The organism is Maribacter sp. 4G9, from assembly GCF_002742265.1.
In the GTDB taxonomy this organism is placed as follows: Bacteria; Bacteroidota; Bacteroidia; order Flavobacteriales; family Flavobacteriaceae; genus Maribacter.
Map to the genome: position 1 here is coordinate 1 of NZ_MDGL01000125.1, position 57,671 is coordinate 57,671.

Annotated in this window: 46 protein-coding genes, 1 tRNA gene, 1 pseudogene and 1 riboswitch (1 of these 49 running past the window's edge); of the genes and pseudogenes, 26 read left to right on the forward strand and 22 right to left on the reverse strand. The window is 41.7% G+C overall.

Annotation, left to right across the window (positions count from 1 at the left end):
• Positions 1 to 90 (forward strand): ATP-binding protein (locus BFP75_RS22145; RefSeq protein WP_240531765.1); only part of this gene is annotated, 90 nt, incomplete at its 5' end.
• A 217-nt stretch (positions 91 to 307) separates the two neighbouring features.
• On the opposite strand, the gene BFP75_RS12060 is transcribed toward BFP75_RS22145, so the two are convergent.
• The 7 genes and pseudogenes from BFP75_RS12060 to BFP75_RS12090 form a co-directional block, all read right to left on the reverse strand.
• Positions 308 to 496, reverse strand: coding sequence for a hypothetical protein (locus BFP75_RS12060; RefSeq protein ID WP_123803438.1), 189 nt, complete (start codon positions 494 to 496; stop codon positions 308 to 310).
• A gap of 6 nt (positions 497 to 502) precedes the next feature.
• The gene (locus tag BFP75_RS12065) at positions 503 to 727 is read right to left on the reverse strand and encodes a hypothetical protein (protein ID WP_099545638.1); all 225 of its coding nucleotides are present in this window, start codon (positions 725 to 727) and stop codon (positions 503 to 505) included.
• A 347-nt stretch (positions 728 to 1,074) separates the two neighbouring features.
• Positions 1,075 to 1,221, reverse strand: a pseudogene (locus BFP75_RS22715) (Arm DNA-binding domain-containing protein); the annotation flags it as partial.
• 307 nt (positions 1,222 to 1,528) lie between these two features.
• Complete coding sequence (locus BFP75_RS12075; protein WP_099545640.1) at positions 1,529 to 2,893, reverse strand: c-type cytochrome domain-containing protein; 1,365 nt, start codon at positions 2,891 to 2,893, stop codon at positions 1,529 to 1,531.
• A 14-nt stretch (positions 2,894 to 2,907) separates the two neighbouring features.
• A complete protein-coding gene (locus tag BFP75_RS12080; protein WP_099545641.1) occupies positions 2,908 to 3,960 on the reverse strand; it encodes a 6-bladed beta-propeller in 1,053 nt (350 codons plus the stop codon).
• A gap of 12 nt (positions 3,961 to 3,972) precedes the next feature.
• A complete protein-coding gene (locus tag BFP75_RS12085; protein ID WP_099545642.1) occupies positions 3,973 to 5,439 on the reverse strand; it encodes a DUF1501 domain-containing protein in 1,467 nt (488 codons plus the stop codon).
• Positions 5,440 to 5,450: 11 nt separating this feature from the next.
• Positions 5,451 to 8,651, reverse strand: coding sequence for a DUF1553 domain-containing protein (locus BFP75_RS12090; RefSeq protein ID WP_099545643.1), 3,201 nt, complete (start codon positions 8,649 to 8,651; stop codon positions 5,451 to 5,453).
• A gap of 169 nt (positions 8,652 to 8,820) precedes the next feature.
• On the opposite strand from BFP75_RS12090, the gene BFP75_RS12095 reads away from it, so the two are divergent.
• A tRNA-Val gene (locus tag BFP75_RS12095) sits at positions 8,821 to 8,895 on the forward strand.
• A gap of 34 nt (positions 8,896 to 8,929) precedes the next feature.
• Here BFP75_RS12095 and BFP75_RS12100 read toward each other — a convergent pair.
• Together BFP75_RS12100 and gldJ are read right to left on the reverse strand one after the other, a co-directional pair.
• The gene (locus BFP75_RS12100) at positions 8,930 to 10,201 is read right to left on the reverse strand and encodes a UDP-N-acetylmuramoyl-tripeptide--D-alanyl-D-alanine ligase (protein ID WP_099545644.1); all 1,272 of its coding nucleotides are present in this window, start codon (positions 10,199 to 10,201) and stop codon (positions 8,930 to 8,932) included.
• 67 nt (positions 10,202 to 10,268) lie between these two features.
• Entirely contained in the window at positions 10,269 to 11,933 is a 1,665-nt protein-coding gene (gene gldJ / locus BFP75_RS12105; RefSeq protein ID WP_099545645.1) for a gliding motility lipoprotein GldJ, read from the reverse strand.
• Positions 11,934 to 12,321: 388 nt separating this feature from the next.
• Here gldJ and porV point away from each other — a divergent pair, with 388 nt between their 5' ends.
• The 9 genes from porV (at position 12,322) to BFP75_RS12150 (ending at position 21,946) form a co-directional block, all read left to right on the forward strand.
• Positions 12,322 to 13,473 carry a type IX secretion system outer membrane channel protein PorV gene (gene porV, locus BFP75_RS12110; RefSeq protein ID WP_099545646.1) on the forward strand — a complete coding sequence of 384 codons (1,152 nt, stop codon included), beginning with the start codon at positions 12,322 to 12,324 and terminating at the stop codon, positions 13,471 to 13,473.
• Positions 13,474 to 13,549: 76 nt separating this feature from the next.
• Complete coding sequence (gene cdd, locus BFP75_RS12115) at positions 13,550 to 14,035, forward strand: cytidine deaminase (RefSeq protein ID WP_099545647.1); 486 nt, start codon at positions 13,550 to 13,552, stop codon at positions 14,033 to 14,035.
• 187 nt (positions 14,036 to 14,222) lie between these two features.
• Entirely contained in the window at positions 14,223 to 15,221 is a 999-nt protein-coding gene (gene pdhA / locus BFP75_RS12120) for a pyruvate dehydrogenase (acetyl-transferring) E1 component subunit alpha (RefSeq protein WP_099545648.1), read from the forward strand.
• A 4-nt stretch (positions 15,222 to 15,225) separates the two neighbouring features.
• The gene (locus tag BFP75_RS12125; protein WP_099545649.1) at positions 15,226 to 16,893 is read left to right on the forward strand and encodes a pyruvate dehydrogenase complex dihydrolipoamide acetyltransferase; all 1,668 of its coding nucleotides are present in this window, start codon (positions 15,226 to 15,228) and stop codon (positions 16,891 to 16,893) included.
• A 79-nt stretch (positions 16,894 to 16,972) separates the two neighbouring features.
• Positions 16,973 to 18,019, forward strand: a complete 1,047-nt coding sequence (locus BFP75_RS12130; protein WP_099545650.1) for a M28 family metallopeptidase — start codon at positions 16,973 to 16,975, stop codon at positions 18,017 to 18,019.
• Entirely contained in the window at positions 18,019 to 18,699 is a 681-nt protein-coding gene (locus BFP75_RS12135) for an SDR family NAD(P)-dependent oxidoreductase (protein ID WP_099545651.1), read from the forward strand. Before BFP75_RS12130 ends, BFP75_RS12135 begins: the two co-directional genes overlap by 1 nt.
• A 91-nt stretch (positions 18,700 to 18,790) precedes the next feature.
• A complete protein-coding gene (locus tag BFP75_RS12140) occupies positions 18,791 to 19,393 on the forward strand; it encodes a SprT-like domain-containing protein (protein ID WP_099545652.1) in 603 nt (200 codons plus the stop codon).
• A 1-nt stretch (position 19,394) separates the two neighbouring features.
• A complete protein-coding gene (locus tag BFP75_RS12145; RefSeq protein WP_099545653.1) occupies positions 19,395 to 20,474 on the forward strand; it encodes a mannose-1-phosphate guanylyltransferase in 1,080 nt (359 codons plus the stop codon).
• Between the two features lie 2 nt (positions 20,475 to 20,476).
• Complete coding sequence (locus BFP75_RS12150) at positions 20,477 to 21,946, forward strand: DUF389 domain-containing protein (RefSeq protein ID WP_099545654.1); 1,470 nt, start codon at positions 20,477 to 20,479, stop codon at positions 21,944 to 21,946.
• On the opposite strand, the gene BFP75_RS12155 is transcribed toward BFP75_RS12150, so the two are convergent.
• Both BFP75_RS12155 and BFP75_RS12160 read right to left on the reverse strand, forming a co-directional pair.
• Positions 21,943 to 22,710: an ABC transporter ATP-binding protein gene (locus tag BFP75_RS12155; protein WP_099545655.1), complete on the reverse strand. Its 768-nt coding sequence runs from the start codon at positions 22,708 to 22,710 to the stop codon at positions 21,943 to 21,945. The two genes, BFP75_RS12150 and BFP75_RS12155, sit on opposite strands and share 4 nt — an antisense overlap.
• On the reverse strand, positions 22,710 to 23,447 hold the full coding sequence (locus BFP75_RS12160) for an MlaE family ABC transporter permease (protein WP_099545656.1): 738 nt from the start codon (positions 23,445 to 23,447) through the stop codon (positions 22,710 to 22,712). The genes BFP75_RS12155 and BFP75_RS12160 overlap by 1 nt, the downstream gene beginning before the upstream one ends.
• Before the next feature lie 150 nt (positions 23,448 to 23,597).
• Between BFP75_RS12160 and pafA the strand changes: the two genes are divergently transcribed.
• Both pafA and murI read left to right on the forward strand, forming a co-directional pair.
• Positions 23,598 to 25,232 (forward strand): alkaline phosphatase PafA, encoded by a 1,635-nt coding sequence (gene pafA / locus BFP75_RS12165; RefSeq protein ID WP_165776592.1) that lies wholly within the window; start codon positions 23,598 to 23,600, stop codon positions 25,230 to 25,232.
• An 8-nt stretch (positions 25,233 to 25,240) separates the two neighbouring features.
• Positions 25,241 to 26,029 (forward strand): glutamate racemase, encoded by a 789-nt coding sequence (murI, locus tag BFP75_RS12170; protein ID WP_099545658.1) that lies wholly within the window; start codon positions 25,241 to 25,243, stop codon positions 26,027 to 26,029.
• A gap of 26 nt (positions 26,030 to 26,055) precedes the next feature.
• Here murI and BFP75_RS12175 read toward each other — a convergent pair whose 3' ends face one another.
• Entirely contained in the window at positions 26,056 to 26,562 is a 507-nt protein-coding gene (locus tag BFP75_RS12175) for a dihydrofolate reductase (RefSeq protein ID WP_240531776.1), read from the reverse strand.
• Positions 26,563 to 26,698: 136 nt separating this feature from the next.
• Here BFP75_RS12175 and BFP75_RS12180 point away from each other — a divergent pair, with 136 nt between their 5' ends.
• Complete coding sequence (locus tag BFP75_RS12180; protein WP_099545659.1) at positions 26,699 to 27,778, forward strand: aminotransferase class V-fold PLP-dependent enzyme; 1,080 nt, start codon at positions 26,699 to 26,701, stop codon at positions 27,776 to 27,778.
• Positions 27,779 to 27,934: 156 nt separating this feature from the next.
• Positions 27,935 to 28,231 (forward strand): isoamylase early set domain-containing protein, encoded by a 297-nt coding sequence (locus BFP75_RS12185; protein ID WP_099545660.1) that lies wholly within the window; start codon positions 27,935 to 27,937, stop codon positions 28,229 to 28,231.
• 53 nt (positions 28,232 to 28,284) lie between these two features.
• Here BFP75_RS12185 and BFP75_RS12190 read toward each other — a convergent pair whose 3' ends face one another.
• Together BFP75_RS12190 and BFP75_RS12195 are read right to left on the reverse strand one after the other, a co-directional pair.
• Entirely contained in the window at positions 28,285 to 29,793 is a 1,509-nt protein-coding gene (locus tag BFP75_RS12190) for a sensor histidine kinase (protein ID WP_099545661.1), read from the reverse strand.
• Positions 29,794 to 29,884: 91 nt separating this feature from the next.
• Positions 29,885 to 30,586 (reverse strand): response regulator transcription factor, encoded by a 702-nt coding sequence (locus BFP75_RS12195; protein WP_099545662.1) that lies wholly within the window; start codon positions 30,584 to 30,586, stop codon positions 29,885 to 29,887.
• A gap of 419 nt (positions 30,587 to 31,005) precedes the next feature.
• Between BFP75_RS12195 and BFP75_RS12205 the strand changes: the two genes are divergently transcribed.
• Complete coding sequence (locus BFP75_RS12205) at positions 31,006 to 32,757, forward strand: hypothetical protein (protein WP_240531777.1); 1,752 nt, start codon at positions 31,006 to 31,008, stop codon at positions 32,755 to 32,757.
• Positions 32,758 to 32,899: 142 nt separating this feature from the next.
• On the opposite strand, the gene BFP75_RS12210 is transcribed toward BFP75_RS12205, so the two are convergent.
• The 5 genes from BFP75_RS12210 to BFP75_RS12230 form a co-directional block, all read right to left on the reverse strand.
• A complete protein-coding gene (locus BFP75_RS12210; protein WP_099545682.1) occupies positions 32,900 to 33,724 on the reverse strand; it encodes a thymidylate synthase in 825 nt (274 codons plus the stop codon).
• Positions 33,725 to 33,873: 149 nt separating this feature from the next.
• Positions 33,874 to 35,337, reverse strand: a complete 1,464-nt coding sequence (locus BFP75_RS12215) for a NupC/NupG family nucleoside CNT transporter (protein ID WP_099545664.1) — start codon at positions 35,335 to 35,337, stop codon at positions 33,874 to 33,876.
• Between the two features lie 16 nt (positions 35,338 to 35,353).
• Positions 35,354 to 35,983: a bifunctional nuclease family protein gene (locus BFP75_RS12220; protein WP_099545665.1), complete on the reverse strand. Its 630-nt coding sequence runs from the start codon at positions 35,981 to 35,983 to the stop codon at positions 35,354 to 35,356.
• An 83-nt stretch (positions 35,984 to 36,066) separates the two neighbouring features.
• Entirely contained in the window at positions 36,067 to 37,032 is a 966-nt protein-coding gene (locus BFP75_RS12225) for an electron transfer flavoprotein subunit alpha/FixB family protein (protein WP_099545666.1), read from the reverse strand.
• Between the two features lie 37 nt (positions 37,033 to 37,069).
• The gene (locus tag BFP75_RS12230; RefSeq protein WP_099545667.1) at positions 37,070 to 37,810 is read right to left on the reverse strand and encodes an electron transfer flavoprotein subunit beta/FixA family protein; all 741 of its coding nucleotides are present in this window, start codon (positions 37,808 to 37,810) and stop codon (positions 37,070 to 37,072) included.
• Positions 37,811 to 38,089: 279 nt separating this feature from the next.
• On the opposite strand from BFP75_RS12230, the gene BFP75_RS12235 reads away from it, so the two are divergent.
• From BFP75_RS12235 to BFP75_RS12250, 4 genes are all read left to right on the forward strand, one after another.
• The gene (locus tag BFP75_RS12235; RefSeq protein WP_099545668.1) at positions 38,090 to 39,067 is read left to right on the forward strand and encodes a pyruvate dehydrogenase complex E1 component subunit beta; all 978 of its coding nucleotides are present in this window, start codon (positions 38,090 to 38,092) and stop codon (positions 39,065 to 39,067) included.
• 104 nt (positions 39,068 to 39,171) lie between these two features.
• Positions 39,172 to 41,673 carry a DUF5686 family protein gene (locus BFP75_RS12240; RefSeq protein ID WP_099545669.1) on the forward strand — a complete coding sequence of 834 codons (2,502 nt, stop codon included), beginning with the start codon at positions 39,172 to 39,174 and terminating at the stop codon, positions 41,671 to 41,673.
• 67 nt (positions 41,674 to 41,740) lie between these two features.
• On the forward strand, positions 41,741 to 42,268 hold the full coding sequence (locus tag BFP75_RS12245) for an inorganic diphosphatase (RefSeq protein WP_099545670.1): 528 nt from the start codon (positions 41,741 to 41,743) through the stop codon (positions 42,266 to 42,268).
• Positions 42,269 to 42,372: 104 nt separating this feature from the next.
• A complete protein-coding gene (locus BFP75_RS12250; RefSeq protein ID WP_099545671.1) occupies positions 42,373 to 44,784 on the forward strand; it encodes a sodium-translocating pyrophosphatase in 2,412 nt (803 codons plus the stop codon).
• 69 nt (positions 44,785 to 44,853) lie between these two features.
• On the opposite strand, the gene BFP75_RS12255 is transcribed toward BFP75_RS12250, so the two are convergent.
• Positions 44,854 to 45,555: an energy transducer TonB gene (locus tag BFP75_RS12255; RefSeq protein ID WP_099545672.1), complete on the reverse strand. Its 702-nt coding sequence runs from the start codon at positions 45,553 to 45,555 to the stop codon at positions 44,854 to 44,856.
• A gap of 140 nt (positions 45,556 to 45,695) precedes the next feature.
• On the opposite strand from BFP75_RS12255, the gene BFP75_RS12260 reads away from it, so the two are divergent.
• Positions 45,696 to 46,742: an App1 family protein gene (locus BFP75_RS12260; protein ID WP_240531778.1), complete on the forward strand. Its 1,047-nt coding sequence runs from the start codon at positions 45,696 to 45,698 to the stop codon at positions 46,740 to 46,742.
• A 3-nt stretch (positions 46,743 to 46,745) separates the two neighbouring features.
• On the opposite strand, the gene BFP75_RS12265 is transcribed toward BFP75_RS12260, so the two are convergent.
• A complete protein-coding gene (locus tag BFP75_RS12265; protein WP_099545673.1) occupies positions 46,746 to 47,360 on the reverse strand; it encodes a deoxynucleoside kinase in 615 nt (204 codons plus the stop codon).
• Between the two features lie 338 nt (positions 47,361 to 47,698).
• Here BFP75_RS12265 and metK point away from each other — a divergent pair, with 338 nt between their 5' ends.
• Together metK and BFP75_RS12280 are read left to right on the forward strand one after the other, a co-directional pair.
• Positions 47,699 to 48,955 carry a methionine adenosyltransferase gene (gene metK, locus BFP75_RS12275; RefSeq protein WP_099545675.1) on the forward strand — a complete coding sequence of 419 codons (1,257 nt, stop codon included), beginning with the start codon at positions 47,699 to 47,701 and terminating at the stop codon, positions 48,953 to 48,955.
• Between the two features lie 100 nt (positions 48,956 to 49,055).
• Positions 49,056 to 50,999 (forward strand): CocE/NonD family hydrolase, encoded by a 1,944-nt coding sequence (locus BFP75_RS12280; RefSeq protein ID WP_410504087.1) that lies wholly within the window; start codon positions 49,056 to 49,058, stop codon positions 50,997 to 50,999.
• A 234-nt stretch (positions 51,000 to 51,233) separates the two neighbouring features.
• Here BFP75_RS12280 and BFP75_RS22635 read toward each other — a convergent pair whose 3' ends face one another.
• Positions 51,234 to 51,989 (reverse strand): endonuclease domain-containing protein, encoded by a 756-nt coding sequence (locus tag BFP75_RS22635; RefSeq protein WP_317044529.1) that lies wholly within the window; start codon positions 51,987 to 51,989, stop codon positions 51,234 to 51,236.
• Between the two features lie 94 nt (positions 51,990 to 52,083).
• Positions 52,084 to 52,200: riboswitch (SAM riboswitch) on the forward strand.
• Positions 52,201 to 52,343: 143 nt separating this feature from the next.
• Here BFP75_RS22635 and BFP75_RS12290 point away from each other — a divergent pair.
• The 3 genes from BFP75_RS12290 to BFP75_RS12305 all read left to right on the forward strand — a co-directional run.
• The gene (locus tag BFP75_RS12290; RefSeq protein WP_099545676.1) at positions 52,344 to 53,630 is read left to right on the forward strand and encodes an O-acetylhomoserine aminocarboxypropyltransferase/cysteine synthase family protein; all 1,287 of its coding nucleotides are present in this window, start codon (positions 52,344 to 52,346) and stop codon (positions 53,628 to 53,630) included.
• 54 nt (positions 53,631 to 53,684) lie between these two features.
• The gene (gene thrA / locus BFP75_RS12295; RefSeq protein WP_099545677.1) at positions 53,685 to 57,071 is read left to right on the forward strand and encodes a bifunctional aspartate kinase/homoserine dehydrogenase I; all 3,387 of its coding nucleotides are present in this window, start codon (positions 53,685 to 53,687) and stop codon (positions 57,069 to 57,071) included.
• Between the two features lie 352 nt (positions 57,072 to 57,423).
• Positions 57,424 to 57,671: the 5' portion of a trans-sulfuration enzyme family protein gene (locus BFP75_RS12305; protein ID WP_099545679.1), read on the forward strand. Its footprint extends 919 nt past the window's final position; only the first 248 of its 1,167 coding nucleotides appear in the window; the start codon lies at positions 57,424 to 57,426; the stop codon falls past the right edge of the window.

Below are 57,671 nucleotides of genomic sequence, written 5' to 3' on the forward strand. Positions count from 1 at the left end.
GCAGATGCCATTTTAGATAGACTGGTTCACACCGCACATAGAATCAATATAAAGGGAGAATCAATGCGTAAAAAACAAATAAATAAATAGTAAATTTAACCACAATGGAATCGATTTTGAGCACTTAGTTTGCTATGCTCACTTTAATCCGTTTTTAGTGGTTCACTTTGACCGTCCTTTCCAGCATAGGTGTGTCTGGCACTATATATTGTGAAATGAAGGAGGTCCAATATTCTCGAAATACGTTTTAAGTAACCATTTTGTCTTTTTCTCTTATTCTTTATATCTTCATATAGCTGACCTGGATTCATTTTTTATTTGGTAAAATGGGCAAAACAAATGGATTTTCTTCAATCTTCCCTTCATTATATTTTAATAGGATTTCCCGAAGAGCCGGAACAATTTTAATGGAAAATAGTTTATTTCTCGTCTTAGCCCTTATGTAAGTAATTCGATCCAAGTCTCCTTGAATATCTCTGCCCTTTAATAAAGACATGTCCATCTAGTTCATGCCTCTTAAGTAATAAGAAATAAGATATAGGTCTCTTGCCTTTGTAAGTACATTTTCTTTAAAAACAGCGGTTTTTAATGTATTGAGTTGTTCTTCATTTAAAAACATTCTTTTAGGCGTACCACTTTTAATGGCATAGTCCTTAAATGGATTATACTTCTCATTGATAATTTCAGATTTTATAGCTCTTCTATATATGGCACGAAGTGTTCTCATGGAAACGCCTAATCCTCCAGCCGTAATTCCCGCCGCATAATATTTGGTCTCTCATTTTTTTTAAGAAATGTATAGTCGATATGTCTAAAAGGGAGAGGTTTCTCACCGTATGACCTAACAATCCAATTTCTTAAATCACTATAAATACCCGCATTATCATACTTTCATGCAGTTTTTAAATCTGATATGACCTGGTCGATAAAAGTAAAAAAATCGATGTCATGTCTACCCTTACCCTGTATTTCTTTTTTTAATGATGGCATGGAAATTCCTTCTGCCCTTCCTTCTTGTTCTAATAGAGCAACCGTATCATATACTTTTTTTTATTTTTTCCTGAATGACATTATTTAACGGGTAACGTTAGCAGTAATTTTACTGGTGGATTTAATTCTTTGATTACAACTATTAAAATCCTTTTCATGCATAGTGAATCCAATAGGCCAATAGGTCGTTTTTCGATTATATGTAATTCTTATAACCAAAGGATAGGTTCCATCTTTTTTTGTCTAACTTTATTTAATAAAACCTTAGTAGTAATCTTTTGTTTTAACTTTATAAACAAATATTGGTTTTATTGACAATTATTTGAATTATTATATTTTATAAATCGCTGTATTGCAGTTATATATAAATTTATAAAGCCATATAAGACCATAATTTAACGATCTTACAAGCAGGGGATCACTGGTTCGAATCCAGTAGGGCCCACTAAAAAAACCGCACTCTCTAGTGTGGGTTTTTTATTTTTGGATGAATCTGCATTTCTACTTTCTAAAAGCTGCTGTTTCCTGATTTTTTTCCCTAGAAAATTATTTCCATTTGGGGATTGTTCAAAAGAAATTCCTGCGCTATTTTTTTATCTACGGATGTATTCCACAAGTATACTCTTTTTAGGCTTGGAATTTTGGACAGGTCTTGCAGACAGTTTTCGGAAACGCTTGATCCATATAGATTTATACTTTCTAAATGTCGGAGGGTTGAAAGTTGTTTTATTCCAGCATCGGAAAGTTGCGTTCTTTCCAATTCTAGCCTTGTGAGGTTGGGGAATTGGGTAATATAGTTGAGTTGGTCATCGGTAATATTACTTTTTGCCAATGAGAGCCAAGTAATATGATCGGCCACGTCCATCAAGGACTTGATCTTTTCCTCGGTCAGACTTTGGTCGTTGTATTTTACATCCAACAGGTTATTCTCTTCCCCAAGTTTTTTCACAGAAAATCCTAGGTTAATGAGCTTTGTAAGTAGTACCGAATCCGCCGGATTGATTTTTACCGATTCGTACCATGGTTTTGGGGTCGTATCGATTCCATATGTTTTTACTAAGACAGATTTTATGGGTGCCAAAGCTTCCCCTTCTTCAATTTTCATATTAAAATTGGCACCATTGACAATCCACCAATCAAGTAATCGAATTTCCGAATAGGTGAGAGACTGCCCCACAGGTGGCATATATTTTTGGCTTTTTTGGGATAGTGTTACCCTGTTGAAAAGTTCACTTTCAGAAGGATTTCCAGCAATCAGAACCGGCCCGTTTTCCCCACCCAAAATCAGTGAATCTGGGTGTTCCATATTCAAGAGTCCCCTTTTTTCGACGGAATTGTGGCAGGCCCAACACTTTTCCATAAATATTGGCTCTATTAAATCCTTGTAAACGAATATCGAATCCTGGTTGGTGAAATCGGTTTTACCAATTTCCTCCTTTATCTCTAGCTTGTTTTTAATGAAGGATGGAGCATATTCCAAAAGGTAATCCGGACCGTGGGTCAGGGTGCCCCCCAAGTGTCCTTCAATGAAAATCAACAAAAGAACAAGTATGTTTATAGTGGTCTGAATACCAAACGAATAACGTTCCCAGTTTTTTTTAAGCCACCAACCCGTAAATGCGAGTACTACCAAGGAAACTCCCAACCATCGATGAAAAAACAAATCGCTTTCCAGATATAATCCGCTATCGCTCAACCACCACCCAGAGATGATGGACACCAAACCACCAAAGCTTCCCAATAACCAGGCATAACCAATTAAATGACCAAGATTCCTTCCTTTGAGTCGTTGATACCATTCCATAAAAATGGCCAGTAATAGAAATCCAATGGGCAAGTGAACCAAAACAGGGTGAAACCTACCCAGAAAATAGGTGAAGTCCGAAGTAAGGAAAAGCGTCATTTTGTAATTGGGGTTTATACCCTATGAAGTTTAATTGGATACGTTTTTCCCGATGCCCATTGTGGAACATAGAGATTGCCATCGGCATCTATTAGAACGTCGTGCGGATTTCTAAAAGTAGTACCATCATACTGGGGTTCCACCAGCACATTGTTCATGTATTGGGGAGCGCTACCGCCAGGTAAGGAGACTACCTTGTTTTCAGCGTCCAATACCGCCAACATACCGTCCCAGGAATCCCATGTTTTGGTTACTATGACTGCAAAGTAGATATTATCGCCATGAATAACCGGCCTACATATAGAGCATCCGGGTAATTTGACTGTCTCCAGATGTTTTCCATTCAAAGAAAATCTTTTGAATTCCTGGCTGGCCCTCGACGTGATCAAAAGGGTAGGGTTGGAAGCATCCCTGGTATCAAGGGTGATTCCGTGGCAACAGTTAAACTGATCCGGACCGTCCCCGCTTCCTCCAAAATGATTTAAATACTCCCCTTTTTCATTGTAATGTATAATGTAGTTTTCCCCATATCCATCGGCAACATAGAATTCTCCATTTGGTAAAATGGCCGTTTCGGTGGGTTTAAACTGATCATCGCTTTGATATCCGGATATTTCCCTAGGTCTTCCAAGTGTCATTATCGTCTTGCCGTCCAATGTCGTTTTATGAACTTTATGGGTTTCCGGATCGGTTATTAATAGAAATTGGTCACTACCTTCCCCGGCAATGGAAAGGCCATGGGCTCCCGGAAATTCCCTTCCCCAAGATTTTAATACTTTTCCCGTTTTGTCATAAACAATAATATTGTCGTTATTCGAACCTGTGGTTGTCATCAATATCCTGCCCTGACTATCCAGAACCATTTCATGGCAATCGTTTACAGGAATTTTGGCAGGGTCTTGAACGCCCCATTCCTTATCCACTTGATATTTGAAATCACCATGTCCAACAATTCCGTCCATATATTTTTTTGATTTCATAATGCCGAAAGTCTCCTTTGGTACAATTATACTTGCCGTAGTGGCGGCAAGCGTATTTTTAATAAAATTTCTTCTCTTGTTTCCCATATTTTGATTTTTTTAAGCCAAAATTTCCTTAACTACCTCTCCATGAACATCCGTTAGGCGGTACCTTCTTCCTTGAAATTTAAAGGTTAGGCGTTCATGGTCTATTCCCAACAAATGCATTACCGTAGCTTGAAAATCATGAATATGAACAGGCCGTTGCGTGATATTAAAACCAAAATCGTCCGTAGCTCCCAAAGTCATTCCGCCTTTGATTCCAGCGCCAGCCATAAAAATAGTAAAGCATTTTCCATGATGGTCCCTGCCAAAGTTGGTTGCAGTGAGCTGACCTTGGGAGTAATTGGTCCGTCCAAATTCCCCGCCCCAGATTACCAAGGTATCTTCAAGCATCCCACGTTGCTTTAAGTCAGTAATAAGTGCGGCCGTTGCCTGATCTGTATCCTTGCACTGTCTTTGCAGGGCACTGGGCAAATTTCCGTGTTGGTCCCATCCTTGGTGGTACAATTGTATAAATTTTACGTCCCTTTCGGCCAACCTTCTTGCCAATAGGGCATTGGCAGCAAAAGTACCGGGGATTTTGCTGTCTTCACCGTACATGGAATAAATATAATCAGGTTCGTCCGAAGTGTCCATAATCTCAGGAACCGAGGTTTGCATTCTGAAGGCCATTTCATATTGTGCCATCCTGGCCAATATCTCTGGATCTCCAATATCACTGTGATTCAATTGCTCCAACTTTTGTAAATAATCCAATTGTTCCCGTCTTCCTTGGGGGTCGACTCCGGGTGGATTTGTCAAGTATAGCACGGGGTCTTTCCCTGCCCTAAATTGCACACCTTGATGCTGTGAAGGTAGGAATCCATTCCCCCATAATCTGGAATATAAGGGCTGGCCTCCGGTTTTTCCTTTGGTCACCAGCACAACAAATTCTGGAAGGTTTTTGTTGTCCGTGCCAAGGCCATAGCTAAGCCAAGAACCCATAGAAGGTCTTCCCGGTAATTGTGAACCGGTTTGCATAAAAGTAATTGCCGGATCGTGATTGATAGCTTCCGTATACATGGATTTGATGAAGCACAGATCATCCACTATTTTAGCGGTATGTGGCATTAAATTGGTCATCCAGGCACCACTTTCCCCAAACTGATTGAATGATGATAGGGTACCGGCCAATGGCAATGATGCCTGGCCGGACGTCATTCCGGTCAAACGCTGCCCACCGTGTACACTTTCTGGCAAGTCCTGACCCTGCATTTTGTTCAAAAGCGGTTTGTAATCAAATAAATCCAGCTGTGAGGGGGCACCGCTCTGAAAAAGGTAAATGATTCGCTTGGCCTTTGGTGCAAAATGTGGCTGTCCCAAAACCCCACCTCCATTAGCCAATTCTTTTTGTATAGTTTTTGGGGCATTTCCAAAAAGCAAGGAGGAATCAATTAAGGAGCCAAGGCTAAGTGCTCCCATTCCCAATGATGTCTTGGTCAAAAAATCCCTTCTTGTATAATTTTTGTTATGGTTGTTGCACATAGGTACTAGGATTATCTTTTGGTATATGTCTCATCATGGTTCAATAAAGTGTTGGTTACCATGGTCAAGGCAGCTGTTTTTGTTTTGTCTAGGGAATTATCTACAATTTTTTCCCCTACGGACAATAATTGGGTTACTTCCTCGGGATTTTTTTGGAACCAATTTTTCTGTCGGTCGTAAAGTTCCATTAATAGTTGTAATTCGGCTTTTTTGGGTCTTCGGCTCGTTGCTAACCTAAAGGCATGGGTTATTTGATTTTCCAAAGTGTCCCCGCCTTCCTTCTGGATCTTTTCCGCCAGTACCCTGGAGGCTTCAACAAACTGTTTGTCATTCAACAACACAAGTGCCTGCAGGGGCGTATTTGTATTCTCCCTGGATATGGTACAAACCTCCCTAGAGGGTGCATCAAAGGCTATCATGGCCGGATGGGGTTGGGTACGTCTCACGAACGTATACAGGCTCCTACGGTATAAACTATCACCTTTGGATTCTTTGTACCTCATAAGTTCATGGGAAAAGCTTGTTTTTTCAATCCAAAGGTCCGCCGGTTGATAGGGTTTTACACTTTTCCCACCAACAGTTTCTACCAATAGCCCACTTGCAGCCAATGCATTGTCCCGAATTATTTCCGCAGGTAACCTATAGGTATTGCTTCTTGCCAAATAGAAGTTTTCAGGGTCTTTTTGCCAAAGTTCCTCAGACACCTTGGAAGATTGCCTATAGGTATGTGACATGACCATTTTTTTTAATAATTCCCTAATGTTCCAATTACTGTCCATAAGAGAGACCGCCAACCAATCCAATAACTCCGGATGGGTAGGTAGCGATCCTTGAACACCAAAATCAGAAGGGGTGTCCACCAAGCCTTTGCCAAAAAGCAATTGCCAATATCTATTGACCGTAACCCTTGCTGTTAATGGGTTGTCTTTTGAAAATAGCCATTTTGATAGGCCCAATCTATTTTTTGGGAGGTCATCGGGAAATTCAGGTAATATCGATAGCGTATTCGCCTTGACCTCAATGGATGGTTGATCATAGTTTCCTCGATCATATAAATATGCCTTTCTTTTCGTCGGCATTTCTTCCATAACCATGACCTCCATAACGGGTTCCATGGTCGTTAGCCAATTAGATCGTAAGCTTTTTATTTCCTTTTCCAAATCTTGGACCTCTTTGGATCGTTGTACCCAAAATGCCTTGTCTATGGGTAGGCTATCAGTTTCTTTTGGGAGCGTTGCCAGTTCTTTTATTTCATGTGGGGTCAGGCTTCTGTTAAATAATCGAATCTCATCGATTTTACCCAGAAATATTCCATTCTCGCCTGTAAAACCTCTATAGCTTTTGGCCACTTTGACGGGGGCATGGTAAGCGGAATGATCCCCGCTTCTAATGGTCTTAATGCTTTTGTACAAATTATCGAAAACAATTTCTGAAGTTGCCTCTTCCCCATTGATAAAAAGGTGAAGGTCTTTTGCTTTTGAAGACCCTGAGTAGGTAAATGCTACATGGTTCCATGCATTTATCTTTATGGAATCCTTTGTTCTTACGTGAATATAATTATGCGGAAGGGAGTGTATTAGACGTGCATTTAAATGATTGGAATTATCCAAATAAAAATCCCAACCACGCCAAAAATTATTTTTGTCACCAGAAGTACCTATGATGGTCTGGGTTTTTGCGGAATCCCTTTTGGTGGTATTGATCCATAAACTTCCTGAAAAGGTATCGGTCCATTCAAAGTTTGGGATATTATGAAGGTTTAAATCGTCATATTCCCCGTTAAAAAGAAATGCATTGCCTTTAATACCCTGTACCACTTTTGGAGCCTCCTTTGTAGTGGCGTTTTTGTTTTCGTCGGCGATATGACCTTTATTATTTTTAGTAAGCTTGTCCAAAGGGTAGTAACCCAACTTTCCCGTTTCGGTAAAGGAATCAGGCAGTGTTTTGATATAGTCTTCGATTTGCGCCAGTTCATTTTTGGTGAGGGCGAGTTCTTTTTCTTTGTTGGCAATCTTTTTTTGAAGGTCGCTTAACTTGTCTTCCGATTTTTTATCAGGTAGGGCGAGCATGGGGCCATAGTTACCATCATCACCGGTCATACCCAATTCCTTGACGTTATTAAAGAATGCCGCCATTTGAAAGTAGTCCTTTTGACTGATTGGATCGAACTTATGGTCATGGCATCTTGCGCAGGCCACGGTAAGGCCCATAAAGGCCGTTGCAACGGTTTCAGTACGATCAAAAACATAGTTCAGCCTAAATTCTTCCTCAATGGCTCCGCCCTCAGCGGTCATTGGATGGTTCCTATTAAACGCCGTGGCAAGCTTTTGATCTCTAGTTGCATTTGGAAATAGGTCTCCTGCCAATTGCCAGGTAACAAATTCGTCATAAGACATATTGTTCTTGAAAGCCTCTATGACCCAATCCCGCCATGGCCACATTAAACGGGCTCCATCAGCGTGAAGTCCGTGTGAATCCGCATATCTTGCAAGATCCAACCAGTCCAATGCCAATCTTTCCGCATGGGCATCGGTTTGGAGCAGCCTGTCCACTACTTTTTCATAGGCATCATTGCTGGAATCCTTTAAAAAATCATCTATTTCCTTAATGGTAGGAGGTAGGCCCGTTAAGTCCATGGTTACCCTTCTGATCATTTTTTCCTTATCAGCTTCGGGCGATGGGGAGAAATTTTTAGTTTTCAATTTTTTCTGAACAAATCCATCTATTTCATTATGGTACGGCCAATTGCTGTTTACAGGTTCAGGATTGTATTGTTTTTTGGGTTTTAGGAAGGCCCAGTGATTGCTCCAATTGGCCCCTTGTTCCACCCATTTGATCAAAATGGCCTTCTCCGTTTTGGTAAGGGACAGGTTCGATTCCGGTGGCGGCATTTGAAGTTCTGGGTCGTTGCTTAGAATTCGTTGTATGCACTCACTACCTTCTGGATTTCCTTTTACTAAGGCCCTATTACCTGATTCGAGCATTTTAAAAGCAAATTCCTCGGTATCCAATCGCAATCCTGCTTTTCGGGTATTTTCATCCGGCCCGTGGCATGCATAACAACGATCGGATAAAATAGGTTTTACGTTATAATTAAAATCGATATTTTCTGGCAGGTCCGTATACGCAACCTCTAGTTCTTCCGGAACGTTATATTGACAGCTATAAAGCAAAAAGACAGAAATGAGCAGTCCAAAATACTTGAAATTCATTTAGATAGGTGTCGAAGTTCTTCCTTAAATGTACATCTTTTTTTGAAAAAGAATCATTTTATAAGAAGAAGAACACTGGACTTTTTGGTCTATGAGAATAGAACTTGCCAATTTGAATTACATTCTTTTTAACGAACTAAAATTTAGTAGTACCTTAGCCCTCCAAAATGGGATATTAGCTCAGTTGGTTTAGAGCGCTGCCTTGACAGGGCAGAGGTCACTGGTTCGAATCCAGTATATCCCACTTTTTTAATCCATCATTGCGGCAAAATTTGATTTTAGATTAGCTCCAATATTCTTTCCAGAGCCATTCCTCTAGAACCCTTTATTAGTATTGTTGATTTTGGAAGATCCAATGATTCAAGATTTTGTTTCAATTGGTCAAATGTCCTCAGTTTTGGAAATTCACTTTTGACCTTAAAGAAATTTTCCCCGACAAGAAATACATTGTCGAAATACAATTCTTTGGCCAAATCCGCTATTTTTTGATGCTCTTCATGTGCGCTTTCCCCAAGCTCGAACATATCGCCCAGAAACAATACTTTGTTACCACTTTCAATTTTTGCGAAATTTTGAATTGCAGCGTACATGCTTGTCGGGTTAGCGTTATAAGCGTCTAGAATGATTTTTAGTCCGTTTTTTTCAATAATTTGAGATCTGTTGTTCGAAGGTAAGTACTCTTCCAGCCCTGCTTTAATTTTATCCAAGGGCACATTGAAGTATTTGCCCATGATGATCGCAGCGCAACAGTTGGTGAAATTGTATTCACCAATAAGGTTTGACTGTATGGTGACATCCTCTACTTGTAAACTCACAAAGGGATTTACCGAGATTAAATGAATAGGATAGAATGCTTGATCTGAAGTGCTGAAACCATATTTTTTGATATAACCCCCTAGTTTTTCTTTCTGTATAGGGTCATCTGCATTCATAAAAATACCTTTATCGTGGGCCATTAAAAAATCATAGAGTTCGCTTTTCCCCTTAATTACGCCTTCTACACCACCAAAGCCCTCCAAGTGTGCCTTGCCAAAGTTGGTTATATATCCAAAGTCAGGTTCCGCTATGGAACAAAGAAATTCGATTTCCTTTTGATGATTGGCTCCCATTTCCACTATGGCAATTTCTGTATTCTCTTTAATGGAAAGTAATGTTAGTGGCACCCCTATATGGTTGTTGAGGTTGCCGGAAGTGGCTATCGTCCTATATTTTTTTGAAAGCACGGAATTAATGAGCTCTTTGGTGGTAGTCTTGCCATTACTGCCAGTAAGACCTATTACCTTTGCCGCGGAAAACCTTCTATGAAAAGTTCCCAAATTTTGAAGTGTTTTTAATACATCATCTACCAGAAATTTTTGTTTCCCTGAATGCTTTTCATCATCAATAATGGCATAGGCAGCTCCTTTTACCAAAGCTTGGTCCGCATATTCGTTTCCATTGAAGTTATCGCCCTTGAGGGCAAAGAAGAGGTCTCCAGGTTTTATTTTTCTGGTATCGGTGCAGACACTGGGATAGTTCAAAAAGACTTGGTGCAGTTCATCTATTTTCATGAAACCGAAGATAAAAAAAAAGCCCTTTTTATAAAGGGCTTTTGTCTTATTTGGAAAGTAAAAAATACTATTTAGCTTTTTTTCCTCTTACCGTTTTGTTTTTTGTTTTGGATTTGGAACCCACTCTTGACATGGCACATCTAAAGCCAATATAATCCGTTGCCATGTATTGGGGCAAGTACCTTCTTTGTGCCGGATCTAACCAGTACGCCCTATCTCTCCATGAGCCACCTTTATAAACCCTTACTTCGTCATTGATCAAGGAAGTTCTATTGTTTGATTGATCGTACTGTCTAACAAGGTTGCCAGAAGAATCTCTTTCCACTTTGTGTTTTGGCGAATTGTACATAGCCTGATTATCAGTCTCTTCCTCATCACTAAATCTGTCAAAGAATCTGGAGGATCCCGGATCTCCGTCCCTGTAGCCTCTGTTGTCACTTGAGGAGAAGTTGGTCCTCAAATAAGTTTCTTCTTCGTCAACAGGTACCATCTTAATCTCACCGGGTAGGTTAACCGCAACTACTTTTCCATTGGGCAACGTATCGAAAACGATGGAATCTTGCAAGATATTTACCTTTCCGTCCTCACCTATGGCAGTTTTCATGTAAATATTTCCTCTATAGTAGTTGAAATCGCTTATTTCATCGTCCACTATGGGTCTGTATACATCGGCTACCCACTCTGAAACGTTTCCGGCCATATCGTAAAGCCCTAAATCGTTTGGCTTATAGGACATAACCTCGGCAGTGATATCGGCGCCGTCATCGGACCATCCGGCAATTCCGCCGTAATCACCTTTACCTTGCTTAAAGTTTGCCAACTGGTCACCGCGACCTACTCTTTGTCCGTTTCTGGTATAATCACCTTCCCAAGGATATTTTTTTCTTCCTCTATAGTTGTTATACTCCCTTTGTCCAACTTGCGCCTGCGCCGCATATTCCCACTCTGTTTCCGTAGGAAGTCTATATTCCGGCATGATGATACCGCTACTTCTTTTGGCAAAAGTAGATACACTATCTTTTTTCATTTTCCCCTGTAGGGAATCAATTTGACCATTGTAAACAGATTCTGGTCTGTTCAAGTAAGCTTCTGTGCTAAAAGTGCCGGCAACTTCACCGTTAAGTGCTTGGTATTTGGCATCTTTGGCCAGATAGCCTTCCCTTTCCAGCATAGCTTCGTTTACACGGTCCGTTCTCCATTCCGCAAATTGGGTAGCTTGAATCCAGTTTACACCAACAACGGGATACTCCGCATAGGCAGGGTGTCTTAAGTAGTTATTGGTCATTGTTTCGTTGAATCCCAGTCTGTTTCTCCAAACCAAGGTATCCGGTAGGGCACCTTTATAAATGTTTGCATATTTGGGATTTTCTGGTGGATAAACACTTTTAAGATAATCCAAATACTCCAGATACATGACATTGGTTACTTCGGTCTCATCCATGTAAAAGGATTGAACATGCTGCGAAGTTGGGGTGTTGTTCCAATCATGCATCACATCATCCTGTACCTTTCCTTTGGTAAATGTTCCACCTTCAACAAATACGAGTCCAGGAGCCGTTTCTTGCTCTTTGAAGTCAGTATTGTATTGAAAACCACCTTCCTTTTCATTTATCTTCCAACCTGTAGCTCTGGACACATTTTTGGAGGATGTAGATTTGGAACAGCTGGTAACTGTAAAACCTCCCGCAATTACGGTGCATGAGAGTACAACTTTAATAAACTGTTTTTTCATAATTAGGACTTGAGTTCAATCTGTTTAAACTAATAGTTCGATAGTCTAATTTGATTTGGATTTTAATTAAATTTTATCGCTTTTGCTGGTTAAAACGATGTTTTGATTATTATATTTTATCGATTAAAATATTTTTGGCGATTCCGGCATGAAAATATTCTTGATAAGAATTTTGTCTATCATGGATAACGCACCAAAAGGGGATATAGTATATTCGCGGCGAACTTACAGTAAGAATACTGTTACTTTATCCGAAGTGCTAAAAAAAACTAAAAATTTATCCATAATGGTGCAAGATAACGTTGAAAACATCGTTTACATATAAAATTATATGGACCAAAGATTATGAAAGACTAAATTGGTCCACTTTATATCAACTATTGAATTAATGAAAAAAGTTACATTTATTTTAACGCTCATGTTATTGGTGAAAGCCAATGCACAGGAAAACCAAAGGGTGATAACCACAGCGGTCCCATTTTTGACCATTGCTGCCGATGCTCGTTCCGCGGGGATGGGAGATATGGGGGTGGCAACTTCTACCGATGCTTTTTCCCAACAATGGAACCCTGCAAAATTTGCTTTTGCGGAGCGAAAAATGGGAATAGGTTTAAGCTATACCCCTTACTTGGAAAGCATAATCACGGACATTTCCCTTTTAAATGGTAGTTATTACAATAAAATCAAAGAGCAAAGCGCTTTCGCGGTCAGTCTACGATATTTCACCTTGGGTGAGATCGAGTTGCGACAATTTGCCAATGACCCCGGTACCTTGGCAAAACCAAACGAACTCGCTTTGGACGGATCCTACTCCTTAAAATTGAGCCCAACTTTTTCTATGGCAGTGGCCGGTAGGTATATTCGTTCCAACTTGCGATTGCCACAACAAAGTGGCTCTGTAGATTCCCAAGCGGCAAGCTCTTTTGCCGTGGATGTGGCTGGATTCTATCGTTCAAGGGAAATTGCATACAATAGCTTTGATGGAAGGTGGAGAGCAGGTTTCAATATCTCGAACGTTGGTGGTAAAATCCAATATGATGAAGGAGGGCAGGAAAACTTTTTACCAAGCAACTTAAAATTTGGTGTTGGGTTTGATTTTATCCTTGATCAGGATAACGTAATTGGTATTAGCTCTGAATTCAACAAATTGTTGGTACCAACACCAAAGGATCAAAACGGTGATGGGGTCATTGATTCTGCAGATAATGATATTTACCAGAACGAGAGTGGTTTTAGTGGTATTTTTGGTTCTTTTGGGGATGCACCAGGTGGTTTCAGTGAGGAACTACAAGAAATGACTTGGGCCTTGGGTGCTGAATATGTATATCAGGACTCCTTCATGGTAAGGACGGGTTATTTTAATGAAAGCGAAGTAAAGGGATCAAGGAAGTTCTTTACTCTTGGAGCAGGATTCAAGTTTAAATCGGCACAAATCGATCTTTCCTATTTGTTCTCCACCTCCCAAGTTAGGAATCCATTGGAAAACACGTTGCGTTTTGGGTTGACCTTTAGCCTTGGCGAAGAGTTCTATAATGATTAATTTCAGAATTAAATAAATAGAAACCCGCAGTTTGCGGGTTTTTTTGTTTTGTATCTTCACGCAGGAAATTTACACAATGGCAACTAGGAGGAAAATAGGTTTTGACATTATAATATATGATTCCTTTGTAGAATTGGAAGAAAGTGATAGAAGGTTATTGGAAAAGTCCGTCGAGGCAAGGAACAATGCCTATGCCCCCTATTCCAATTTTCATGTGGGCGCCGCTTTGGAATTGGAGAATGGTGAAATTGTGAATGGAAGTAACCAAGAAAACGCCTCATATCCATCCGGACTTTGTGCAGAGCGGGTGGCCGTTTTTTATGCCGGGGCAAAATATCCTAACGTAGCCATAAAAACGTTGGCCATATCGGTCACATCAAAAAATAGTGAGGTGTTGGAGCCGGCAGCACCTTGCGGCAATTGTAGGCAGTCTCTTTTCGAATATGAATACAGACAAAAATCACCTATAAGGATTTTAATGATGGGTGCCAAGGGCAAAGTTGTTGAATGTAGTTCCGTAGCTGATATTTTGCCTTTGGGTTTCGATAATACCTATCTATAAACCAAAGCATAATAGATTTCCCTTTTAAACACGGAAATCCTAATTTTTGTTAAGCCTGTAATTTCTTCTCGCTTTTATTTCTATTATTTTTATCCATTCATTTATATGTGTATTTTTGTTCTCTTGTGATGTAGTATATGAACATTGCTTTTGAGTCCGATTAATTTGTTTTAAATTTTAAAAATCGATGAAAAAAATCACCAAGGAAACTTATTTGAAATGGTATGAGGACATGCTGTTTTGGCGCAAGTTCGAGGACAAGCTTGCAGCAGTGTACATTCAGCAAAAGGTTAGAGGTTTTCTTCATTTGTACAATGGTCAGGAGGCAGTGTTGGCTGGGGCATTGCATGCTATGGATTTGACCAAGGACAGAATGATAACGGCTTACAGAAATCATGTTCAGCCCATTGGCATGGGGGTTGACCCAAGAAAGGTAATGGCTGAATTATATGGTAAGGTTACCGGAACATCCAAAGGTATGGGAGGTTCCATGCACATATTTTCCAAGGAGCATCGGTTTCATGGCGGACATGGCATTGTTGGTGGCCAGATTCCTCTAGGGGCCGGAATGGCATTTGGGGATAAATATCACGGTAGTGATGCCGTAACCCTCTGCTATATGGGGGATGGAGCCGTTAGACAAGGGTCTTTACATGAGACCTTCAACTTGGCCATGCTTTGGCAATTGCCCGTGGTTTTCGTGTGTGAGAATAATGGTTATGCCATGGGAACTTCCGTGGCAAGAACTTCGTTTTCTACGGATATCTGGAAATTGGGATTGGGATATGAAATGCCCTGTGGTCCCGTAGATGGAATGAATCCCGTTACCGTGGCACAGGAAATGAGCAAGGCCATAGAGCGGGCACGTACCGGTGGTGGTCCCACCTTCTTGGAGATGAAAACATACCGATACAGAGGTCACTCCATGTCAGACGCACAGCATTACAGAACCAAGGAAGAGGTGGAAGAATACAAAAAAATTGATCCTATTACCCAGGTTCTGGATGTAATTAAGGAAAATAAATACGCAACTGACGAGGAAATCAAGAAGATAGACAAGCGGGTCAAAGATTTGGTTAAGGAGTGCGAAGAGTTCGCGGAAAAATCAGATTATCCGCCAGTACAGCAATTGTACGATATGGTATACGAGCAAGAAGATTTTCCATTCGTTCAACATAAATTGTAATTAAATGGCAGAAGTAATCAATATGCCGCGATTAAGCGATACCATGGAAGAGGGTACCGTTGCAAAGTGGTTGAAAAACGTAGGGGATAAAGTAGAGGAAGGAGACATTTTGGCTGAAATCGAAACGGATAAGGCCACTATGGAATTTGAATCATTTTATAACGGAACATTACTCCATATCGGTATTCAAGAAGGTGATGGGGCCCCTGTGGATACGCTCTTGGCCATAATCGGGGAAGAGGGTGAGGATATTTCTGACCTATTGAAGGGCGGTGGAAGCACAAAGAAAGAAGAAAATACTTCGGATAAAACCGATGACGATGAAACGAACACGGATACTTCAGAGGATACTGAAGTTGAAGAAGATGATACCGCAACCGGGGAAATCCCGGCAGGAGTGGAAATCGTGAAGATGCCCCGTTTGAGTGATACCATGGAAGAAGGCACCGTGGCCAGTTGGTTGAAACAAGTGGGCGACGATGTTGAGGAAGGAGATATTCTTGCCGAAATCGAGACTGACAAGGCTACCATGGAATTTGAATCTTTCTATTCCGGGAAACTGCTCTATATTGGAATACAAGAGGGGGAATCTGCACCTGTGGATGCGGTTCTTGCTGTAATAGGACCCGAAGGAACGGATGTGGATGCCGTTTTAAACGCAAAATCGGGTTCAAAGAAAGGCGCGAAGGCCGAAACCAAAAACGAGGATACCTCAAAGACTGCGGATAGCGAGGAAACATCCAGTACTGAATCCACAACGGTTACTTCAGATGGAAATAGAATTTTTGCATCGCCTTTGGCCAAGAAAATTGCAGAGGATCGGGGTATAGACATTTCCAAGGTCTCTGGGACTGGCGATAATGGAAGAATTATAAAAAAGGATATCGAAAACTATACACCTTCGGAAGCTCCAAAAGCGGCACCTGAAGTTGCAAAAGCGGAAAAGGCGGTGAGTGCACCAGCAGTCTCTATGGCAATTCCTGCTGGAGAGGAAGGTGTGGAGGAAACCAAGAATTCAAACATGCGAAAGGCTATTGCCAAGGCATTGGGGAATTCGAAGTTTACCGCCCCCCATTTTTACTTGACCATTGAGGTGGATATGGATAACGCCATTGCCTCTAGGGCCCAGATAAATAGCTTGCCGGATACCAAGGTTTCTTTTAACGATATGGTTTTAAAGGCCTGTGCCATGGCCTTGCGAAAGCATCCTCAGGTAAATACTACATGGAACGGGGATACTACCAAGCAATATAAACATATTCATATGGGCGTTGCCGTAGCGGTGGACGAAGGTTTGGTCGTGCCGGTAATCAAGCATGCAGATATGCTCGGTCTGACCCAAATTGGGGCGGCCGTTAAGGAATTGGCCGGTAAGGCGAGAAGTAAAAAGATTGCACCTTCTGAAATGGAAGGTAGTACTTTTACAGTGTCCAATTTGGGCATGTTCGGTATTCAGGAATTTACATCTATTATAAACCAACCCAATTCTGCAATTCTTTCCGTTGGGGCCATTGTGGAAAAACCAGTGGTAAAAAACGGTGAAATAGTTATTGGGAATACCATGAAATTGACCTTGGCCTGTGATCACAGGACCGTTGATGGTGCCGTGGGAGCCCAATTCTTGCAGACACTCAGGTATTTTGTAGAGAATCCTGTGACGATGTTGGCATAGTCCTGTCAAAAACATTAAAACATAAAAGCATCTCTCATGGGAGATGCTTTTTTTATCTTTATCGTTCAAAGTTTATAATATGAAACGAACGCTTACAAGTTTTCTTTTAGTGCTGCTTTTGGTTTCCTGTGGTTCCAAAAAGTTAAATAATGAAACGGTTTTGAATCCTGATGGTCCCGATGGACTAAAAGGGAGAATAATTCCGGATGAAATCAGATCTTCCACAGAGGGCTCAGGGAAAGAAGTTGGGAATGATATCGTTTTTTCAACATTGGAAGATATTGCCGTACTTATGGATTATTTAGCTTCCGATGAATTACAGGGTAGGGGCTCCGGAACCAAGGGTATAGAGATGGCTGCCGGCTTTATTGAGGAGCGACTACTATCCAGTGGGGTTGAACCTTATTTTATGGTATTTAAGGACACCTTGGAAAATTTTGAGGGAATCGCGTTTAATGTTGTGGGCGTTTTAGAGGGAACAGACCCAAGTCTAAAGAATGAATACGTGGTTCTGGGTGCACATTACGACCACTTGGGAATTGTTAGCCCTGAGAATGGGGACGACATTGCCAACGGTGCCAATGACAATGCCTCGGGTACTGCTACCGTCATGGAACTGGCCAGATACTTTGGTCGAGAAAAATCGAATAAAAGGAGCCTCATCTTTGCGTTCTTCAGTGCAGAGGAAAAGGGACTTTTAGGTTCAAGGCATTTGGCCAAAAAATTAAAGGCGGGAGGTTTGGATATGTACGCCATGTTGAATTACGAAATGGTGGGCGTGCCCATGGTGGAAAAGGACCATTTGGTATATCTTACGGGTTACGAATTGTCCAATATGGCGCAAGTAAGCAATTCTTATGCAGGGGGAAAAGTGGTAGGGTTTTTACCCCAAGCCAAGGAGTTCAATTTGTTCAAAAGATCGGATAATTACGCATTCCATCAAGAATTCAACGTTCCTTCACAAACCTATAGCACTTTTGACTTTACAAACTTTCCCTATTATCATAAAGTGGATGATGAACCTTCAGAAATGGATTATGGACATATGGCCCATGTAGTGAATAAAATGATACCCATTGTGGAGGGAATTGTCAATTCCCCCGTGAAAGAATTAAAATACAATTAATGGCCAACGTAATAATTACAGGTTCCAGCCGCGGTATTGGCTTTGAATTGGCCAAGTTGTTCGCCAGTGAGGGACACTCCGTTTTGGCACTTTCGAGAAATGAAGCACCTATACAGAATCTTAACAATGATTTTATAACTGCCTTTTCGTTCGATTTGTCGAGTGCTTCGGACTTAGATAAGGTAGAGGATTTTGTGAAAAGAGAGTGGCAAGAAGTAGATATCCTGATCAATAATGCGGGAGCTCTTTTGAACAAACCTTTCGCGGATACCTCCTTGGATGAATTTAAGAAAGTATACGAGGTAAATGTCTTTGGGGTGGCTGCCATAACCAGATCGATTGCTCCCTATATGTCACATACCGGACACGTAGTCACTATAAGTTCCATGGGCGGTGTTCAGGGGAGTATGAAATTTCCGGGACTATCGGCCTATAGCTCCAGCAAGGGCGCTGTAATTACACTTACGGAATTGTTGGCGGAGGAATACAAGGAAACCGGACCTTCCTTTAATGTACTTGCCTTGGGTGCCGTTCAAACCGAAATGCTAGAAGAAGCTTTTCCGGGCTATGAGGCTCCAGTGACCGCTTTGGAAATGGCCACTTACATTAAAGATTTTGCACTTACGGGACATAAACTTTTCAATGGAAAATTGATTCAGGTTTCTAATTCTACCCCTTAGTTCAATGGCCTTTGTACCCTATTTTCCCTGCTGTTTTGTTAATTAAAATCAATACCCTAGAATTCTTATTTTTTCGGGTATTTTTGCTTTAATGGAAGAGATATTAGGTAAATATTTACCCGAAAGGTCGGTGCATCCCTGCCTAGAACTCATTAAGGACCATAGGGTGCATCTTAAAATTGTAAACGAAAGGGTTACCAGACATGGCGATTATAGAAGGCTCCCTGATGGAAAACACCTGATAACCGTAAACGCCACCCTTAATAGATATCGATTTTTAATTACCTTGGTGCATGAAATTGCCCATTTGGTCGCTTTTGAAAAATACGGCCGTAACATAAAACCCCATGGGTTGGAATGGAAAAGAACGTTCCAGTTTTTAATGTTGCCCTACCTACGACCAGAAATTTTCCCGTCCAAATTACTGCCCCTGTTGGCCATGCATTTTAAAAACCCAAAGGCAAGTAGTAGTACGGATGCAAGATTGTCCATTGCATTGCAGCATTTTGATACGCAAGAAAGCGACAAAACATACGTTTTTCAATTACCTTATGGAAGTGTTTTCAGAATCTATAATGGCAAGCTTTTCAAAAAGGGAAACAAAAGGGTAAAAAGATTTGAATGCGTTGAGGTTAAAACGGGAAGGGTATATCTTTTTCAGCCCAATGCGGAAGTGGAACTTATAACGAGTTAAAATGAACAAAAATTATTATGCCGTGTTGATGGCAGGAGGTGTGGGCTCAAGATTTTGGCCAATAAGTACAACAGATTATCCCAAGCAGTTCCATGATATGTTGGGCACGGGGGATACCCTGATCCAAAAGACTTTTCAAAGACTGAACAGGTTCGTTCCAACGGAGAATATTCTGATTCTCACCAATGAACGATACAACGATTTGGTCTTGGAACAACTACCAATGGTGTCCCAAGGGCAGGTTGTACTGGAACCGGCCATGCGAAATACTGCGCCGTGCATTCTTTATGCCGCTTTAAAAATTCAAAAAATGAACCCGAATGGGGTGATGATCGTGGCACCAAGCGATCATTGGATCGAGGATGAGGATGCTTTTGCCGCCGATGTTACGGCGTGCTTCGAGAAATGTGAAAAGGAACCGGTGCTTTGCACTTTAGGTATTAAACCTACTTTTCCCAATACCGGGTTTGGTTATATCGAATTCGATAAATCCGATGAAAGGGACATCAAGAAAGTAAACCAATTTAGGGAGAAACCTGATTATGAAACGGCGAAAGAATTTTTGTTCCAAGGGAATTTTTTATGGAACGCCGGTATTTTTATGTGGAGCGTAAAAACGATCGTAGATGCCTTTAAGGAGTATCAGTCAACTCAGTTCAGTTTGTTTCATGGAGGTCTGGCTTGTTTGAATACATCCGAAGAAAAAAGTTTTATTGCGGAAAACTACCCAAAATCGGAAAATATATCCATCGATTACGCTATTTTAGAAAAGTCGGATGCCATTTATGTTCGGGAAGCCACATTTGATTGGAATGACCTGGGTACTTGGGGGTCCCTGTTCGATAAATTGGGCAAGGACAGCATGGGGAATGCCGTGGTCAACGCCAAACTTTTGGCAGAGGATGCCAACGGGAATATGATTCGCACGCCCAAGGACAAAATAGTGGTTATTGATGGTTTAAAGGATTATATTATCGTGGATAAGGAAGAAGTGCTCTTGATATATCCTAAAACCAAGGAGCAGGATATTAAAAAGGTATTAAATTCGGTCAAGGATAATTTTGGCGATAAGTACGCGTAACTATGCAAGATAAATTCGGTCAGGACAACGTAACCCCAACGGATAATACCCCGGATAGCGGGGACGAGGTAAAAAGGGATTTTCAAGGGCTATTGGGCAGTATTAAGAGGTTCCTTTTGGAATTGTTGGATATAAGGACCAATACGGACCAAGATGCTACAAAGGAAGCCATCATTGCGGATATTCCTTTCAAGGGACACACCTCCTGGATTCTCATTTGCTCCATTTTTATTGCTTCCATTGGCTTGAACGCTAACTCCACGGCAGTAGTTATCGGAGCCATGTTAATTTCGCCTCTTATGGGTCCGATCTTGGGTATAGGACTCTCCGTAGGTATCAATGATATAGATACGCTAAAGCGGTCGTTGAAGAACTTTGGGGTAATGGTGGTTTTGAGTGTACTTACGGCTTTCCTCTTTTTTAAGTTCTTTCCGTTGCGGGACGAGTCATCCGAGCTTTTGGCAAGAACGGCCCCGGATATCCGTGATGTTCTTATAGCCTTCTTTGGTGGTTTGGCCTTGGTAATCGCAAGGGCCAAGAAAGGAACCATTGCCAGTGTCATTTTTGGTGTGGCCATCGCGACCGCATTGATGCCACCTTTATGTACCGTGGGTTTTGGATTGGCAATAGGTAATTGGGACTATGCCAGTGGGGCCATGTACCTTTTCACCATAAATACCATTTTCATTGCCTTGGCCACGTTCTTGGTGATTAAGTTGTTGCGTTTCCCAATGGTACGTTATGTAAATTCACAAAAAAGAAGGTTGATTGCAAGAGTTGCTTCATTGGTGGCCATTGCGGTCATGATACCTGCAAGTTTTACGTTTTGGAATGCACTACAGGAATCCCTTTTTAGAAAGCAGGCCAGTATATTCATTGAGGAAAATGTAGTACCCTATCAATTTTCTGGACAAGGAAGGTTCTTGGACGATTTTACGGATTTGGAATATAACAATGGGGAAAATTCTGTCATTGAACTGGTGTTCATGGGAACCGAGGGTATCCCGGATAACGTAATCGCAACTTGGAAAGCACAACTGCAAGATAATCCCAGATTGAAGGATACGGATTTGCAGATCATCCAAGGAGGGCAGAGCGAGGAGGTCAACCAGCTTAAATACATCAATGAACTATACGAGACCCAGAAGAATCAGTTGAGCAGTAAGGACGAAAAAATTGCTTTTTTGGAAAGTGAATTATCAAGACTCAACAAGGGGGCAATAGGTCAGATTCCGTTTAGGGAAATAAGTATGGAGGCCAAAACAAATTATGAGAATCTGGAACGCTTGGGTTATTCCTATTTAATAGCAACGGATTTCCAAAAGACGGACACTATACCGGTTTTCGAAATTACTTGGAAAAAGGAAGCGAGGAGAAACGAAACGCTTAAGGATACTCAAAAATTATTGAATTGGCTCAAGCTTCGTTTGAACAATAACAAAATACAGGTTAAGGAAGTTGTAGAGGATTAGTTCCGCTCTTCAATATACATTTGCCTAACTTTTTTAAAGAGATCGGAAGAATAAACGAAATTGGTGACAGCCTCGTTTTCAGTCTTGAATATTTCGTTCTTGGTCCCTTCCCATTCCTTAAGGCCGTCTTTTAAGAAAAGGATTTTTTCCCCAATTTGCATTACGGAATTCATATCATGGGTATTGATAATCGTTGTAATGTTGTACTCTTCCGTAATTTCCTTGATGAGGTCATCGATAAGGATGGCCGTTTTGGGATCTAGCCCTGAATTGGGTTCGTCGCAAAATAGGTATTTTGGGTTCATAACGATAGCCCTGGCAATAGCGACACGTTTTTGCATTCCACCGGAAATTTCCGCAGGGAATTTATTATGGGCGTCCACTAAGTTTACCCGATCTAGAACGGTATTTACCCGATCTTCCATTTCCGATTGAGATTGTTTTGTAAACATATCCAAGGGAAATTTAACATTTCCCGCCACGGTCATGCTATCAAATAAGGCACTGCCTTGAAAAACCATGCCCATTTCCTGTCTCAGGTTCCTTTTTTCATCTTCCTTTAAATCAGAATACACCTTTCCATCATAGACGATACTCCCTTCCTCAGGTGCAAAAAGCCCTAAAAGACATTTTAGGAAAACGGTTTTTCCAGATCCACTTTGACCAATGATCAAATTGGTTTTACCCTTTTCAAATGTTGTGGTTATTCCTTTTAATACATGGGTGTCGCCAAAAGATTTATGGATGTTGTTTACCTCGATCATTAGCCAAGAAGGAGTTGGGTTAGTATATAATTGAGAATAATGATTACAACGCTGGTCCAAACGAACGAGGTTGTACTGGCCTTCCCTACTTCAAGGGCGCCCCCTTTCATATAAAAACCATGAAATGAGGGAATGGTCGCAATGATAAAGGCAAAGATCAACGTCTTTATAAATGCATAGGCTATGTGAAAAGGAACAAAATCGGTTTGTAGTCCAGATACAAAATCGGCACTGGTTAAAAAGCCTCCGAAAACTCCGGCCAACCATCCCCCAAAAATACCAACATACATGGAGATGGCGATGGCAAAAGGATAGAACAGCATGGCGATAATTTTTGGGAAGACTAGATAGTTCAAGGAATTGACCCCCATTACTTCCAAGGCGTCAATTTGTTCAGTGACCCTCATGGTTCCAATGCTTGAGGTTATGTAAGACCCCACTTTTCCGGCCATGATAATGGATACGAAGGTGGGAGCAAATTCAAGTATTACGGACTGTCTGGTAGCGAAACCAATGAGGCTTCTTGGAATTATAGGGTTGGTGAGGTTAAGTGCCGTTTGTATGGCAACCACTGCTCCGATAAAAAAGGAGATGAAGATGATAATTCCAAGAGATCCGTAAACCAGTTCATCTACTTCCTTTAAAATCAAGGACTTCATTATACGCCATTTGGTAGGTTTCTTAAAAACCTCTACGACCATCATAGAATAGCTGCCAATCGACGCCAAATAGTTCATTCCTTAAAAATAGATATGTTATCGTAAAAATAACAATAAAGGATTTGATTTAACTTCCATTTAATTTTTTCAGGGCTATTTTCTTTATTTTTACGTCTTAATATTTTCAATATGACCATTCGTTTCAGAACTGTATTCCCTTGTATTTTTATGGGGCTAGTGATTTTTTTCCAAGGCTATTCCCAACGTAAGAACAAGGTTGAGGAGGAGGCGGTCCAACTAAGATCAATGCCAAAGTTGGTCGTGGGTATTGTGGTGGACCAAATGCGATATGATTACTTGACACGCTTTTACGACCAGTATGAGGAAGGAGGGTTTAAAAGAATGGTGGCAGAGGGTTTCAACTGTAAGAACAATCATTTCAATTACGCCCCTACCAGTACTGGACCGGGCCACACATCCGTTTATACGGGAACTACTCCGGCCACTCATGGGGTAATAGGGAACAACTGGTATGATAAGGAAAATGATGAGGAGGTGTATTGTGCATCGGATGAGCGCTATGCTTCTGTAGGAACCACATCGGATGCCGGCCAAATGTCCCCGCACAGAATGACCGTTACCACCGTCACGGATGAACTTCGATTGCATACCCAAATGAGGGGTAAAACCATTGCCATTGCCCTCAAGGATAGAGGGGCCGTACTTCCAGGGGGGCATACGGCAAATGCAGCCTATTGGTTTCATGGCGATAATGAGGGCAAATGGATTACGAGCAGTTATTATATGGACGCACTGCCAAAATGGGTGGATGATTTCAATAGCTCCGGCGTTGCACAATCCTATAAGCGCGGTTGGAATACCTTGAAGGACATAAATACATACGTGGAGAGCGGTGTGGACGACAATACTTTTGAAGGACTTTTTGAGGGAGAAACATCCTCTACATTTCCCCATAATCCACAAAACTTATTGGACAAAAACAAGGATTTTGAAATTATAAAGAATACGCCATATGGAAATAGCCTTACGGCCGATTTTGCCATTGAAGCCCTAAAACAGGAGCAATTGGGACAGGATGAAATCACGGATTTTTTGGCGATCAGCTTCTCCAGTACCGATTATGTTGGGCATATGTTCGGGGTGAACTCGAAAGAGGTGGAGGATACCTATATTCGTTTGGATTTGGATTTGGCCCGACTCTTCAAAGCCTTGGATAAAAATGTAGGCGAAGGAGAATACACCGTTTTTTTGACTGCGGATCATGCAGCTATCGATGTACCTTCCTATTTGATGTCTACAAGGATTCCTGCAGGCTATGTGGATAACAGTACCATCAAAACCAAGTTTGCGGAGTTTTTGAGGTATACCTATGGAACCGAGGATATAGTCAAGAATTATTCAAACTATCAAATTTTTCTAGATCATAAGATTATAAAAAATCTAGATTTGGAAATTAAGGAAGTGCAGGAAGCTATAGCGAAGGAATTTTTAAGCTATGATTATGTAGACCGGGTGTACACCGCGTATCAAATGTGGGAAAACAGTTATACATCAGGTATTCCCTATATTTTGCAGAATGGTTATAACCAAAAGAGATCGGGAGATGTGCTACTCGTTTTGAAACCTGGAACCATTACCTATGCCAAAACCGGTTCCACCCATGGATCTCCACAAATTTATGATACGCATGTGCCTTTGCTCTTCTTTGGGAAAGGAATAAAACAGGGAAGCACCGTGGAGCGAACGGAAATTCCGGATATCGCCCCAACACTTTCAGCTTTATTGGGTATCGCCTTTCCTAGTGGAACAACAGGGAAACCCCTTTCAGAAGTTTTGGAGTAACCAGGATTATGAACGGCAATCCCATAGGTATTTTTGATTCGGGCATCGGGGGCACCTCCATTTGGAAGGAAATCCAAACCTTAATGCCCAATGAAGACTGTATCTATTTGGCAGATAGTAAAAACGCTCCCTATGGGGAAAAGCCTCACGAGGAAATAGTAAAGCTCAGTATCAAGAATACCGAGTATTTAATTGGAAAGGGGTGTAAGTTAATCGTGGTGGCCTGCAATACAGCTACCACAAATGCCATAGGTCACTTAAGGACCCAGTACGATATTCCGTTTATTGGCATTGAACCGGCCATCAAGCCTGCCGCCCTACATTCCGAATCCAAGAAGGTAGGAATTTTGGCCACAAGGGGAACCCTGTCAAGTGCCTTGTTCCATAGTACGAGCCAAAACCACGCGGCAGGGATCGAAATAATCGAGAGACAAGGAAAGGGACTGGTGGAATTGATCGAAAAGGGCGACTTGGAAAGTGATTCCCTAAAATTGCTACTGAATCAGTTTGTACAACCTATGGTGGCAAAAGGTATTGACTATCTAGTGCTTGGTTGTACGCATTATCCTTATTTGATTCCCATTTTAAGGGAGATATTACCTTCCAATGTGAAAATCATTGATTCTGGTCAGGCAGTGGCCAGACAGACCAAAGCCATCCTTGGCAAGCAAAATCTCAATAATACTTTGGATGCTAAGGGCACCCATCATTTTTACACGAATGGAAGTTTGGAAGTGCTTGAGAGATTTGTACTAAATGCCGCTCCTAAGGTAACCGCCCAATATCTCGATTTTTAAAAGCTAGATCGAACGAAATTATTTGATTACTTAAGTTTTCTTTTATAGGTACGATAGGTGAAATCGTATGAGTGCTTCTCGTCTGTTGGATGGTATTCCTCGGCCACCAATTCCCACTTTTCTTGATTTAAGCAAGGAAAAAAGGTATCGGCATTAAATGTACCATGTACCCTGGTAAGCTCGATACCATCTGCATATTTTTCACCCTGTTTATAAATTTCCCCGCCTCCTATAATGTAGGCTTCTTCGTCCTCTATCAGATTGATCGCTTCTTCCAAGGAATGGACAACAAGGCAGTCATCGCAATTTACTTGGTAGTTACGATCTCTGGTGATAATAATATGTACCCGATTGGGTAGTGGCTTTGGAAAACTTTCAAATGTTTTTCTGCCCATAATGATTTTGTGTCCGGAAGTTAAACGCTTGAACCTTTTAAAATCGTCTGGAAGATGCCATAGGAGGTCATTATCCTTTCCAAGGGAATCGTCTTCACCCGCAGCGGCAATCATGATTATTTTTTTTTCGGCCTTCATATCATCTATTATGGAACAAAAAACGGGCCATATAAAATGCTATGGCTATCTTTAAAAATCAAAGTTAAGAATTTGTAATTAGTGATATTTTCTGTTCTTAAAGGTTAGGCCTCACATTTTTGGAAATAAACGGTAGATGGATAAAATAAAAAGGGAGTTTCCCATACTTAGAAAGTGTACGTATCTGAATACGGCGGTCTTTGGGCCGCTATACGATGCCTTGATCGATTGGAGACAGGAACATGATCTGGACGCCTTATTGCATGGAAGTGACATGTGGGACCAGACTTTAAAAACCTTATCGGATACACGAGAGAAAATCGGTCATTTTTTTAATTGCAATGCAGAGAATGTATCTTTGGTGTACAATTTCTCCTTGGGGATGAACCTGTTATTGGAGGGTTTGCAGTCCAAAAAAAATGTGCTGCTTTTGGAGAACGATTATCCATCCGTGAATTGGCCCTTTGAAAGTCGGAAATTCAATTGCACAACTTTGGGACTCACAACAGATCTTGAAGAACGGATAGAGGAAGCGGTCAAAAAAAATCACATCGATGTCTTCGCTTTTAGTATCGTGCAGTGGTTGGACGGATTTCTAATCGACTTGGAATTTATAAAAAAACTCAAACGATCCAACCCAAACCTTTTGGTAATTGCAGATGGCACCCAATTCTGTGGCGCCATGTCCCTGGATTTTAAGGCATCGGGAATAGACGTTTTAGGGGTCAGTGGTTATAAATGGCTATTGGCCGGTTATGGCAATGGATTTATGCTATTCGCGGATAATCTTGAGCATGATCTTCAAGTCGCTTCTACAGGTTTTAACGCCGCCAATGGGAACTTCAAAAATAAGGAGACTTTGGTCCTTGCAAAAAAAATGGAGCCTGGTCATTTGTCCAGTTTAAACTTTGGCAGTTTAAAATATTCCTTGGACTTTTTGGACTCCGTTGGGATGGATCGTATTACCGGTCATAATCAAAATATGTCCATGAAGGTTAAAGAGTCATTGGGCAGCATGGGCTTGTTGGAAGAACATGTTGTTGAACGTGTTTCCCATAGTACAATATTTAATATAAAGGGAGATCAAAAAATGTTTAATAACTTATTGGAGAATGATGTAGTATGTTCTTTGCGGGGAGCGGGAATTAGGGTCAGTTTTAACTTCTATAATGGAACGGATGACTTGGAACATCTTATCAAAGTCTTAAGAACATAGTGTTGATAATTACCTACTTGCAATATTTAAAAGTGAATTATTTTGGACACGAGTTTATTTCAGCTAATTTTTTGCCGATTTCATAAAAATGATATTAAGCGTTGACAATGAGGAGTTTAATGACTTAGCTTTGTCCTGAATTTAAAAACTAAAATCATGGCAATCGCAAAACAATATCTAAAGACAAAACCCGTATGTAAGGTAACTTTTACAGTTCCTGCAGAGGACGCTAAAAAAGTGGCCGTAGTAGGTGACTTTAATGATTGGAGTCCTAAGGGCAGTACATTGAAAAAATTAAAAAATGGCACATTCAAGGGAACATTTGACCTTCCTAAGGAAAGTACCTATGAATTTAAATATTTGGTAGATGGGACCTATGTCAATGAAACGGAGGCGGACCGTTACCAATGGAACGATTATGCCGGTTCTGAAAATGCGGTATTGGAATTATAATTTTTTTAAACCAGATATTAAAGGGAACCTTTTTTAGGGTCCCTTTTTTATTTTTATAAGTTTATTGCCGGATTGAATCCATGAACTGGAAGGGTAAAGGTGAATTTCGCACCTTCATTGGGAATGCTGTCAATATTTATTTTGGAATTATGGAGTTCGACAATTTTCCTTACAATGGCCAGACCAAGTCCGGCCCCTTCATTTTTCTTACCTGATTTAGTTTGCCTATAGCGTTCAAAAATCAGGGACTGATTCTCCTCCTGTATCCCGGGGCCACTATCTTTTATATGAATCTCCACATGTTCATTTTTCTTTAGGATTCCAATGCTAATCTTACCATGGTTGGGAGTGAATTTTAGTGCATTGTCCATAAGATTTTGAATGGCGCGTTCCACAAGGGAAATATCCGCAAAGACCAAGGGAAGGTTATCGTCCATGTTCAAATCCAACTGGATATTCTTTTTTTGTGCCAAAATTGCATAGTTACTGTATATGTCATTGGCAAGTTCGCTGATAAGAAAAGGTTCTTTTTTTGGTTCGATTTGATTGGCTTCCAGCTTTGAATATTCAAAAAGCTGTGTAATCAATTTCCCCAGTCTTTTACTTCCGTTTTCTATGGTGTTGAGGTAATGGTCCCTTTGCTCCTGCGATAGTTCCTTACCTTTCATTTGCAGGGTTTCAATATATCCTTGAATGATGGCAAGGGGGGTCCGAAGGTCATGGGATATGTTGGCTATAAGTTCCCTACGTAAACTTTCAACGGATTGGAGTTTGTTCATATCGGCTAGTATTGTATCGGCCATTTCATTAAATGTAGTTGTAACGCTGGCCAGATCGGATTTTTCGGCATCCTTTATTCTATATTCAAGGTCGCCTTGTTGGAACCGCCTTGTGGCATGGACCAGCTCACGAAGGTTTTTGGTAAGGTACCAAACGGAAAGAATTGCCATTAAAGAAGTAAACAAAAGCGTAAGGATCAGGTTGCCCAACCCCATTTTCATCATATAACTCCCCAAAAGCAATTCCCTAGTATTCAAAAAATCCTTGCCTGCCAACAAAATATAAATGTAGCCTTCCATATTTTCTTTTTGGAACCTAGCGGCAGAAAAAACCTGTTTTTTGGTAGGGTCCTTTGGGTCCTGTCCTAGATAATATCCTTGGCCTTTGTTTTCGATAAATGTATTGACAGGTTCAAGATTGACCTTCCGGTTTTTGGTCTCAGGGGCCTCATGGTCCAGAACTACGGAATATTGAACGACTCCTTCCGTGTTCAATAAATATACTTCAATGGCCCTGTTTACAGCCATCATGTCATGCATAATATCACCAAACAAAGCTTTGTTTATTTCACCATCTACTTGGAACGGACTTTCATCGCTAAATTTTTCGTCTATCAAGTCTTGGGCCAAGTTGGCATGCAAGCGTTGTGTGGTTTCCGCATAGTATTTTTCAGATAGATAAACGGAAGAAATGGTATACGCTATTCCGGCGACTACCAAAATGGCCAAAAATGAAAGGATAAGTTTCCTAATCAAGGCTATGGAAAGTAGTGAATTTTTCATCTATCTGTTTTTATCACCAAACTTTTGTTCAACTGTTTAATTTTTTCGATAAGGTATCTAGCATTGAGTAACATATATACGTTATGGGCTTTTATAAGTCTTCATTGAATTTGTAGCCAACACCCCAAGTAGTCAAGATGTAGGTAGGATTGCCCATATCCGGTTCAATTTTTGATCTTAGCCTGTTGATATGCGAGTTTACCGTATGTTCATAACCTTCAAAATCATAGCCCCAGACCAAGTTTAATAGTTTTTTTCGGTCATAACTTTTACCTGGATGGGAGGATAAAAGGACCAGAAGTTCAAATTCCTTTGGGGAAAGGTCCACCCGCTGTCCGTCCAAGGTGATTTTTCGTGTTTCAATGTTTATGGATAATTGGCCAAAGTGGTTTATTTTATCCATCCCTTCCTGTGCATCATGGGAGGCCATTTTTTGTCTTCTAAAAATTGCCTTGACACGGGCAATGAACTCCCTTACACTAAAAGGTTTGGTCAAATAATCGTCGGCACCTATTTCCAGCCCAAGTACCTTGTCTATTTCTTCGGACTTTGAGGTAAGCATTATGATGGGGGTCTTGATGTTTTTTGCCCTCAACTTTTGGCATATTTCAATACCATCCATTCCAGGTAACATAATGTCAAGGATGATTAGGCTAAAATCATTATCCAAGGCATTTGTAAAACCTTCATCGCCCCTTTGGGAGGATACCACCTCACACTGTAAGTCTTTCAAATGTATTTCGAGAAGATGGACGATTTCAATATCATCCTCAATAATCAAAACTCTTTTCATTTGTTAATATTTATTGGCACCGCCAAAGGGTTTAATACTCCGAGGCTTGCCTCGAAATTAAAAATTTGTTTCCTGCGAATGCCTCGTGGGCTTGCCCCGAGGTAGTTTACTTTTCCAAGGGGCCATGCTTCGATTTCGCTCAGCTTGGGAATGCAATTTACCCATAACATCTTTAGAGGTATCGGCATCTTCACATTTCATTACTGCGAAATAAAAAAATAGTTATCACGAAACCTTCACAACGCATGGGAATACCCAATTATAATGGTAGATGGGTCGCTTTGGGCCTTCATTACTTTCATTTTTTTAGAAAATATTTCACGGTAGAGGGATAATAGGTGTTCAAAAATTGATTTTTCCGTGACTTTTCTGTTACAGCTAACCGGTTCCTTTGCCAAGAATCTAAAAAACAATTGATTATGAAAACACTAAAAACACTATTATTTCTTTCCCTTGGCATCATTTTGGTTGGATGTACTAATGACCAGGACGAACCTATTACAACAGCGGTCACGGCCGGTACCTTAACGGGCGGGCCATTTTCGTTCACCGTAGATGGAGTCCCGGATATGGTTACTAATATTACCCTGGACGTTTCCGGTCTTTCAGGGAGTTTACAAACATTTGTGATTACGGATGATAACAAGAACATTCTTGGCCTTCCTCCAACTATGGCAGCTTTGGAAGGTGTAGATTTTGATGGTGCTGGGGTAGGATCTTGCTACATATATCACTTGGCCTACGAAGATGGGCTATCAGGCTTGGAGCCGGGTATGAATCTGGACAACCTTAGCGGTGATTTTGCACTTTCAAACTTTCTAATGGTGATTAGGAGTGGATTGGATGCCGGAACCCTTGTTGGTGGACCCTATCAATTTTTGGTAGATGGTATCCCTGATATGGTTACCGACATATCCTTGGATGGTACGCAATTAAACGGTGAAATGCAGACGTATGTAATTACCGATGATATGGGCGTAATTTTAGGATTGCCCCCAACGTTAGAGGCTGTCTTGGCCGTTGATTTTGATGGTGCTGGCGAAGGTACTTGTTTTATATACCATTTGACGTACAGCGGCACTTTAATGGGCTTGGAAGCAGGTATGAATGTGAACGATTTTCAAGGTGAGTTTGATTTATCCAACTCCATAGAGGTAAATAGGGTAGGTCTGGATGCCGGTGTATTTTTTGGAGGACCTTATGAATTTGTAGTCGACGGAAAAGTGGACAACGTAACTTCTATATCCTTTGATGGCGCCAATGTAAATGGTGAATTTTCCACCTTTGTCATTACCGATGCCGATTTGAACATTTTAGGATTGCCTCCAACGTTGGAAGCCGTCAAGGGTGTTGATTTTGATGGAGCGGGAGCTGGAGTGTGCCTCATTTGGCATCTTACGTACCAAGAGGGTCTTATGGGACTGGAAGCGGGTAGCAATGCTGCAGCCTTAAGAGGTACTTTTGCACTCTCCAATTCGATTGAAGTAAATCGCCTGGCTTTGAATGCAGGGAAATTGGAAGGTGGTCCTTACGAGTTTACGGTAGATGGTACACCGGATATGGCAACAGGACTTTCCTTGGATGCCTCTGGTCTTAATGGAAGCAATCAAAGGTTAATTATTACCGATGCCGATCTGAACATTCTAGGTTTGCCCCCAACGTTGGAGGCCGCTAAAGGGGTGGATTTTGACGCAGCTGGGGAAGGAATTTGCCTCATTTGGCATATCACCTACGAAGATGATATCATGGGATTGGAAGCTGGTGCCAATGCCGGAAATCTACAAGGAAACTTTGCCCTTTCAAATTCCATCATGGTCACCAGAAATGTCTTGAACGCCGGTGCTTTGGAAGGAGGTCCCTTTATGTTCACCGTAGATGGAACACCGGATATGGTCTCCGGGATTGCACTGGATGATACTGATGTAAACGGCTCGAACCAAACCTATGTCATTACGGATGACTTGGGCAATATCCTTGGATTGCCACCCACTTTGGAAGCCGTGGAAGGTGTTGATTTTGATGGAGCGGGTGTTGGTGTTTGTTTTATATGGCACTTGACTTATGGTGAGGGTTTGATGGGGTTGGCTCCTGGTATGAATACTGCCGATTTACAAGGCTTCTATGACTTCTCAAATTCCATCCAAGTGACAAGAATGGCATTGGCCGATTGAAAAAGAAAATTTAAAAAATAGTTGGCGTCATGCCATCCAACGGCCAAAAAGCCCGAATCCTTTTAAGTTAGGTTCGGGCTTTGTTTTGTTTCCAATGTTTAAAAACCAATCGATTCTTTCTTTTTGATTTAAATGTTCTTATCTAAACTGCCACAACGCCTTTTATATGCGGATGTGGATTGTAATCCAACAAGGTAAAATCCTCAAACGTAAAATCGAATATGTCCTTTACGTTTGGGTTTAGGACCATTTTAGATAAAGGTCTAGGTTCCCTACTTAATTGTAATTCTACTTGCTCCAGATGGTTATTGTAGATATGGGCATCGCCAAAGGTGTGGATGAAATCGCCCGGTTCATACCCACAAACTTGGGCCATCATCATGGTAAAAAGAGCATAGGAAGCAATGTTGAAGGGAACGCCTAAAAAGATATCGGCGCTGCGCTGATATAGTTGGCAGGACAACTTTCCGTCCGCTACATAAAATTGAAAAAATGCGTGGCAAGGTGGAAGAGCGGCTTTTCCATTGGCCACATTTTCCGAAAATGATTTGGAGGTATCCGGCAGTACGCTTGGATTCCATGCGGATACCAACATTCTTCTACTGTTCGGGTTATTTTTTAGAGTTTCCACAACCTCTTTTATCTGGTCGATTTCGTCACTGTTCCAATTTCTCCATTGATGGCCGTAAACCGGGCCTAAATCCCCGTTATCATCGGCCCATTCGTTCCAGATACGTACGCCGTTTTCCTGTAAATATTGAATATTGGTATCACCTTTTAAAAACCAGAGTAGTTCGTATATGATGGATTTCAAGTGTAATTTTTTGGTAGTGACCATAGGAAATCCTTGGCTCAGGTCAAACCGCATTTGATACCCAAAAACGCTCAAAGTACCCGTACCGGTACGATCGCCCTTTTGGTTTCCTTCGTTTAAAACATGCTTTAGTAAGTCGTGGTATTGTTTCATAAGCCCCCTAACCCCCAAAGGGGGAATTCCCTCTGGTTTATTTTTGTAAAAATAAGGAAAGCCCATTGGTCTTTATCCATACCACTCTAGGCTTTTATTAAAATTTATTAACGGCAAATTGTGGTTCCCCCTTTGGGGGTAAGGGTGCATCACCCCAAAATCATTCCGGCTATGGTAGCGGAGAGTAGGGAAGCAAGCGACCCTCCAAGTACGGCTTTCATCCCAAATTCGGACAAAGTCTTTCGCTGACTAGGAGCCAGGGAACCAATGCCACCAATTTGAATGCCTATGGAGGCAAAGTTTGCAAAACCACAAAGCATGTACGTGGCCATAATGATGGATTTCTGATACCCCAAACTAGGGCTTATGGACAAATCCTTCAATTCTGCCAATTGGGTATAGGCCACAAATTCACTGGAAGCCAATTTGATTCCCAATAGTTGGCCCATTAACGATATATCTTCATTGGCTACACCTATTAGCCACATTAATGGAGCGAATATAGTACCTAGAATTGCCTCTAATGATAACTTCTCAAAAGAGGAATGCTCAGCCACAAACTGGTTTAGATTTGTAATATCACCAACATAACCAAAAATGCCGTTTAACATGGCTATGAACGCTACAAAGACCAAAAGCATGGCACCAACGTTAACCGCCAATTTTAATCCTTCCGTAGTGCCATTGGCAATGGCATCCAATAAGTTGGTCCCAATTTTTTCCGTGGAGACCTTGATGTTTGAATCCACTTCTTCGGTCTGCGGACACAATATTTTGGAAACCACGATGGCCCCCGGTGCTGCCATTACGGATGCTGCGATCAGATGGCGGGCAAATTCCAATCGGAGTGCTTCATCGTTCCCGCCCAAAAATCCAATATAGGCGGCCAAAACGCCTCCGGCAACAGTGGCCATGCCACCGATCATGACCAAAAGGATTTCTGATCGGGTCATTCTTTCCAGATAGGCTTTGATCATCAAAGGCGCTTCAGTCTGGCCAAGAAAAATATTACCGGCTACGGAAAGGCTTTCCGGTCCTGAAATACCCAAGGATTTAGTTAAAAGCCATGCCAGCCCTTTTACGATTTTTTGAATGATTCCCAAGTAAAACAGTACTGAAGTCAATGCCGAAAAAAAGATAATTGTGGGTAATATTTGAAATGCGAACACGTACCCAATATTCGGGTTGTCTATATTCATGAGATTTCCCAATAGAAACTGACTACCGGCGACCGTAAAATTTAAAATCTCGTTGAATATTTTTCCCAATACGGTAAAGATCGCCCTGATAAAGGGCACCTTCAATATTCCTATGGCCAGCGCCAATTGTATGGCAATTCCAATTCCTACCGTTTTCCAGTTTATGGCCTTTTTATTTGAACTGAACAGAAAGGCCAATCCAAGCAGTACCAACATGCCTAGGATACCTCGCCAAAAACTGTTAAAGGTAAATCCTTCATTGGGGATTGCAGAGGTCAATTCACTTTGGGCAATGTCATTTAATATGGTATTATCAACCGAATTTAGTACGGACTCCGGGGTATCAGGGCCTTGTGAAAATACTAGTAAGGTAAAAAGGAATAGGAGGGAGGATAGCCAAATAGTTTTTTTCATGCGCTAGGTGTGTCCATCAATTTCTCTTGGATATTTCATCCCTCAATTTTGCAGCTTTCTCATAATCTTCGTTTGCCACCGCTTTTTTGAGCTCTTCTTCCAGTTCGTCTATGGTCAATTCCGTATAACCGTCCGAGGCACCGGAATCGATTTCTACGGTTTCACCTTCCTGAAGTATTTCATCTACCACGATACTATCGTCGCTCTCTTTTTTTTCGGTTTCCTTGGAAGAGAATTTCAAGAAAATGCCCGCCTTGTCCAAGATGGTCTTGTAGGTGAAGATCGGTGCATTGAACCGAAGCGCCAATGCAATGGCATCGCTGGTCCTGGCATCTATGATTTCTTCAATGCCGTCCCTTTCGCAGATGATGCTGGAATAAAAAACACCATCTACGAGTTTGTGGATGATCACCTGTTTGATGACAATATCGAAGCGATCCGCAAAATTCTTGAAAAGATCATGTGTCAAGGGCCTTGGCGGCTTTATTTCCTTTTCAAGGGCTATGGCTATGGACTGTGCCTCAAAGGCTCCGATGACGATGGGTAATTTACGGTCTCCCTCCACTTCATTCAATATAAGGGCATAAGCGCCATTTTGTGTTTGGCTATAGGAAATCCCCTTTATTTTCAATCGTACTAAACTCATAAGTTTTATAAACTAAAAAAGCTGTTCAAACACTTGGGACCCCAACTATTCGAACAGCCCTTTGTGGGGCAAATTAACAAAAATTAGCTGTTTTGAGCTTTAAATTCCTTTAATTTTTCGATTAACTCCGGCACGACTTCAAAAGCATCGCCCACGATTCCATAATCGGCCGCCTTGAAAAATGGAGCTTCCGGATCGTTGTTGATGACTACTTTTGTTTTTGAGGAGCTAACACCGGCCAAATGTTGAATGGCACCTGAAATCCCTATGGCAATATACAGGTTGCTTGCAACGGGCTTGCCTGTTTGTCCAACATGTTCTCCATGGGGTCGCCAACCTAGGTCGGATACAGGTTTGGAACATGCGGTGGCTGCGCCCAGCACATCGGCCAAGTCCTCTATCATTCCCCAATTTTCGGGTCCCTTGAGGCCCCTTCCAGCGGAAACGACTATATCCGCATCGGCAATGGTCGCTTTACCAACGACCTTGTCTATATCCGTTGACTTCGTTTTAAATTCCGCGTCAAGGGATATGCTAAAATCTTCTACGGATGCATCGGTAGGTGTTTCAACCGTTCCAAAGGCATTATTGGATACCCCGAGGATTTTTATATCGGTTTTAATTTCGGTATGTGCAAAACCTTTGTTGCTAAAGGCTGTTCTTTTTATCTTGAAAGGTGCGGTACTTTCAGGGGCCGCCACAATATTTGGAACATAACCGGCCTTCAATCGTGCCGATAAAAGGGGAGCCATATATTTTGCATCGGAACTTGAACTGATAACCACCACACTTGCCCCTTCAGCTTCTAAGGCTTTGGATACGATTTCTGCCGCGGCCTTGGCATTGAAAGGCTTCAATTTTTCATTCTGGACGTTCAACACTTTTGAAATACCATAGGTTCCCAAAAGGGCATTTTCCATACAATTAATGGAAACGGCCGTTGCCGTGGTGCCCATCTGCCTGGCCACTTCCGAAGCATAGGAAGCGACTTCAAATGCGTTCTTCTTAAATTTTCCGTTTTCGGATTCTGTATATACTATAACTGACATTTCTTCTATTTTTTGTGTTTACAGCTTCAAAAAGCTATTAAATTACCTTGGCTTCATTATGCAGTAAAGAGACTAACTCATCTACCGTTTCTACGAGTTTTATTTCGCCTTTGGGAGCTGGTTTGTCGAATTTTACGTCTTCTGTGGCTTTAACACCTTCTACAGGTTCTACAACGTTCAATTTTTTTTGCCTTGCCATCATAATGCCGCGCATGTTGGGAATTTTAAGGTCACTTTCCTCCACGAGGCCTTTTTGTCCCCCTACGACCAAGGGCAAGGAGGTGCTTAAGGTTTCCTTTCCTCCATCAATCTCCCTCACCGCGGTCACATTATCCCCCTCTATCTCCAATTTTATACAGGTATTAACGAAATTCATGTCCAGTAAGGAAGCAAGTATGCCAGGGACCATTCCGCCGTTGTAATCGATGGATTCCCTTCCACCAATGACTAAGTCATAGCCACCGTTCTTTACGACTTCGGCCAACTGTTGTGCCACAAAAAATCCGTCGGTAGGTACTGCGTTGACCCGTATGGCTTCATCGGCACCAATGGCCAATGCCTTTCTCATGGTTGGCTCCACACTCGCGTCCCCAACAGTCGCCACGTGAACAGTGGCACCTTGTTTTTCCTTAAACCACATGGCTCTCGTAAGTCCAAACTCATCGTTTGGATTGATAACGAATTGTACGCCGGTAGTATCGAATTTGGTATCGCCGTCCGTAAAATTTATCTTGGAAGTAGTATCCGGTACATTGCTTATACAAACTAGTATTTTCATGTGCTTATTTTATTTTTTTTGTTAGTCACATGTAACCTATTATTATTAAAACTATCATCTCTACGCGAGTTCATTGATTATTTTAATAATGTTGGTTTCATTGAATAAAATCTTTTATTTGTGTTGGAAACGAAGATAACCAATAATTTCCAAATTTACTATGCATGCATAGTAAATTTTATCACTTTTTTTAAAACGGGCATCCGTTTAATTGATATATAATTTCCTATTTTTGCTTGCTTTCTATTGAAAGGTTAAAGACTAATATTTCTTATTAAGATGAAAACATTACAGTTTAGAGAAGCGATTGCGGAGGCGATGTCCGAGGAGATGCGCAGGGACGAATCCATTTATCTAATGGGCGAGGAAGTAGCGGAATACAATGGTGCTTACAAAGCTTCTAAGGGTATGTTGGATGAGTTCGGTCCCAAAAGGGTTATCGATACACCCATTTCCGAACTTGGTTTTGCCGGAGTGGCTGTAGGTTCTACCATGACCGGTAACAGGCCCATTGTGGAGTTCATGACCTTTAACTTTGCTTTGGTCGGTATCGATCAAATTATCAATAATGCGGCAAAAATCAGACAAATGTCCGGGGGGCAGTTTCCATGTCCCATCGTGTTCAGGGGTCCTACGGCATCCGCGGGCCAGTTGGCGGCCACACACTCACAGGCTTTTGAAAGTTGGTACGCAAATTGTCCGGGATTGAAGGTGATCGTTCCTTCCAATCCTGCAGACGCCAAAGGATTGCTAAAATCGGCCATCAGGGATGACGACCCCATTATTTTTATGGAATCCGAACAAATGTACGGGGATAAAGGAGAGGTTCCAGAAGGGGAATATACCATTCCAATAGGCGTTGCCGATATCAAAAGGGAAGGCAAGGACGTAACCATAGTCTCTTTTGGAAAAATAATCAAGGAGGCCTATAAAGCAGCGGATGAACTGGAGAAAGAGGGCATCAGTTGCGAGATCATAGATCTAAGGACCGTAAAACCGTTGGATTATGAAGCCGTGGTCAAGTCCGTTAAGAAAACAAATAGATTGGTCGTGTTGGAAGAGGCCTGGCCTTTTGGGAACGTGGCCACGGAGATTACCTATCATATTCAGGCCAATGCCTTTGATTATTTGGATGCTCCCATCATAAAAATCAATACGGCAGATACTCCAGCACCGTATTCCCCTGTATTGTTGGAGGAATGGCTGCCCAATCACGAAGATGTGATCAAGGCCGTTAAAAAAGTGTTATATAAGTAATTAAGACATAATGTAAAGGTACCTTAGCTTCTTCGACCAATGTGTTGAAGAAGCTTTTTTATTGGTACGTTATTTGCTGAGAGGCTTAAGGGAAGATCTTGTACATGAATAAATTCTTTTTCCATTTTTTTCTGCTATTTACCGTAGGTGTTCTGGGCCAAACCAAGGTAGGGGGTCTTGTAACGGATGAAAACGGAGAACCCGTTGCCTTTGCCAACGTTCTTTTTAAAGGTTCCACGGAAGGCACCATTACAAATGACAACGGCAGGTTTTATATGGAGTCGGACAATATCCATAATGTCCTGGTCATATCATTTATAGGATATGAGAACAGGGAAATTACACTTGCCTCCAGAGTGAACTATGATATGGAAATTACCCTTGCCGAAGCCGCGGAACAATTGAACGAGGTGGTGCTAATATCAGGCAAGCAATCCAAAAAGAACAATCCTGCCGTGGATATCCTACGAAAAATATGGGCCAAGAAACGGGAAAATGGCATCCGAAAATTTAACCAATACGCCTTTGATAAATATGAGAAGGTGGAATTCGATTTGAACACCATAGACAGTGCCTTGATGAAACGTAAGATTTTTAAAGGGCTGGAGTTTGTTTTCCAGGATTTGGATACATCAAGGATTACCGGTAAAACCTATCTTCCCATCTTTTTGAACGAAACTTTTTCCAAAGTATATGGCGATAATGTCCTAAATGAGGAGAAGGAAGACATATTGGGCAACAAAAATTCTGGTTTTGAGAACAATCAGGCTATTATAGCCTTTGTAAAAGATCTCTACCAGAGTTATGATATATACGATAATTACCTAAAGTTTTTTGATAAAAGCTTTACAAGCCCCCTGTCCAGAACAGGAATCGATACCTATAATTATGCCCTTCGTGATAGTGCCTACATAGATAACAAATGGTGCTATAATATTGTGTATTATCCCAGGAGAAAGAATGAACTGACCTTTAAGGGAGATTTTTGGGTAAACGATTCCACGTGGGCCATAAAGAACATTAACCTGGAAGTCACCAAAAGTGCCAATATCAACTGGGTGAAGGAGATTTATATCGAGCAGGATTTTGAAGTGGTCAATGATTCCCTTTTTCTTTTAAAGCGCGACTATATGTTGAGCGATTTCAGTTTCCAAAAAAAGGAAACTTCCAGAGGCGTTTATGGTAAACGGACAACCGTTTATGACAACTATGAATTTGATAACAAAAGACCCAAAGAATTTTACCGAAAGGACTTAAACCCATTGGATATTAATTTAATAGTGCAGGACGATGCCTTTTGGGAAAAGAACCGGCTGGAATCCCTAAATAAAGATGAGGCCGGAATTTATACCTTGTTGGATACCTTGAAGACGGTCCCAAAGTTTAAATCCTATTATAATTTGGTCAGTATTTTAGGGTCTGGATATGTTGAAATTGACAAGTGGGATTTGGATATTGGCAATGTGTATGATGTATTTGGGTTCAATCCCGCCGAAGGTCCACGGCTTAGGTTGGGAGCAAGGACCTATAGAGGCCAAAACGATATGTGGCGATTAGAGGGGTACATGGCGTACGGTTTTACCGATCAAAAAGTGAAACACGGATTCAGCGGCAAGTTTCTTGTTGAACCTAAGACCCGCTTGATAATTTCGGGTGGGAACCGTCGGGATATTGAACAATTGGGAGTTAGCCTTACGGCCACCCGTGACGTTTTGGGTCGTAGTATAGCCTCCTCCTCGCTATTGACCGTAGGAGCCAACAATAGGTTGACCAACATAAACCTGAGTGCGTTAAATTTTGAGATAGAACCCGTTACAAATTTTAGGATTTCCTTGGGCGGGACCTTTAGGACGCTTAGTTCCGCGCTCCCCAATGATTTTAGTTTGGACTTTATAGACCCAGAATCCACTACCGGCGTTTCCTCCGAAATAAGACAGTTTGATTTTAATACCCTCTTAATATACACGCCCGGTAAAAAAACGATAGGCTATGGTGTGGAAAGGCGGGATGTCAACGATACCTACAGCACCCTATTGCTCAATTATACAAAGGGTACGGATGGTGTACTAGACAGTGATTTTAACTATCAGAAGTTACAGTTTTCCTACAGTCAACCCTGGCAATTGGGCGGTTTTGGTAGATTGATGAGCACTGTGGAATTGGGCAAGACCTTTGGTGAGGTTCCTTTGGGACTCTTGAGCGTGGTTCCTGGCAACCAGACCTTTTTCACCAATTATGGTACGTTTCCCAATTTGGACTTCTACGAATTTGTGACCGATACCTATGCATCGGTACATTTGGAGCATAATTTTAATGGACGGCTCTTTTCCAGGATACCTTTTTTACGTAAATTGAACCTGAGGGAAATTCTGGGGTTAAGAGGTGTATGGGGAAGTCTATCGGAAGGGAATATAGCCCTAAGTGCCCCTGCATCTTTAAATACGCCCTTAAGGGCGCCCTCGGAAAAAATATATTATGAATACTCCATTGGAGTAGGGAATATATTTAGGATTTTTAGAATCGACTTTAACTTTAGGGGCAACTACTTGGACAATCCCAATGCCAGGCCCTTTGGTATAACCGGATCTTTTGGTTTTAGTTTTTGATTTGCCAAGGCAATTATCGGAAATAGGTTTCGTTTCATAAATAAAAGTAATTACTATAAACACAGACATGGCCAAAAAAAAAGACGTAACATTTGATGTACTGATCGAAATTCCCAAAGGGAGTAGGAATAAATATGAATATGATTTTACCCTGCATAAGATCAGGTTCGATAGAACGCTTTTTTCATCAATGATGTACCCAGGCGATTATGGATTCGTTCCGGAGACCTTGGCCTTGGATAAAGATCCCTTGGACGTATTGGTTCTTGGAACGGAACCTACCTTTCCCATGGTGGTCATGGAAGTTAAGCCTATTGGTGTTTTTCATATGACCGATGAAAAAGGACCCGATGAAAAAATTATCTGTGTTCCTGTATCCGATCCTATTTGGAGCAAGAGGGACGATATCAGCGATTTAAATCCGCATAGGCTTAAGGAAATAGAACATTTCTTTCAAGTATATAAAGACTTGGAAAAAAAGAAGGTCGATACCGGCGGCTGGGGCAATCATGAAGAAGCCATAAAAATTTATCAGGAGTGTGTAAAACGGTATCAGGAAAGCGAGCACAAGGATAAGCGCACCTTTATGATTTAGCTATTTTTTAGGAAGTCAAAGCCCCCTTTTAATATAATTAAGGGGGCTTTTTTTATTATATTCTATTTTACTACTTTAGCAGCCACAAAAAAATAACTAATCAAATGGAATTAATCGTAAAATTTTTACCTGCTTTTGGTGGCTTGGCCCTTCTGTACGTATTCATTAAAAGTGCTTGGGTATCCAAACAAGAAGTGGGTAATGAAAAAATGGCGAGAATAGCCAAAAACATTGCTGATGGGGCAATGTCCTTTTTAAAGGCCGAATACAAAATATTGGCCGTTTTTGTGGCTGCTGTGGCAGTTCTATTGTTTTTTAAGGGCAGTAATGAGGTAGGATCAAATGGAATGGTAGCTGTTTCCTTCATCGTAGGTGCAATATGTTCCGCTTTGGCCGGTTTCATTGGAATGAAGGTGGCAACCAAAGCAAACGTTAGAACTACTCAGGCCGCTAGGACTTCGCTAGGAAAAGCCCTTGAAGTAGCTTTTGCCGGTGGCGCCGTTATGGGACTTGGTGTTGTAGGATTGGGAGTACTTGGTCTAAGTGGTCTTTTTATGATTTATAGTGGGCAAGGTTGGTCCTTAGGTGAAGTGCTTAACGTATTGTCGGGTTTTTCCTTGGGTGCTTCTTCCATTGCCTTGTTTGCTCGTGTAGGAGGTGGAATCTATACGAAAGCCGCGGATGTTGGTGCCGATTTGGTTGGTAAAGTAGAAGCCGGTATTCCTGAGGATCACCCCTTAAACCCCGCTACTATTGCGGATAACGTTGGTGATAACGTTGGTGATGTTGCCGGTATGGGAGCAGATTTGTTCGAATCCTATGTAGGTTCTATTATAGGAACCATGGTATTGGGTGCCGCATTTGTGCAAATTCCTGCCTTTGAAAGTACTTTTGATGGTTTGGGTGCGGTTTATCTTCCATTGGTATTGGCCGCCGTTGGAATTATTATGTCCATTATAGGAACATTCTTCGTAAGGGTAAAGGATGGTGGAAACCCACAAACCGCTTTAAATATTGGAGAATTTGGATCTGCAGGTTTGATGTTGGTCGCTTGTTATTTCATTATAACCAATATGCTACCTGAAAGCTGGACGTTTGGTGGTGTAGAGTACGGTTCCTTAGGAGTTTTTATAGCCGTATTGGCAGGTCTTGTTGCGGGTCTAGCAGTTGGGAAGGTTACGGAGTATTATACTGGAACAGGAACAAAACCTGTAAATGCCATTGTTCGTCAATCCGAAACAGGTGCAGCAACTAATATTATCGCCGGACTAGGCGTTGGTATGATGTCAACCATGTTTCCTATTCTTTTGATTGCTGCCGCCATCTTGATTTCACATCATTTTGCCGGACTTTATGGTATTGCGATTGCTGCGGTAGGTATGTTGGCAAATACTGGGATACAGTTGGCCGTGGACGCTTATGGGCCCATTTCTGATAACGCGGGAGGAATTGCCGAAATGGCCGAGCTTCCAAGCGAAGTAAGGGAACGTACGGATAAATTGGATGCCGTAGGAAATACAACCGCTGCTATTGGTAAAGGATTTGCCATTGCTTCTGCCGCATTAACGGCTTTGGCCCTTTTTGCCGCCTTCATGCAAACTGCGAATGTAACGGCTATCGATGTTTCCAAGCCAACGGTTATGGCCGGTCTATTGGTTGGGGGTATGTTGCCCTTTGTATTTTCGGCATTGTCAATGAATGCAGTAGGTCGTGCCGCTATGGCCATGATAGAAGAAGTACGTCGCCAATTTAGGGATATTCCCCAATTGAAGGCTGCATTGGAAGTAATGAGGTCTGTAGATTCTGATATGAGCAAAGCTACACCGGAACAACGTGCAATTTTTGATGCTGCCGATGGAGTTGCAGAATACGATAAGTGTGTTGCTATCTCAACACAAGCTTCCATTAAGGAAATGGTTTTGCCAGGTTTATTGGCGATTGCCGTTCCCGTTGCCGTTGGTTTTATTGGCGGAGCGGAAATGTTGGGAGGTCTTTTGGCAGGTGTCACTACGTGCGGTGTTTTAATGGCTATATTCCAATCGAACGCAGGTGGAGCTTGGGATAATGCCAAAAAGACTATAGAGAGTGATGGCCGTAAAGGTACGGATGCCCATAAAGCTGCCGTAGTTGGTGATACGGTTGGTGATCCGTTCAAGGATACCTCCGGTCCTTCTTTGAATATCCTTTTAAAGTTAATGTCTGTTGTTGCTTTGGTAATCGCACCTAGTATTGCTATGAGCGGCGATAGTATGACAGCATATAACGAAACAAAGGTCGCCACTGAGGTTGTTTCAAAACAAATTGAAAAAAAGGTTGAGGTGAATATGGAGAAAAGTGATGCGGGGATCTTTAAGGCAACTGTAATAACTACTATTTCCAACAATGGCGAGGAATCTATTTCCGAGCAAGTTTTTGAAGGAACTGAAGAAGAAGTAAAAGCTAAAATCGAGGCTTTTAATATTGCTAATGAAGGTGTTAAAGTTCAGATTGAGAAAGTTGAGGAGAAAATCCAATAAAAATTCTTCTTGAACAATAATCATATTTAAAAAAGGGCTTACCGGAAACGGTAAGCCCTTTTTTATTTCCTAATGAAGTACAAAATTAATGGGAATACTAAAAGAGACCTTAACAGGTGTTCCGCGTTGTTGTCCCGGAGTCATCATGGGTAATTTATTTAGGATACGGGTAGCTTCCTCCTCCAAAATTTTATGGGGCCCTCTTTTTTGGATGGTACCAATGGAGCCATCAACCTTTATTTCAAACATGGTATTTACCTTACCTTGAATTCCCATTTCTTGGGCGAGTTCGGGATATCTGAAGTTTTTTTGGATGTGCTTTTGCATCATTTCATTAAAGCACGCTCTTTTATCCTTGGCATTTTCACATCCCGGGAAAATGGGAACTTCCTCAATGGTAATCCAGTTGACTTCTACAGGTTCATCTATGTCATCTATGATAATGTCGTCTACTTCAAGAATTTCAGTATCCGTATCTACTTCGGTGGATAATATTTCGGTTTCAATAATTTCCACATCATCTTCCTCAATCTTTATTTCCGGAGGAAGCACTTGTTTGATTTTGGGCTGTTCAACCTTGAAAATCTCTACCGGTTCTTCCTCTATTTCATTTGGAGAGGAATTCATGCTAACATCATAAATAGATTTAGGTTCATAGCTTTTCCACTCTAGGGCAATTAGCGCAAGTCCTAAAACGAGTAAAAGTCCAAATACAAAGAATAAGCTACTTTTTTTGTTGAGGTCCTTTTCTGGGTTCTTTTTTGGTTTCATTTTTTTAAAATTTGTGGCTTTCGTGGTGCAAGCCTGTTTACACTTAAATTTTACTTTGATTTAAAACTATACCATTTAATTCGGACCCAAAATGGGCATTGAGTAATCGTGACCTTTGGCTGAGCTAACGCTCCATTTTTATGTTGCTTTCTGTAAATCAAACTGAAAATGATCGTATTTTTGATTGTATGGGACTTTTTAAAAAAGATAAGTTACAGATCATAGCTTTTAATGGGTATGGAACTTCGGATAGATTTTACGTCCGTGGTAGGGCCTTGGAAGATGAGAATGTCGACCTTGGACACAAGGGGGCCTTCAAACTTTTGATAAATACCTGGAAACGTTTCGAGACCGATGAGATTAAAAATACGCCAATCAAAATAACCATTGGTGGCCAAATAACGCTTCAAGGTAAGACGGACCATGAAGGATATTATTTGGTGAACGAGAAGGTGGATAGTCTGTCCCAATATAAGAATGGGGAGGGATGGGTGAAATTTGAGATTTCTTTTTTGGATACGAAACTAAAAAGGGAAATTTTGAACCAAAATCGATTTCCCGGGGAGATGCTGATTCCAAGTAATACGGCCAGTTTTGGAGTAATCAGCGATATTGATGATACCATCCTGCATACGGGAGTGGTCTCTTCCCTCAAATGGAAGGTAATCATCAATACCATTTTTAAAAGGGCTACCAGTAGAAAACCTTTGGAAGGGGCGGCCAACTTTTATCATCAGCTGCATTGCGGCAGAACAGGGGAGGAAGCGAACCCTATTTTCTATGTTAGCCATAGCCCATGGAACCTGTATAGATATTTGGAGCTCTTCCTTAAAACCAACAATTTTCCCAAAGGGCCGATTTTGCTACGAACTATGTCCAGCTTTACCCGAAGAAAAAGGGATGAGAAGCCACAGAAACAAAGGGAAATTATAGGAATCTTTACTACGTATCCTGAACTTTCATTTATACTGATCGGTGATAGCGGCGAGAAGGACGCAGATATTTATATTGAAATCTCAAAAATGTTCCCGAACCGGGTTAAGGCGATTTATTTAAGAAGTGTCTCGGATGGCCGTAGGATGGCCAGGGTATCCAATTTGTTCGCCGCCTATAAAAACATTCCCTTTTTAATGGTAAACAAAACAGAGGAGGCCATTGACCATGCCAAAAAACATGGTTTTCTATAAGTATTAAAATAGGCCGTTGATTTCGGCATCAATTTTATTGATGACCCTCCCCAAATCTTCGGGCTTGTCTACAAAGTCAATTTCGTCTACATCAATGACAAGCAACTTACCCTTATCGTATCCGTGAACCCACGCTTCATAGCGTTCATTTAATCGGCTTAAGTAATCAATGGAAATACTGTTTTCGTAGTCCCTGCCTCTTTTATGGATTTGTTTGACCAGATTTGGAATGGAACTTCTTAGATAAATAAGGAGTTCTGGAGGCTCAACCAAGGATTCCATCAATTCAAAGAGACTGGAATAATTTTTAAAGTCCCTATTGGTCATTAGGCCCATGGCATGAAGGTTTGGGGCAAAAATATGGGCGTCCTCGTAAATGGTACGATCTTGTATAACATCCTTACCTGTTTCCCTTATTTGCACGATCTGTCTATACCTACTGTTTAGAAAATAGATTTGTAGGTTAAAGCTCCAGCGTTCCATCTGGGTGTAAAAATCATCCAGGTACGGGTTGTCCACAACGTCTTCAAAATGCGCTTCCCACTTGTAATGTTTGGCCAATAATCTTGTCAATGTGGTTTTACCTGCTCCAATGTTTCCTGCTACGGCAATGTGCATTTTGGTTGTATTTAGCGGTTAGTTGTTATGAAAAAGTTGTAGCGTACAATATACGAAGTATATTAACTTTTAGAAAAAATAGTAGTTGAAATACCAGCAATATTTCAATAGATTCATTGGCCTAGAATCGGATACACAAAAAGAAAGTAAAAGACTTCAAAAAGAAACTATTTTTATACTTTTGCCCAAAACAAAGAGGAAGGATTTGACTGATTGCAACCTCGTTAAAAATGCTAAAGCAGTTTTGTGTCAACAGTGTTTGACAACTCTTCAAGAGAAAGCAATACCTCCTTTAGTACACACAACTTTCAAATCCTTGTTTTTAAATAAAAGAAGAAATGGCGTATTTATTTACATCAGAATCCGTAAGTGAAGGACATCCGGACAAAGTAGCGGACCAAATAAGCGATGCCCTGTTAGATCATTTTTTGGCGTTCGACCCAGAAAGTAAAGTAGCTTGTGAAACTTTGGTAACCACTGGGCAAGTAGTGTTGGCCGGAGAGGTAAAGAGTCACACGTATTTGGACGTGCAGAACATTGCCCGGGAGGTCATCAATAAAATAGGATATACAAAAGGGGAATACCAATTTAGTGGTGATTCTTGCGGAGTCATCTCCCTTATTCACGAACAATCCCAAGACATTAATCAAGGTGTGGACAGAGGCTCCAAAGAGGAACAGGGTGCCGGTGATCAAGGTATGATGTTTGGCTATGCGACCAATGAAACGGATAACTACATGCCCTTGGCCTTGGACATATCCCATAAAATCTTGTACACCTTGGCGGAACTGCGCAGGGATGGTAAGGAAATCAACTATTTACGGCCAGATGCCAAGGCCCAGGTTACCATTGAGTATTCTGATGAGAATGTGCCGCAACGTATCGATACCATTGTAGTCTCCACCCAACACGATGCCTTTGATAGCAATGATGAGGCGATGTTGAAGAAAATAAAATCCGATATTATCTCCATTCTTATCCCCAAGGTAAAATCGCAATTGCCTGAGGATATCCAGAAATTGTTCAATGATCAGATTACCTATCACATCAACCCTACCGGAAAATTTGTTATCGGTGGCCCTCATGGGGATACGGGGCTTACCGGTAGAAAGATTATCGTGGATACCTATGGAGGTAAGGGAGCCCATGGCGGTGGAGCGTTCAGTGGTAAAGATCCTAGTAAGGTAGACCGTAGTGCTGCTTACGCAGCAAGACATATTGCAAAAAATTTGGTCGCTGCCGGAGTGGCCGATGAAATTTTGGTCCAGGTAAGTTATGCCATTGGTGTGGTAGAGCCAACGTCCATTTTTGTTGAAACGTATGGAACGTCCAATGTCAATTTGAGCGACGGCGAAATTGCAAAAAAAGTAAGGCAATTGTTCGATTTAAGACCTTTTGCGGTCGAGGAACGCCTAAAGCTTAGAAACCCGATTTATTTAGAAACCGCTGCTTACGGTCACATGGGCAAGGAATCCAAAAAAGTGGTAAAAGTTTTCGAATCCCCTTATAATGGTCGGGTTGAAATGGAGGTGGAGTTGTTTACCTGGGAGAAATTAGATATGGTTGATGATGTAAAAGTTGCATTCGGGCTATAACAAATTTTCAATACTATTTACGAAAAGGAGCCATATATGGCTCCTTTTTATTTTCAGGAGTAACCATTCTTTCCTAGCTTTAAAGACAATTAATTCAATTATGATGAAATCTACCTTAAAGTATCTATTGACGCTGTTCATTATTACTTCCCTTGTACAATCTTGCAAAAAGGAAGTTCAAACTACGGAAACTGCAGAGGTGGGTAGCACCTATGTTGCCGATAACTATACCAAAAAAGAGGTGGATATTGAAATGCGTGATGGCATAAAGTTGCACACCACCATTTATTCCCCCAAGGATACCTCAAAAAAATATCCTATTATCATGCAACGTACTCCATACAGCTCAATGCCCTATGGAGAGGACCAGTTTAAGGAAGCCATTGCGCCAAATAAGCATATGATGAAGGATGGGTACATTGTGGTATATCAGGATGTCCGAGGAAGATGGTTGAGCGAAGGGCATTATGAAAACATGAGGGCCTATATTCCCAATAAAACTTCAGATCAGGATGTGGATGAAAGTTCGGATACGTATGATACTATAGAATGGTTGGTCAATAATGTTGAAAATAACAATGGAAGGGTAGGTATCTGGGGTATTTCCTATCCCGGATTTTACTCCACCTACGCCACAGTGGATGCGCATCCGGCATTAAAGGCGGCTTCCCCACAAGCGAGTATAGGGGATTTCTTTTTTGACGATTTTCATCATAATGGAGCATATCTGCTAAGCTATTTTAGGGCAACCAGTTTGTTCGGTACGCCCAGGCCCAACCGGGACCGGCCTATTGACACGGCGTGGTACACCTTGCCGGATTTAGGAACTGAAGATCAATATCAATTTTTCTTGGATGCCGGACCGTTAAAAAATCTCGATAGGTTTTTTGAATATGAAACCGGGGATACGCCACGGATGTCGGTTGACGGTAAAACGGACGACTTTTTTTGGAACGAACTAAAGGAGCATCCCAATTATGATGAATTATGGCAAAGTAGAGGGTTAATTCAGCACTTAAAGGATGTTAAGAGCCACGTGGCCACAATGGTAGTTGCCGGGGAATTTGATGCTGAGGATCTATACGGCCCCTTGGAAACTTATAAGACTATTGAAAAATATAACAAGGACAACTACAACACTTTGGTCTTTGGACCTTGGGACCATGGCGGATGGGCACGAAGTAGGGGTAAGAACCTAGTTGGTAATTATTATTTTGGCGATGGTATCTCTGAATTTTTCCAAGAAAATTTAGAGACCAAATTCTTTCATCATTTTTTAAAGGGCGATGGGGATATGAACAGTGGATTGCCCGAAGCCTATGTGTTCGACTCGGGGAGAAAGGAGTGGAAACAATATGATACCTGGCCCCCTGAAGGGGTGGTAAAACAGGATATGTACCTGTCCGATAATCAGGAATTGACCACTGAGAAGAAAGGCGAAACAGGGATTCAATTTGTTAGCGATATCAAAAAACCGGTTCCCTATTCCGAGGATATCAAATCCGTTTTTACCCCAAGAAAATATATGACGGACGACCAGCGCTTTGCCTCCAGAAGATCTGATGTATTGGTGTTCGAAACCGATGTGATGGAAGAGGATTTGACATTGGCAGGCGACATTATGGCGAATTTGAATGTTGCCACCACGGGAACGGCTGCCGATTGGATCGTAAAAGTAATAGATGTGCACCCAGCCGATGCGGAAAATCACGAGGATATGCAGGACCATTTAAAGATGAGCAACTACCATTTGATGGTGCGTAGCGAGGTACTACGGGGAAGGTTCAGGAATAGCTTCTCCAACCCGGAACCTTTTGTGCCAAATCAAAAAACAGCAGTCAACATTAAGCTACAGGATGTTTTTCACACTATAAAAAAAGGGCACAAGTTGCAGGTCCAAGTGCAGAGTACCTGGTTTCCCCTCATAGATTTAAACCCTCAGACCTATGTTGATAACATCTTTGAGGCGGACGAAGCCGATTTTAAAACCCAGACGCATACGGTCTTTACGGATTCTAAAATCGAGTTTACGGTGTTGAAGTAATTCAATCCCTCCGACCCGATACTGCGTATCGCGCCACCTCCCTTTTCCAAAGGGAGAAGCTTTTTTCTGGAACTGGGTTAAATATGCTTTTTTTATTGCCTACAGTAATAATAACAAGCTCCCCTCTTTTTAAAAGAGGGGTGATTCGGCTTTGCGGAATCGGGGAGATTGGTTTTGAGTTTGATTTTTTCAATCCCTTCGACCCGATACTCTGTATCGTGCCACCTCCCTTTTCTAAAGGGAGGAGCTTGTAAAGTTTTTTTTAATTTCTTCTAGTATGGATGGTAAATTTTCAAACACCATTTTGTTTTCAAATCGGATTACCTTCAAACCAAGATTCTCAATGTGTTCGGTGCGTTTTTCGTCATATTCTTGTGCAGTGGGATTCATGTGAACTTGGCCATCCAATTCAATGATCAACTTTTCGGAAGGGCAATAAAAATCGACAATATACCAATCGATGCTATGTTGTTTATGGAATTTTCTGCTTTCCAATTGTTTTGCCTTGAGATGTTTCCAAAGAAAAGCTTCGGCAGGAGTCAGATTTTTTCTAAGCTCTTTTCTTCTGTCTAAAAATTCCTTGCGGTTATGGTGTTTATTCGCCATAGTTAAAAATACAAAAAAGCACCCCTCTTCTTTAAAGAGGGGTGATTCAGCTTGGCTGAATCGGGGAGATTGACTTTTTGGTTCTAAATTTTCTATCCCTACGACCTGATACTGCGTATCGCGCCACCTCCCTTTTCCAAAGGGAGGAGCTTTTTTCTGGAACTGGGATAAATAAGCTTTTTTTTTGCCTACAGTAATAATAACAAGCTCCCCTCTTTTCCAAAGAGGGGTGATTCGGTTGTTCCGAATCAGGGAGATTGGGTTTTTGTATGATTTTTTCAATCCCTCCGACCCGATACTGCGTATCGCGCCACCTCCCTTTTCCAAAGGGAGGAGCCATTTTTTAGTTTTGCCAAATCGGGGAGATTGCTTAAAACCTATCATTTCACTAGGGTTTTGTTAATTTTTATGGTTTGATTAGGATTTTAAAACATTCACCCCTTATATTTGCATCCACTAAGTTCAAACACGTATTGAATAGTTATCAAGAAAGGTGGAGGGATTGGACCCTTTGAAGCCTTAGCAACCCTTGTTCTCCCGATATTTGTCGGAATCAAGAAGGTGCTACATTCTACCCTTAGGGGAAGGATAACAGTCATCGAAATTTCATCGATTTCACTTTCTTATAACTTATTTGATTTTACCTAATCGCAATGTCGGCGGGTTGGGGTTTGGCTTTTTTAATCATTTTTCACGTCCCATATTGGAATTGGGCTTAACTATTAAAAAACAAAAATCATGAGTGATCAAAAATTAGCAACAAACGCTTTGCATGCTGGGCACGACACAACGCAAACCGGTGGAACACGTGCCGTACCTATTTATCAGACGTCATCCTATGTATTCAATAACACGGAGCATGCCGCGAACTTGTTTTCCTTGGCGGAATTAGGGTTTATCTACACCCGTTTGAACAATCCTACCAACCAGATTCTTCAGGACCGTTTGGCCGCTGTGGAAGGTGGTGTTGGTGCGGTGGTGTTTTCATCTGGTACGGCAGCAATTTCTACCGGACTTTTGACCCTTTTAAAATCAGGAGATCATATCGTAGCCTCCAGTAGCTTGTACGGGGGTACGTTTAACCTTCTCAATGTAACACTACCTCGTTTAGGAATTCACACCACCTTTGTAGATGCCTCCAATCCAGAGAACTTTGGAAAAGCGGTAAAGGAAAATACCCGGGCCATCTTTGTGGAATCCTTGGGTAACCCAAAGTTGGATGTGTTGGATTTAAAAGCGATATCCAAAGAGGCCAAGGCCGCGGGAGTTCCTTTTATTGTGGACAATACCGTTGCTACACCGGCTTTATTGAATCCAATCGAGCATGGGGCCAACTTGGTAATTCACTCCTTGACCAAATATATCGGCGGACAAGGAACGTCATTGGGCGGTGCCATCATCGATGCCGGTACGTTTGATTGGGCCAATGGGAAATTTCCGGAATTTACCGAACCATCGGCAGGTTACCACGGTTTGGTGTATCATGAAGCCTTGGGAGCCGCGGCCTTTACCTTTAAATTGATTTTAGAAGGTCTAAGGGATTTTGGTGGGGCTTTAAGCCCGTTCAATGCCTTTCAAATTATACAAGGATTGGAAACCTTACCCGTGCGTATCAAACAGCATAGCGCAAATGCCTTAGAGCTTGCAGAATGGCTACAAAGTAGGGATGAAGTCGCTTGGGTAAAATATCCGGGTCTTAAAGGGGACGAGTATTATGATTTGGCACAGGAATACTTGCCCAAAGGGCAAAGTGGTTTGGTCACTTTCGGTATCAAAGGAGGTTTTGAAGCGGCCAAAAACGTGACGGACGCTACCAAAATATTCTCGCTTCTGGCAAACATTGGAGACACCAAATCCTTGATCATCCATCCGGCGAGTACAACCCATCAGCAGTTGACGGAAGAACAACAACTGAGTGCGGGCGTAGGTCAGGATTTGATCCGACTTTCCGTAGGCTTGGAAGATATAAACGATTTAAAGGCCGATTTGGAACACGCTTTTGCCGCGGCCCAAATCAAGGCATAAAAGAGTAGCGGTATTGTACGGCAAACCACTGATAATTAATAATTTTGGCATCCTATGCTACATCATTTACATATAAAGGAGTACACGACCCTATCTGGAGTGACCCAGGATATTGAGCTGTCCTATGAACTCTTCGGGGCCAAGCTCCATACGGCACCCATTATTTTGGTGAACCACGCCCTAACGGGCAATTCGAACGTTACGGGTGAAAACGGTTGGTGGTCCGCGTTGATCGGTGAGGGAAAATGTATCGATACAAAAAAGTATACCATCCTTTGTTTTAACATCCCCGGAAACGGATATGATAAGTTTGTCATTGAAAATTATAAGGATTTTGTGGCGGGAGACATCGCCCGGATTTTCCTTCTGGGATTGGAAAAATTAAAAATCCAAAAACTTTTTGCCATTATTGGGGGTTCATTGGGTGGTGGAATTGCCTGGGAAATGGCGGCCATCGACCCTAATTTAACGGAGCATTTGGTGCCTGTGGCGTCCGACTGGAAATCGACCGACTGGCTTATCGCCAATTGCCAGATCCAAGAGCAGTTCTTGGTAAATTCCAAGCAACCGGTCCACGATGCGCGTATGCATGCCATGTTATGTTATCGCACACCGGAGTCTTTTAAGGAACGGTTTAAACGAAGTACCAACGAGGCGCTTCAGGTATTCAATGTGGAAAGCTGGTTGATGCATCATGGTGAAAAGTTGCAGGAGCGTTTTCAATTATCGGCCTATAAGCTGATGAACCAGTTGCTGAAAACCATTGATGTTACCCGAAACGGGGAGGAGAACTTCATCAAACTACAAAATAGCGATACCAATATTCATATTGTTGGAGTGGATTCCGACCTGTTTTTTACGGCGAAAGAAAACAAGGATACTTTTAAGCAATTGGCGCAGGCCAATAGCAATGTGACCTATGGTGAAGTTCAATCGCTTCACGGACATGATGCCTTCCTGATCGAGTTTGAGCAAATGGAGAAACTGCTCCATTCCATATTTAATGCGAATGGTAAATCGGGCAAGGTAAAAGTCTTGAAATTTGGCGGAAAATCCCTGAGCAATGGTGAAGGTTTGGAACGTGTGTTGGATGTAATCGCCACCAAGGTAAAGTCCGGGGAAAATATTGCCGTAGTACTTTCGGCACGTGAAAAAGCAACGGACCAACTGGAAAGTATTCTGGAAAAGGCTTCAAAAGGAAAGCCTTATAAAGAGGACTTCGAGGCTTTGGAAAGCTACCAGCAACATACCTACGGAAACGTAAATTTATCCAAGGAATTCAAAGGCTTGGCCAAATTGTTCGAGGGAGTATCCCTCTTGGGAGATTACAGCGCCAAGATCAAGGATGAGGTGTTGGCCCATGGCGAGTTGATTTCGGCAAAATTGGTGACCAAACTCCTGATAGGCAAAGGCGTAAATGCCCGTTTTTTGGATTCACGGGAATTGATTACCACCGATGCCACTTTTGGCGATGCCAAGGTGATGGAGCATGTTTCCAAGGAAAAGGTATTGTTGAAGTTTTCTGAACTGCCCCATGATGCCGTACCGGTGATTACAGGATTTATTGCGGCCACGGAAGAGGGGGAAACCACTACCTTGGGAAGGAACGGCAGTAATTATAGTGCCGCACTTTTGGCCAATTTCCTGGATGCCGAAGAGTTACAAAATTACACGCATGTGGATGGTATTTTTACAGCCAATCCAGATTATGTGAAGGAAGCCAAGCGTATCAGTAACCTGAGCTATGCGGAGGCGAATGAGATGGCCAACTTTGGAGCCACGATTTTGCATGCCAAGACCATTATTCCATTGATTGAGAAAAATATTCCTCTGCGGATTTTAAACACCTATAACGACGATAATGAGGGTACACTGATCAGTGCCAAGTCCAGTAAGGAGGGTATCCGGTCCATTTCGGTAATTGAGGATGTTGCCTTGATCAATTTGGAGGGACGCGGACTGTTGGGGAAGGTGGGGATAGATGCCCGTATTTTCAAGACCTTGGAAGCTATCAATATCAGCGTAAGTATTATTTCCCAAGGATCCTCCGAACGGGGTATTGGTTTGGTGGTGAAGCGCGACAAAGCGGAGCGTGCCAAGCGCGCCTTGGAAAACGAATTTTCGAGCGATTTCCAGAGTCAGGATATCAACATGATCAAGGTCGTTGCCGATGTTTCGGTCATTTCCGTGGTGGGCCAGGATTTGAGCACCTTTCACAAACCCTTTAACGCCCTAATCAAAAACCAGATCGTACCGTTGTTGTTCAACAATACGGTATCGGGAAAGAACGTGAGTTTGGTCGTAAGGAAATCGGATTTGACCAAAGCGGTCAATGTAATGCACGGCCAGATTTTCGGGGTCAGTAAAAAAGTCAATTTGGCGGTATTCGGACATGGAAATGTTGGCGGTACCTTGATCGACCAAATTTTAAAATCGGCCAAAAATATCGAGGACCGAAAAGGTATCGACTTAAGGGTCTTTGCCATTGCCAATTCCCGTAAAGTCTTGCTCAATGCGAAAGGAGTAAGCGGAAAGTGGAAGACCGATATCAACAGCAAGGGAAAATCCTACGTCGTAAAGGATATTATCGATTTTGCCAAGAACAACCATTTGGAGAATCTGATCGTAATCGATAATACGGCCAGTCAGGATTTTGTGGCCCACTATTTCGATTTTGTGGAAAACGGATTCGATGTCGTTTCCTCCAATAAGATTGCCAATACTCTTGGGTTCGATTATTACCAATTGCTACGGGAGGAGCTGGACAAACATCAAAAGCAATACCTGTACGAGACCAATGTGGGTGCGGGGTTACCCTTGATAGATACCATTAAGTTATTGCACCTGTCCGGAGAGAATATTACCCGCATCAAAGGGGTCTTTTCAGGGTCCTTGAGTTATATTTTCAATACATTTTCAGAAGTGGACACTTCCTTTTCGTCTATTCTAAAGGATGCCAAATTAAAAGGTTTTACGGAACCTGATCCAAGGGAAGACCTTTCTGGAAACGACGTGGGTAGAAAGTTATTGATCTTGGCTAGGGAACTGGATCTGCGCAATGAATTTTCCGATATCAATATAGAAAATCTGATTCCCTCCACCTTGGAAAAAGGCGATGTGAATTTCTTTATGGAAAATCTGGAAGTGTTGGACGATACATTTAACGAGATAAAAAAGAACCAAAAACCTTACCATGTATTGCGCTATGTGGGCGATTTGCATGGAGATCTACAAAAGGAGAAAGGCATCTTGGATGTGAAACTGGTTTCCGTTCCCAAGGAGAGTGCTTTGGGGCAGGTGAAGGGGTCGGATTCCATTATTGAAATCTATACGGAATCCTATGGGGAAAACCCCTTGGTGATTCAGGGTGCCGGAGCAGGGGCCGCAGTTACCGCCCGTGGAGTTTTTGGGGATATATTACGGATTGCGGAGAAAAGTTAATTCTTAAAGTGGAAAGTGGAAAGTGAAAAGTGGAAAGTGGAAAGTGGAAAGTGAAAAGTGAAAAGTTAAAAGTTGAAAGTGAAAAGTGGAAAGTGGAAAGTGGAAAGTGGAAAGTGAAAAGTGAAAAGTGGAAAGTGAAAAGTGGAAAGTGAAAAGTGGAAAGTGAAAAGTGGAAAGTGAAAAGTGAAAAGTGGAAAGTGAAAAGTGGAAAGTGAAAAGTGAAAAGTGGAAAGTGAAAAGTGAAAAGTGAAAAGTGAAAAGACTTTTCTTTGCTAAAAGCTAAAAACCAACAACGAATAACCAACAACCAACAGCGAATAACCAACTACCAAGAACGAAGAACGAACAAGTAATGAGCAATAAAAAATTCGAAACGAACGCCATACGAACGCAGTTAAAACGAACGGAAAATTTGGAACATTCCGTTCCCCTGTATCTCACTTCTAGTTTTGTCTTTGAAGATGCGGAGGATATGCGGGCGTCATTTGCAGAGGAAAAGGAGCGGAATATTTATTCCCGATACTCCAACCCCAATACCAATGAATTCGTGGAAAAAGTGTGCCAAATGGAAGGAGCCGAGCAGGGCTTTGCCTTTGCATC

Bases quoted from the DNA above. Each gene is read 5' to 3' on its own strand.
- BFP75_RS12060 (WP_123803438.1), bottom strand. From the start codon at position 496: ATGTCTTTATTAAAGGGCAGAGATATTCAAGGAGACTTGGATCGAATT.
- BFP75_RS12065 (WP_099545638.1), bottom strand. From the start codon at position 727: ATGAGAACACTTCGTGCCATATATAGAAGAGCTATAAAATCTGAAATT.
- BFP75_RS12075 (WP_099545640.1), bottom strand. From the start codon at position 2,893: ATGACGCTTTTCCTTACTTCGGACTTCACCTATTTTCTGGGTAGGTTT.
- BFP75_RS12080 (WP_099545641.1), bottom strand. From the start codon at position 3,960: ATGGGAAACAAGAGAAGAAATTTTATTAAAAATACGCTTGCCGCCACT.
- BFP75_RS12085 (WP_099545642.1), bottom strand. From the start codon at position 5,439: ATGTGCAACAACCATAACAAAAATTATACAAGAAGGGATTTTTTGACC.
- BFP75_RS12090 (WP_099545643.1), bottom strand. From the start codon at position 8,651: ATGAATTTCAAGTATTTTGGACTGCTCATTTCTGTCTTTTTGCTTTAT.
- BFP75_RS12100 (WP_099545644.1), bottom strand. From the start codon at position 10,201: ATGAAAATAGATGAACTGCACCAAGTCTTTTTGAACTATCCCAGTGTC.
- gldJ (WP_099545645.1), bottom strand. From the start codon at position 11,933: ATGAAAAAACAGTTTATTAAAGTTGTACTCTCATGCACCGTAATTGCG.
- porV (WP_099545646.1), top strand. From the start codon at position 12,322: ATGAAAAAAGTTACATTTATTTTAACGCTCATGTTATTGGTGAAAGCC.
- cdd (WP_099545647.1), top strand. From the start codon at position 13,550: ATGGCAACTAGGAGGAAAATAGGTTTTGACATTATAATATATGATTCC.
- pdhA (WP_099545648.1), top strand. From the start codon at position 14,223: ATGAAAAAAATCACCAAGGAAACTTATTTGAAATGGTATGAGGACATG.
- BFP75_RS12125 (WP_099545649.1), top strand. From the start codon at position 15,226: ATGGCAGAAGTAATCAATATGCCGCGATTAAGCGATACCATGGAAGAG.
- BFP75_RS12130 (WP_099545650.1), top strand. From the start codon at position 16,973: ATGAAACGAACGCTTACAAGTTTTCTTTTAGTGCTGCTTTTGGTTTCC.
- BFP75_RS12135 (WP_099545651.1), top strand. From the start codon at position 18,019: ATGGCCAACGTAATAATTACAGGTTCCAGCCGCGGTATTGGCTTTGAA.
- BFP75_RS12140 (WP_099545652.1), top strand. From the start codon at position 18,791: ATGGAAGAGATATTAGGTAAATATTTACCCGAAAGGTCGGTGCATCCC.
- BFP75_RS12145 (WP_099545653.1), top strand. From the start codon at position 19,395: ATGAACAAAAATTATTATGCCGTGTTGATGGCAGGAGGTGTGGGCTCA.
- BFP75_RS12150 (WP_099545654.1), top strand. From the start codon at position 20,477: ATGCAAGATAAATTCGGTCAGGACAACGTAACCCCAACGGATAATACC.
- BFP75_RS12155 (WP_099545655.1), bottom strand. From the start codon at position 22,710: ATGATCGAGGTAAACAACATCCATAAATCTTTTGGCGACACCCATGTA.
- BFP75_RS12160 (WP_099545656.1), bottom strand. From the start codon at position 23,447: ATGAACTATTTGGCGTCGATTGGCAGCTATTCTATGATGGTCGTAGAG.
- pafA (WP_165776592.1), top strand. From the start codon at position 23,598: ATGGGGCTAGTGATTTTTTTCCAAGGCTATTCCCAACGTAAGAACAAG.
- murI (WP_099545658.1), top strand. From the start codon at position 25,241: ATGAACGGCAATCCCATAGGTATTTTTGATTCGGGCATCGGGGGCACC.
- BFP75_RS12175 (WP_240531776.1), bottom strand. From the start codon at position 26,562: ATGAAGGCCGAAAAAAAAATAATCATGATTGCCGCTGCGGGTGAAGAC.
- BFP75_RS12180 (WP_099545659.1), top strand. From the start codon at position 26,699: ATGGATAAAATAAAAAGGGAGTTTCCCATACTTAGAAAGTGTACGTAT.
- BFP75_RS12185 (WP_099545660.1), top strand. From the start codon at position 27,935: ATGGCAATCGCAAAACAATATCTAAAGACAAAACCCGTATGTAAGGTA.
- BFP75_RS12190 (WP_099545661.1), bottom strand. From the start codon at position 29,793: ATGAAAAATTCACTACTTTCCATAGCCTTGATTAGGAAACTTATCCTT.
- BFP75_RS12195 (WP_099545662.1), bottom strand. From the start codon at position 30,586: ATGAAAAGAGTTTTGATTATTGAGGATGATATTGAAATCGTCCATCTT.
- BFP75_RS12205 (WP_240531777.1), top strand. From the start codon at position 31,006: ATGAAAACACTAAAAACACTATTATTTCTTTCCCTTGGCATCATTTTG.
- BFP75_RS12210 (WP_099545682.1), bottom strand. From the start codon at position 33,724: ATGAAACAATACCACGACTTACTAAAGCATGTTTTAAACGAAGGAAAC.
- BFP75_RS12215 (WP_099545664.1), bottom strand. From the start codon at position 35,337: ATGAAAAAAACTATTTGGCTATCCTCCCTCCTATTCCTTTTTACCTTA.
- BFP75_RS12220 (WP_099545665.1), bottom strand. From the start codon at position 35,983: ATGAGTTTAGTACGATTGAAAATAAAGGGGATTTCCTATAGCCAAACA.
- BFP75_RS12225 (WP_099545666.1), bottom strand. From the start codon at position 37,032: ATGTCAGTTATAGTATATACAGAATCCGAAAACGGAAAATTTAAGAAG.
- BFP75_RS12230 (WP_099545667.1), bottom strand. From the start codon at position 37,810: ATGAAAATACTAGTTTGTATAAGCAATGTACCGGATACTACTTCCAAG.
- BFP75_RS12235 (WP_099545668.1), top strand. From the start codon at position 38,090: ATGAAAACATTACAGTTTAGAGAAGCGATTGCGGAGGCGATGTCCGAG.
- BFP75_RS12240 (WP_099545669.1), top strand. From the start codon at position 39,172: ATGAATAAATTCTTTTTCCATTTTTTTCTGCTATTTACCGTAGGTGTT.
- BFP75_RS12245 (WP_099545670.1), top strand. From the start codon at position 41,741: ATGGCCAAAAAAAAAGACGTAACATTTGATGTACTGATCGAAATTCCC.
- BFP75_RS12250 (WP_099545671.1), top strand. From the start codon at position 42,373: ATGGAATTAATCGTAAAATTTTTACCTGCTTTTGGTGGCTTGGCCCTT.
- BFP75_RS12255 (WP_099545672.1), bottom strand. From the start codon at position 45,555: ATGAAACCAAAAAAGAACCCAGAAAAGGACCTCAACAAAAAAAGTAGC.
- BFP75_RS12260 (WP_240531778.1), top strand. From the start codon at position 45,696: ATGTTGCTTTCTGTAAATCAAACTGAAAATGATCGTATTTTTGATTGT.
- BFP75_RS12265 (WP_099545673.1), bottom strand. From the start codon at position 47,360: ATGCACATTGCCGTAGCAGGAAACATTGGAGCAGGTAAAACCACATTG.
- metK (WP_099545675.1), top strand. From the start codon at position 47,699: ATGGCGTATTTATTTACATCAGAATCCGTAAGTGAAGGACATCCGGAC.
- BFP75_RS12280 (WP_410504087.1), top strand. From the start codon at position 49,056: ATGATGAAATCTACCTTAAAGTATCTATTGACGCTGTTCATTATTACT.
- BFP75_RS22635 (WP_317044529.1), bottom strand. From the start codon at position 51,989: ATGATAGGTTTTAAGCAATCTCCCCGATTTGGCAAAACTAAAAAATGG.
- BFP75_RS12290 (WP_099545676.1), top strand. From the start codon at position 52,344: ATGAGTGATCAAAAATTAGCAACAAACGCTTTGCATGCTGGGCACGAC.
- thrA (WP_099545677.1), top strand. From the start codon at position 53,685: ATGCTACATCATTTACATATAAAGGAGTACACGACCCTATCTGGAGTG.